This window comes from Xanthomonas sp. NCPPB 1062 (genome assembly GCF_041481705.2).
Lineage (GTDB): Bacteria > Pseudomonadota > Gammaproteobacteria > Xanthomonadales > Xanthomonadaceae > Xanthomonas > Xanthomonas euvesicatoria.
The window spans coordinates 1,939,967-1,990,666 of sequence record NZ_CM192987.1; the positions used below are offsets into that span (position 1 = coordinate 1,939,967).

At 64.6% G+C, this 50,700-nt stretch carries 73 protein-coding genes, 2 tRNA genes and 1 pseudogene (2 of these 76 only partly in view); 50 read left to right on the plus strand and 26 right to left on the minus strand.

Annotated features, from left to right (window positions below; translation table 11 throughout):
• The 12 genes in view from ACCQ16_RS08570 to ACCQ16_RS08625 are tightly spaced (at most 35 nt apart) and all read right to left on the minus strand, a layout consistent with a single transcriptional unit that may run on beyond the window.
• Positions 1-47, minus strand: partial view of a recombination-associated protein RdgC gene (locus ACCQ16_RS08570; protein ID WP_372380259.1) — the start only. It extends 862 nt beyond the left edge of the window; only the first 47 of its 909 coding nucleotides appear in the window; the start codon lies at positions 45-47; its stop codon lies off the left edge, out of view.
• Positions 48-68: 21 nt separating this feature from the next.
• Positions 69-743, minus strand: coding sequence for a hypothetical protein (locus ACCQ16_RS08575; protein ID WP_372380260.1), 675 nt, complete (start codon positions 741-743; stop codon positions 69-71).
• Complete coding sequence (locus ACCQ16_RS08580; RefSeq protein WP_372380261.1) at positions 736-1,278, minus strand: phiTE_072 family protein; 543 nt, start codon at positions 1,276-1,278, stop codon at positions 736-738. The genes ACCQ16_RS08575 and ACCQ16_RS08580 overlap by 8 nt, the downstream gene beginning before the upstream one ends.
• A complete protein-coding gene (locus ACCQ16_RS08585; protein ID WP_372380262.1) occupies positions 1,271-1,549 on the minus strand; it encodes a hypothetical protein in 279 nt (92 codons plus the stop codon). The genes ACCQ16_RS08580 and ACCQ16_RS08585 overlap by 8 nt, the downstream gene beginning before the upstream one ends.
• Entirely contained in the window at positions 1,546-2,886 is a 1,341-nt protein-coding gene (locus ACCQ16_RS08590; protein WP_372380263.1) for a DNA-methyltransferase, read from the minus strand. The genes ACCQ16_RS08585 and ACCQ16_RS08590 overlap by 4 nt, the downstream gene beginning before the upstream one ends.
• On the minus strand, positions 2,883-3,101 hold the full coding sequence (locus ACCQ16_RS08595; RefSeq protein WP_212579432.1) for a DUF7220 family protein: 219 nt from the start codon (positions 3,099-3,101) through the stop codon (positions 2,883-2,885). Before ACCQ16_RS08595 ends, ACCQ16_RS08590 begins: the two co-directional genes overlap by 4 nt.
• Positions 3,098-3,262 carry a hypothetical protein gene (locus ACCQ16_RS08600; protein ID WP_166743116.1) on the minus strand — a complete coding sequence of 55 codons (165 nt, stop codon included), beginning with the start codon at positions 3,260-3,262 and terminating at the stop codon, positions 3,098-3,100. The genes ACCQ16_RS08595 and ACCQ16_RS08600 overlap by 4 nt, the downstream gene beginning before the upstream one ends.
• The gene (locus ACCQ16_RS08605) at positions 3,259-3,627 is read right to left on the minus strand and encodes a hypothetical protein (protein WP_372380265.1); all 369 of its coding nucleotides are present in this window, start codon (positions 3,625-3,627) and stop codon (positions 3,259-3,261) included. The genes ACCQ16_RS08600 and ACCQ16_RS08605 overlap by 4 nt, the downstream gene beginning before the upstream one ends.
• Positions 3,624-3,890 (minus strand): hypothetical protein, encoded by a 267-nt coding sequence (locus tag ACCQ16_RS08610; protein ID WP_372380266.1) that lies wholly within the window; start codon positions 3,888-3,890, stop codon positions 3,624-3,626. Before ACCQ16_RS08610 ends, ACCQ16_RS08605 begins: the two co-directional genes overlap by 4 nt.
• Positions 3,887-4,351 carry a hypothetical protein gene (locus ACCQ16_RS08615; RefSeq protein ID WP_372380267.1) on the minus strand — a complete coding sequence of 155 codons (465 nt, stop codon included), beginning with the start codon at positions 4,349-4,351 and terminating at the stop codon, positions 3,887-3,889. The genes ACCQ16_RS08610 and ACCQ16_RS08615 overlap by 4 nt, the downstream gene beginning before the upstream one ends.
• A 35-nt stretch (positions 4,352-4,386) precedes the next feature.
• The gene (locus tag ACCQ16_RS08620; RefSeq protein WP_372380268.1) at positions 4,387-4,584 is read right to left on the minus strand and encodes an Lcl C-terminal domain-containing protein; all 198 of its coding nucleotides are present in this window, start codon (positions 4,582-4,584) and stop codon (positions 4,387-4,389) included.
• 33 nt (positions 4,585-4,617) lie between these two features.
• The gene (locus ACCQ16_RS08625; protein WP_372380269.1) at positions 4,618-4,785 is read right to left on the minus strand and encodes an Lcl C-terminal domain-containing protein; all 168 of its coding nucleotides are present in this window, start codon (positions 4,783-4,785) and stop codon (positions 4,618-4,620) included.
• A gap of 261 nt (positions 4,786-5,046) precedes the next feature.
• On the opposite strand from ACCQ16_RS08625, the gene ACCQ16_RS08630 reads away from it, so the two are divergent.
• Positions 5,047-5,565: a BRCT domain-containing protein gene (locus ACCQ16_RS08630; RefSeq protein ID WP_372380271.1), complete on the plus strand. Its 519-nt coding sequence runs from the start codon at positions 5,047-5,049 to the stop codon at positions 5,563-5,565.
• Between the two features lie 10 nt (positions 5,566-5,575).
• Here the strand turns inward: ACCQ16_RS08630 and ACCQ16_RS08635 are convergent, their stop codons facing one another.
• Complete coding sequence (locus tag ACCQ16_RS08635) at positions 5,576-6,001, minus strand: hypothetical protein (RefSeq protein WP_372380272.1); 426 nt, start codon at positions 5,999-6,001, stop codon at positions 5,576-5,578.
• Between the two features lie 49 nt (positions 6,002-6,050).
• Entirely contained in the window at positions 6,051-6,719 is a 669-nt protein-coding gene (locus tag ACCQ16_RS08640) for an XRE family transcriptional regulator (RefSeq protein WP_372380273.1), read from the minus strand.
• Between the two features lie 73 nt (positions 6,720-6,792).
• Here ACCQ16_RS08640 and ACCQ16_RS08645 point away from each other — a divergent pair, with 73 nt between their 5' ends.
• The gene (locus ACCQ16_RS08645; protein ID WP_372380274.1) at positions 6,793-7,254 is read left to right on the plus strand and encodes a hypothetical protein; all 462 of its coding nucleotides are present in this window, start codon (positions 6,793-6,795) and stop codon (positions 7,252-7,254) included.
• Positions 7,255-7,367: 113 nt separating this feature from the next.
• Here the strand turns inward: ACCQ16_RS08645 and ACCQ16_RS08650 are convergent, their stop codons facing one another.
• Positions 7,368-7,658, minus strand: coding sequence for a hypothetical protein (locus ACCQ16_RS08650; protein ID WP_372380275.1), 291 nt, complete (start codon positions 7,656-7,658; stop codon positions 7,368-7,370).
• A gap of 175 nt (positions 7,659-7,833) precedes the next feature.
• Between ACCQ16_RS08650 and ACCQ16_RS08655 the strand changes: the two genes are divergently transcribed.
• From ACCQ16_RS08655 to ACCQ16_RS08720, 14 genes are all read left to right on the plus strand, one after another.
• Positions 7,834-8,310 (plus strand): phage regulatory CII family protein, encoded by a 477-nt coding sequence (locus ACCQ16_RS08655; RefSeq protein WP_372380276.1) that lies wholly within the window; start codon positions 7,834-7,836, stop codon positions 8,308-8,310.
• The gene (locus ACCQ16_RS08660; protein ID WP_372380277.1) at positions 8,310-8,603 is read left to right on the plus strand and encodes a hypothetical protein; all 294 of its coding nucleotides are present in this window, start codon (positions 8,310-8,312) and stop codon (positions 8,601-8,603) included. Before ACCQ16_RS08655 ends, ACCQ16_RS08660 begins: the two co-directional genes overlap by 1 nt.
• Positions 8,604-8,814: 211 nt before the next feature.
• The gene (locus ACCQ16_RS08665; RefSeq protein ID WP_372380278.1) at positions 8,815-9,741 is read left to right on the plus strand and encodes a helix-turn-helix domain-containing protein; all 927 of its coding nucleotides are present in this window, start codon (positions 8,815-8,817) and stop codon (positions 9,739-9,741) included.
• A complete protein-coding gene (locus ACCQ16_RS08670; protein WP_372380279.1) occupies positions 9,734-10,240 on the plus strand; it encodes a hypothetical protein in 507 nt (168 codons plus the stop codon). The genes ACCQ16_RS08665 and ACCQ16_RS08670 overlap by 8 nt, the downstream gene beginning before the upstream one ends.
• Positions 10,237-10,857, plus strand: a complete 621-nt coding sequence (locus tag ACCQ16_RS08675; RefSeq protein WP_372380280.1) for a hypothetical protein — start codon at positions 10,237-10,239, stop codon at positions 10,855-10,857. The genes ACCQ16_RS08670 and ACCQ16_RS08675 overlap by 4 nt, the downstream gene beginning before the upstream one ends.
• Entirely contained in the window at positions 10,854-11,228 is a 375-nt protein-coding gene (locus tag ACCQ16_RS08680) for a RusA family crossover junction endodeoxyribonuclease (protein WP_372380281.1), read from the plus strand. The genes ACCQ16_RS08675 and ACCQ16_RS08680 overlap by 4 nt, the downstream gene beginning before the upstream one ends.
• Positions 11,225-11,938 (plus strand): phage antirepressor KilAC domain-containing protein, encoded by a 714-nt coding sequence (locus tag ACCQ16_RS08685; RefSeq protein WP_372380282.1) that lies wholly within the window; start codon positions 11,225-11,227, stop codon positions 11,936-11,938. The genes ACCQ16_RS08680 and ACCQ16_RS08685 overlap by 4 nt, the downstream gene beginning before the upstream one ends.
• 7 nt (positions 11,939-11,945) lie before the next feature.
• The gene (locus tag ACCQ16_RS08690; RefSeq protein ID WP_372380283.1) at positions 11,946-12,167 is read left to right on the plus strand and encodes a hypothetical protein; all 222 of its coding nucleotides are present in this window, start codon (positions 11,946-11,948) and stop codon (positions 12,165-12,167) included.
• Positions 12,164-12,361 (plus strand): hypothetical protein, encoded by a 198-nt coding sequence (locus tag ACCQ16_RS08695; RefSeq protein ID WP_372380284.1) that lies wholly within the window; start codon positions 12,164-12,166, stop codon positions 12,359-12,361. The genes ACCQ16_RS08690 and ACCQ16_RS08695 overlap by 4 nt, the downstream gene beginning before the upstream one ends.
• A complete protein-coding gene (locus ACCQ16_RS08700) occupies positions 12,361-12,540 on the plus strand; it encodes a hypothetical protein (protein WP_372380285.1) in 180 nt (59 codons plus the stop codon). Before ACCQ16_RS08695 ends, ACCQ16_RS08700 begins: the two co-directional genes overlap by 1 nt.
• Position 12,541: 1 nt before the next feature.
• Positions 12,542-12,991, plus strand: a complete 450-nt coding sequence (locus ACCQ16_RS08705) for a hypothetical protein (protein ID WP_372380286.1) — start codon at positions 12,542-12,544, stop codon at positions 12,989-12,991.
• Positions 12,988-13,287, plus strand: a complete 300-nt coding sequence (locus ACCQ16_RS08710) for a hypothetical protein (RefSeq protein ID WP_029828805.1) — start codon at positions 12,988-12,990, stop codon at positions 13,285-13,287. The genes ACCQ16_RS08705 and ACCQ16_RS08710 overlap by 4 nt, the downstream gene beginning before the upstream one ends.
• Entirely contained in the window at positions 13,287-13,658 is a 372-nt protein-coding gene (locus tag ACCQ16_RS08715) for a Ref family recombination enhancement nuclease (protein WP_372380350.1), read from the plus strand. Before ACCQ16_RS08710 ends, ACCQ16_RS08715 begins: the two co-directional genes overlap by 1 nt.
• On the plus strand, positions 13,655-14,029 hold the full coding sequence (locus ACCQ16_RS08720) for a hypothetical protein (protein WP_372380287.1): 375 nt from the start codon (positions 13,655-13,657) through the stop codon (positions 14,027-14,029). Before ACCQ16_RS08715 ends, ACCQ16_RS08720 begins: the two co-directional genes overlap by 4 nt.
• Positions 14,030-14,118: 89 nt before the next feature.
• Here ACCQ16_RS08720 and ACCQ16_RS08725 read toward each other — a convergent pair whose 3' ends face one another.
• Entirely contained in the window at positions 14,119-14,328 is a 210-nt protein-coding gene (locus ACCQ16_RS08725; protein ID WP_372380288.1) for a hypothetical protein, read from the minus strand.
• A 332-nt stretch (positions 14,329-14,660) separates the two neighbouring features.
• On the opposite strand from ACCQ16_RS08725, the gene ACCQ16_RS08730 reads away from it, so the two are divergent.
• From ACCQ16_RS08730 to ACCQ16_RS08880, 31 genes and pseudogenes are all read left to right on the plus strand, one after another.
• The gene (locus ACCQ16_RS08730; RefSeq protein ID WP_372380289.1) at positions 14,661-15,317 is read left to right on the plus strand and encodes a glycoside hydrolase family 19 protein; all 657 of its coding nucleotides are present in this window, start codon (positions 14,661-14,663) and stop codon (positions 15,315-15,317) included.
• Positions 15,318-15,319: 2 nt separating this feature from the next.
• Positions 15,320-15,817: a hypothetical protein gene (locus tag ACCQ16_RS08735; RefSeq protein ID WP_372380290.1), complete on the plus strand. Its 498-nt coding sequence runs from the start codon at positions 15,320-15,322 to the stop codon at positions 15,815-15,817.
• Positions 15,814-16,029 carry a hypothetical protein gene (locus tag ACCQ16_RS08740; RefSeq protein WP_104576885.1) on the plus strand — a complete coding sequence of 72 codons (216 nt, stop codon included), beginning with the start codon at positions 15,814-15,816 and terminating at the stop codon, positions 16,027-16,029. Before ACCQ16_RS08735 ends, ACCQ16_RS08740 begins: the two co-directional genes overlap by 4 nt.
• Positions 16,030-16,070: 41 nt before the next feature.
• A complete protein-coding gene (locus ACCQ16_RS08745; RefSeq protein ID WP_372380291.1) occupies positions 16,071-16,544 on the plus strand; it encodes a lysis system spanin subunit in 474 nt (157 codons plus the stop codon).
• Positions 16,541-16,867, plus strand: a complete 327-nt coding sequence (locus ACCQ16_RS08750; protein ID WP_372380292.1) for a hypothetical protein — start codon at positions 16,541-16,543, stop codon at positions 16,865-16,867. The genes ACCQ16_RS08745 and ACCQ16_RS08750 overlap by 4 nt, the downstream gene beginning before the upstream one ends.
• Complete coding sequence (locus ACCQ16_RS08755) at positions 16,867-17,223, plus strand: HNH endonuclease (RefSeq protein ID WP_372380293.1); 357 nt, start codon at positions 16,867-16,869, stop codon at positions 17,221-17,223. Before ACCQ16_RS08750 ends, ACCQ16_RS08755 begins: the two co-directional genes overlap by 1 nt.
• Before the next feature lie 169 nt (positions 17,224-17,392).
• Positions 17,393-17,809 (plus strand): P27 family phage terminase small subunit, encoded by a 417-nt coding sequence (locus ACCQ16_RS08760; protein ID WP_184385321.1) that lies wholly within the window; start codon positions 17,393-17,395, stop codon positions 17,807-17,809.
• A gap of 85 nt (positions 17,810-17,894) precedes the next feature.
• Entirely contained in the window at positions 17,895-19,607 is a 1,713-nt protein-coding gene (locus ACCQ16_RS08765; RefSeq protein ID WP_372380294.1) for a terminase large subunit, read from the plus strand.
• Complete coding sequence (locus ACCQ16_RS08770; protein WP_372380295.1) at positions 19,604-20,896, plus strand: phage portal protein; 1,293 nt, start codon at positions 19,604-19,606, stop codon at positions 20,894-20,896. Before ACCQ16_RS08765 ends, ACCQ16_RS08770 begins: the two co-directional genes overlap by 4 nt.
• A 9-nt stretch (positions 20,897-20,905) precedes the next feature.
• Positions 20,906-21,766, plus strand: coding sequence for a head maturation protease, ClpP-related (locus ACCQ16_RS08775; protein ID WP_372380296.1), 861 nt, complete (start codon positions 20,906-20,908; stop codon positions 21,764-21,766).
• A gap of 12 nt (positions 21,767-21,778) precedes the next feature.
• A complete protein-coding gene (locus tag ACCQ16_RS08780; protein ID WP_372380297.1) occupies positions 21,779-22,963 on the plus strand; it encodes a phage major capsid protein in 1,185 nt (394 codons plus the stop codon).
• A 43-nt stretch (positions 22,964-23,006) separates the two neighbouring features.
• Entirely contained in the window at positions 23,007-23,210 is a 204-nt protein-coding gene (locus ACCQ16_RS08785; protein ID WP_372380298.1) for a hypothetical protein, read from the plus strand.
• Between the two features lie 3 nt (positions 23,211-23,213).
• On the plus strand, positions 23,214-23,552 hold the full coding sequence (locus ACCQ16_RS08790) for a head-tail connector protein (RefSeq protein WP_372380299.1): 339 nt from the start codon (positions 23,214-23,216) through the stop codon (positions 23,550-23,552).
• Between the two features lie 2 nt (positions 23,553-23,554).
• Positions 23,555-23,908 carry a phage head closure protein gene (locus tag ACCQ16_RS08795; RefSeq protein ID WP_372380300.1) on the plus strand — a complete coding sequence of 118 codons (354 nt, stop codon included), beginning with the start codon at positions 23,555-23,557 and terminating at the stop codon, positions 23,906-23,908.
• Positions 23,909-23,910: 2 nt separating this feature from the next.
• Positions 23,911-24,399 (plus strand): hypothetical protein, encoded by a 489-nt coding sequence (locus ACCQ16_RS08800; protein WP_372380301.1) that lies wholly within the window; start codon positions 23,911-23,913, stop codon positions 24,397-24,399.
• Positions 24,399-24,752, plus strand: coding sequence for a tail completion protein gp17 (gp17, locus tag ACCQ16_RS08805; protein WP_372380302.1), 354 nt, complete (start codon positions 24,399-24,401; stop codon positions 24,750-24,752). Before ACCQ16_RS08800 ends, gp17 begins: the two co-directional genes overlap by 1 nt.
• A 54-nt stretch (positions 24,753-24,806) precedes the next feature.
• A complete protein-coding gene (locus ACCQ16_RS08810; RefSeq protein WP_372380303.1) occupies positions 24,807-25,307 on the plus strand; it encodes a phage tail tube protein in 501 nt (166 codons plus the stop codon).
• Between the two features lie 56 nt (positions 25,308-25,363).
• A complete protein-coding gene (locus ACCQ16_RS08815) occupies positions 25,364-25,753 on the plus strand; it encodes a phage tail assembly chaperone family protein, TAC (RefSeq protein ID WP_372380304.1) in 390 nt (129 codons plus the stop codon).
• 32 nt (positions 25,754-25,785) lie between these two features.
• Entirely contained in the window at positions 25,786-25,998 is a 213-nt protein-coding gene (locus tag ACCQ16_RS08820; protein WP_126965814.1) for a phage tail assembly protein T, read from the plus strand.
• Positions 25,999-26,008: 10 nt separating this feature from the next.
• A complete protein-coding gene (locus ACCQ16_RS08825; RefSeq protein WP_372380305.1) occupies positions 26,009-28,282 on the plus strand; it encodes a hypothetical protein in 2,274 nt (757 codons plus the stop codon).
• Positions 28,275-28,607, plus strand: a complete 333-nt coding sequence (locus tag ACCQ16_RS08830) for a phage tail protein (RefSeq protein WP_372380306.1) — start codon at positions 28,275-28,277, stop codon at positions 28,605-28,607. The genes ACCQ16_RS08825 and ACCQ16_RS08830 overlap by 8 nt, the downstream gene beginning before the upstream one ends.
• A gap of 9 nt (positions 28,608-28,616) precedes the next feature.
• Positions 28,617-29,444, plus strand: a complete 828-nt coding sequence (locus ACCQ16_RS08835) for a hypothetical protein (protein ID WP_372380307.1) — start codon at positions 28,617-28,619, stop codon at positions 29,442-29,444.
• Positions 29,441-29,941: a DUF4376 domain-containing protein gene (locus ACCQ16_RS08840; RefSeq protein WP_372380308.1), complete on the plus strand. Its 501-nt coding sequence runs from the start codon at positions 29,441-29,443 to the stop codon at positions 29,939-29,941. Before ACCQ16_RS08835 ends, ACCQ16_RS08840 begins: the two co-directional genes overlap by 4 nt.
• A complete protein-coding gene (locus tag ACCQ16_RS08845) occupies positions 29,938-30,636 on the plus strand; it encodes a phage minor tail protein L (RefSeq protein WP_372380309.1) in 699 nt (232 codons plus the stop codon). The genes ACCQ16_RS08840 and ACCQ16_RS08845 overlap by 4 nt, the downstream gene beginning before the upstream one ends.
• A gap of 64 nt (positions 30,637-30,700) precedes the next feature.
• Positions 30,701-30,937: pseudogene (locus ACCQ16_RS08850) on the plus strand (C40 family peptidase); the annotation flags it as partial.
• Positions 30,938-31,134: 197 nt separating this feature from the next.
• Positions 31,135-31,443 (plus strand): NlpC/P60 family protein, encoded by a 309-nt coding sequence (locus ACCQ16_RS08855; RefSeq protein WP_372380310.1) that lies wholly within the window; start codon positions 31,135-31,137, stop codon positions 31,441-31,443.
• Complete coding sequence (locus ACCQ16_RS08860; protein WP_372380311.1) at positions 31,440-32,042, plus strand: tail assembly protein; 603 nt, start codon at positions 31,440-31,442, stop codon at positions 32,040-32,042. Before ACCQ16_RS08855 ends, ACCQ16_RS08860 begins: the two co-directional genes overlap by 4 nt.
• Positions 32,039-35,503: a TipJ family phage tail tip protein gene (locus ACCQ16_RS08865; RefSeq protein ID WP_372380312.1), complete on the plus strand. Its 3,465-nt coding sequence runs from the start codon at positions 32,039-32,041 to the stop codon at positions 35,501-35,503. The genes ACCQ16_RS08860 and ACCQ16_RS08865 overlap by 4 nt, the downstream gene beginning before the upstream one ends.
• Entirely contained in the window at positions 35,503-35,802 is a 300-nt protein-coding gene (locus tag ACCQ16_RS08870) for a hypothetical protein (protein ID WP_372380313.1), read from the plus strand. The genes ACCQ16_RS08865 and ACCQ16_RS08870 overlap by 1 nt, the downstream gene beginning before the upstream one ends.
• Complete coding sequence (locus ACCQ16_RS08875) at positions 35,802-36,527, plus strand: hypothetical protein (RefSeq protein WP_372380314.1); 726 nt, start codon at positions 35,802-35,804, stop codon at positions 36,525-36,527. Before ACCQ16_RS08870 ends, ACCQ16_RS08875 begins: the two co-directional genes overlap by 1 nt.
• Before the next feature lie 55 nt (positions 36,528-36,582).
• Positions 36,583-37,275: an SGNH/GDSL hydrolase family protein gene (locus ACCQ16_RS08880; protein ID WP_372380315.1), complete on the plus strand. Its 693-nt coding sequence runs from the start codon at positions 36,583-36,585 to the stop codon at positions 37,273-37,275.
• Between the two features lie 69 nt (positions 37,276-37,344).
• Here ACCQ16_RS08880 and ACCQ16_RS08885 read toward each other — a convergent pair whose 3' ends face one another.
• Complete coding sequence (locus ACCQ16_RS08885; protein ID WP_372380316.1) at positions 37,345-37,785, minus strand: hypothetical protein; 441 nt, start codon at positions 37,783-37,785, stop codon at positions 37,345-37,347.
• 696 nt (positions 37,786-38,481) lie between these two features.
• Positions 38,482-39,642 (minus strand): tyrosine-type recombinase/integrase, encoded by a 1,161-nt coding sequence (locus tag ACCQ16_RS08890; RefSeq protein WP_372380317.1) that lies wholly within the window; start codon positions 39,640-39,642, stop codon positions 38,482-38,484.
• A 1,282-nt stretch (positions 39,643-40,924) separates the two neighbouring features.
• On the opposite strand from ACCQ16_RS08890, the gene ACCQ16_RS08895 reads away from it, so the two are divergent.
• Complete coding sequence (locus tag ACCQ16_RS08895) at positions 40,925-42,883, plus strand: methyl-accepting chemotaxis protein (protein WP_029819220.1); 1,959 nt, start codon at positions 40,925-40,927, stop codon at positions 42,881-42,883.
• 410 nt (positions 42,884-43,293) lie between these two features.
• Here ACCQ16_RS08895 and ACCQ16_RS08900 read toward each other — a convergent pair whose 3' ends face one another.
• On the minus strand, positions 43,294-43,995 hold the full coding sequence (locus ACCQ16_RS08900) for a pirin family protein (RefSeq protein ID WP_011347116.1): 702 nt from the start codon (positions 43,993-43,995) through the stop codon (positions 43,294-43,296).
• Positions 43,996-44,126: 131 nt separating this feature from the next.
• On the opposite strand from ACCQ16_RS08900, the gene ACCQ16_RS08905 reads away from it, so the two are divergent.
• Both ACCQ16_RS08905 and ACCQ16_RS08910 read left to right on the plus strand, forming a co-directional pair.
• Entirely contained in the window at positions 44,127-45,071 is a 945-nt protein-coding gene (locus ACCQ16_RS08905; protein ID WP_209262027.1) for a LysR substrate-binding domain-containing protein, read from the plus strand.
• A 44-nt stretch (positions 45,072-45,115) separates the two neighbouring features.
• Complete coding sequence (locus ACCQ16_RS08910) at positions 45,116-46,108, plus strand: DedA family protein/thiosulfate sulfurtransferase GlpE (protein ID WP_011347118.1); 993 nt, start codon at positions 45,116-45,118, stop codon at positions 46,106-46,108.
• 167 nt (positions 46,109-46,275) lie between these two features.
• Here ACCQ16_RS08910 and ACCQ16_RS08915 read toward each other — a convergent pair.
• The 7 genes from ACCQ16_RS08915 to ACCQ16_RS08945 form a co-directional block, all read right to left on the minus strand.
• Positions 46,276-46,352 (minus strand) — tRNA-Arg (locus ACCQ16_RS08915).
• Between the two features lie 101 nt (positions 46,353-46,453).
• Positions 46,454-46,530: transfer RNA gene (locus tag ACCQ16_RS08920), tRNA-Arg, on the minus strand.
• Positions 46,531-46,570: 40 nt separating this feature from the next.
• Positions 46,571-47,452 carry an alpha/beta hydrolase family protein gene (locus ACCQ16_RS08925; RefSeq protein WP_014089989.1) on the minus strand — a complete coding sequence of 294 codons (882 nt, stop codon included), beginning with the start codon at positions 47,450-47,452 and terminating at the stop codon, positions 46,571-46,573.
• Positions 47,449-48,258 (minus strand): bifunctional hydroxymethylpyrimidine kinase/phosphomethylpyrimidine kinase, encoded by an 810-nt coding sequence (thiD, locus tag ACCQ16_RS08930; RefSeq protein WP_014089990.1) that lies wholly within the window; start codon positions 48,256-48,258, stop codon positions 47,449-47,451. The genes ACCQ16_RS08925 and thiD overlap by 4 nt, the downstream gene beginning before the upstream one ends.
• Before the next feature lie 37 nt (positions 48,259-48,295).
• Complete coding sequence (locus ACCQ16_RS08935; RefSeq protein ID WP_031422312.1) at positions 48,296-48,967, minus strand: YoaK family protein; 672 nt, start codon at positions 48,965-48,967, stop codon at positions 48,296-48,298.
• A 6-nt stretch (positions 48,968-48,973) separates the two neighbouring features.
• Positions 48,974-49,456 carry a hypothetical protein gene (locus ACCQ16_RS08940; RefSeq protein WP_008574752.1) on the minus strand — a complete coding sequence of 161 codons (483 nt, stop codon included), beginning with the start codon at positions 49,454-49,456 and terminating at the stop codon, positions 48,974-48,976.
• Positions 49,456-50,700, minus strand: partial view of a PhoH family protein gene (locus ACCQ16_RS08945; protein WP_008574750.1) — the 3' portion only. It continues 153 nt past the right edge of the window; the window shows 1,245 of its 1,398 coding nt (coding positions 154-1,398); its start codon lies beyond the right edge, outside the window; it ends in the stop codon at positions 49,456-49,458. The genes ACCQ16_RS08940 and ACCQ16_RS08945 overlap by 1 nt, the downstream gene beginning before the upstream one ends.

The window sequence follows — 50,700 nt, forward strand, 5'->3', positions numbered from 1 at the left end:
TCGAGGGAGGTGGGGAAGCGGAACATGGTGAGGTTGCGAAAGAACATGGTTGGTCCTTGGAGAGAGAATTAGGGGAGGCGACGGAAGGAGATGACCCACACCCAGGGGTTGGCGTCCCAGTCGCCGCCGGTGCTGGTCCAGAGGCTGCGGAACGCGCCGGTAGGCGAGGCATGGCCGCACCGGTCCCCGTCGCGCCACGCCCATGCGTTGCTGTCCTCAAACGGGAATTTGCGCAGGCCCTCAGCCTCGGCATCTGCAGCGCTGATTGCCTGCAGCCGCTCGACGCGCACGTCGGTAATCTCCAGCACGAGGCGGCACATTGAGCGCGGCATGTGGATCGACGGGCGCAGCTTGATCTCGTACGGCTCGACGTCCGTGCAGTCATCGGGCGCCGGCGCAAGCCCCCAGTTGATTACATCCTGGCCTTCCTGCGAGGCTACGTAGACCGGTCCGATGTACCCGTGCTCTTCCACGCGCACTGTCGTTTCCTTGACCCACAGCCGGTCGCCGGGCTGGCCGAAAGGGCATGCCACTCGATGCGCATCAATGAGCGCAGCGCGCACTTCTCCGGCAGCCCAGACAGCTTTCCCTTCGTCCGCGCGATGAGTGCTGTAGGTGGTGAAGCCGGCGAACTTGTGACCAGCAGGAGGTTGCGGCTTCACCACGAGGCGCGTCTGCGTCTTTACGCCGGACAGGATGGCGCGCACCTCGTGCGCTTTGAGGCGGATGGGGCGCTCACGCATGGCACGCCCCCACTTCGGAGGTCAACTCAGCGATGAAGGCCGGCCACAAGTTCTGCCAGAACCCAAGGGCCTGCGGGTTGTCGACCTTGCCGATCTGGTGCCCGCCGTACACCAGGCTTTCGTAGAGCCAGTCCTCCCGCTCGACCAGCATGCCGAGATGCGACTCGCTGTCGATCCCATCGCGGAGCAAGTCATAGCGCTCGCGTGCCTCATCCCGAGAAACCTCGTCCTGGCGTCGGTCGTCGATGATCAGTCGGCGGATGTCGGCTACCGCTTTCTCGCCACAGAAAATTTGGCTCTGCGCTCCCCAGAGTTTGCCAATTGCGTAGTCGCGGCCGATTTTGCCAAGGAACCATGAGGCAGGGCCGCCCATGCTGTTCCATGTGTGGCCCACGGTGCCGAACGTGGTGTGGCAGACCAGCACGCACCAATACGTCGTGCCGCCGCGGCGGTCTGGCTCATTTCCCTCGGTGAGGTAGAACCGGCCGTGTTCGCCGTTTGCGGCGATGGTGAAACAGGTGGCGGTCTCACGCATGGTTGTGCTCCTTGTCGATCGCCGCGAAGCGCCGCGGCATCTGGGTGAGGTCTGGGCGCTGGCCGTTGCGCCAGGCGGTCTGGTAGTTGCGGCCGAACTGCTCGCGCAGCTGGTCGATCTCGCGGGCTTCGGGTGAGAGCTGGGCCCGGCGCAGCTGGCAGGCGCGCTCGTAGCGCTGCAGGCGCGCGGCGTCGGTGATCTGGCGCGGCATGCCGGCGAGGTCGTGCTGCAGGATGGCGTCGAGGCCGCGGCCGAGGAGGGAGATGGTCATGCGACGTCTCCCAGCGGCAGGCCGATCTGTGTCGGCAGTGCCGCCTCGCGCGCGGCTGCCTCGATTGCGGCGGCGATGCGCGCCTCCGCGATCGCTGCATAGGCGGGGTCCATTTCGATGCCTACGAAGGCAAAGCCCTCGAGCGCTGCTGCCTTGCCGGTGCTGCCGCTCCCCATGAAGGGGTCGAGCACGGTGCCGCCAGCCGGCGTGACCAGGCGGCAGAGGTAGCGCATCAGGTCCGTCGGCTTCACCGTCGGATGGTTGTTCGCGCGCGCCGCCGGTTCGTAACCCTCATCGCGGCGGGTGATGTGTTGGCCGCTAGTGTTCGACACCATGCCGCCGCTGATCCTGGCGAAGCCCTCAAGGCCCTCATCGCGATCGGCCTTGCTGGCCTTCGCGCAGTAGAAGAAGCGAGCAGCGCTGCCTGAGTCGCGGCGAGCGATGGCATCGCGAGCAGCTGACATGTCCCCATAAATTCCCAGCGACTTGCGGTCCCGGCTGTGTCCACGTAGGTCGCCCTGTTGACCCGGAGCAGTCGGAAAGGCAGCAATAACTTCCTCGCTTCCGTCAGTGATCACGTTGGCGGGCCAGCGGCCAGCCGGGTCTCCTCCACGCGGGCCAGGGGTTGCTGCAAAGTTGCTTGCGCCACAGCTGGTGTAGCGGCGTTCTGCGCTTGGTTCGCCAGTTCGAACGCGCGGCGTATCGACGTCGTTGCGGCATGGGATACCGCCAGCGCCCGCGCGTAGCTGCTCGCCCATGGTGCCGATCCGGCACCCATCGATGTTCAAAGCACCGGTGCCGTACGCCGAATGATTCGCCGCCACGGTTCCGATGAGCGGCTTGCGCGCCATCAGAATCGGCTCGTGTGCCGGCTTGAGCGCGGTACCGCCCCACGGGCCGTTGTATGACTTCGGGAAACCAGAACCGAAAATCCACATAAGCTGGTCGCGGATCTCAAAGCCAGCGTCCTCGACGCCGCTGGCCATGCGGTGGTAGGTACGAGGCGCAGCAAAGGACAGCAGGTACCCGCCAGGCTTGAGCACCCGCAGCGCCTCAGTCGCCCATGCAGTGCTGAATTGCTGAAACGCTCGCATTGCTGCCGGGCTCATGTCGTATGTGCCGGCTGCGGCGGCCGCGCTGTTGTGCGCGCCGTTTTCGGTGGCGCTTGGATCCGCCGATGGCATGCTGCGCCGGTAACCATGGCGCGCAGTGATGTCCGCCCCGTCCCATGCTTTGCCCATGAAGCCAATTCCATAGGGCGGGTCGGTCACGATCGCATCGACCGAGTTTGCGGCCAGGGTGGGAAGGATGCTGAGGCAGTCGCCAACGTGGATCACCGGCGTGCCTCCATGCGGTTGAAAGCGCGGCGGACCAGGTAGCCGCGCACGATCGAGATGACGGTGTAGGCCGCGGTGATCCCGAAGGCCTTGCCGGCGCCGACCGAGTAGCCGAACGCGGCCAGGATCAGCGGCGTGACTGCCCAGCTGATGGCAAAGCCGATCGCGGTGCTGACGTTGGCCTCGAGAAACGACTGGAGCTTGGACTGGCTCACTTCGTGATCAACCTGGTGGTGTAGGGAACGATGGTTTCGGCGCGGCGCGCGACGGCGCGCTCCTGGCTCGCGGTGCCTTGCCAGATGCGCCACGGGTGCGCGCCGGGCTTCTTGGCGCGGGCCAGGGCCGCGCGCTGTTCGGGTGTCTGCTTGGTGCTCATGCGTGCGCGCGCTGTACGTAGGGCGCCAGCGGCGGCGCGATGGGCGGCAGGTTGCGGGGCAGGTCTTCGACGGGCGGCGCCGGCGCGACGGCATCGGCGATCGCTTCGTACCAGCACTTGAGCTCGCGCCAGCTTTCTTCCGGCAGGTCGATGAAGGCGCCGCGCACGTAGACGTGGTGGCCCTCGGCGACATCAGTCTCAGGCGCGACGAACTTGAGACCCGGCTCGCGGCCTGCGACGATCGAGGCAACCGGCACGCCACGCACCAGCACCTGCAGCAGCCAGCTGCGGGAGGTGTCGGACCATGCGAGCTGCACGTCGTTGTGGAAGCCCTTCACCGTGTGGCGGTAGGACTGGCGGCTCATGCGGCACCGCCTGTGCGTGACAGCGCGTCGCATCGTGCACAGATGATTGCAGGCAGTGTTTGGCCGGAGCTGAGCTGCGTGGACGCGCTGCAGTGGCAGGTAGAAGCCCTGACAAAATCGAGAAGGTCGGCCACCGCGTTCCGGATAGACGCGAGATCCTGAAGCAGCTTCCGGGCCTGCGGATCGCCTGCCAAGCCGGCGACCATCCTTGCTTGACCGGTCGCGCGATCCAGTACCTCCAGCACATCGACGGACGCGCTCACGGCTGCACCTCCACGAAGGCCAGGCCGTGCATGACGCACGGGGCTGCCACGTGCGCGTCGGCCGGGATTATGGCGTTGGCTCGGGCGCAGGCGTCGGGCAGGGCGTAGTCGCCGGAGTCGACCGCGTCCACGGCGTCGAGCGCTTCCTGCCAGCGGCGCGGGGTGAAGTCGCCATCGGTGAGCGCGGCGGCCACGCCCTGGGCGCAGTCCGGCACGCGGCCCGCGGCGGCAAAGCCGTTGAGCGCGGCGCGGGCGATGCCGGCGCGCAGGCCCCAGTCGTCGACGGTGGCCAGCTCGTAGACGGCCAGGGCGGCGCAGAAGCGCGGCGAGGTGATCGACAGCTGTTCGGGGATGCCCTCACCGGTGGCGGTGGTGGGCCCTGCAGCGGGCTGGCCGGTGACGGCGCAGGCACTGATCGCGGCAGCAACTGCCAGCAGTAGGATTGCTCGAGAGGTAGACATGAGGATGCCTCGAAGGAAGAGCGGCAAAGAGCCGATTACTGACCGGCGCGGCGAACCGCCAACGCGAACCCGAGGCCGTCCCGGCCGTAGCTGCCGACGTCGCCGTAGTCGAAATGGACGCTCCACGCGGACGCCGAAGACCAGGCGCAAAGGTCGCTGGTCCAGAACCACTCGGAGGGAAAGCCGGGAAACGCATCGGTGTCGATCGCCGGCGCGTGCCGGGTCAGATCCACCAGCGAGAGCAGTTCCTGCCGGGTGGGGAGGCGTCAATCGCTATGGCCGCCGAGCTGCAGGTCGGTGCAGGCTTTTTCGGCGGCTTCGTGGGTGACGTTCTTGGCGACGGGGTGTGCGGACCACTCGAGGCCGGTGTTCGCGTCGATGACGGTCAGGACGCCGCCATGGGTCTGGGTGAAGCGCTGGGCCTGACGGTCCATCGGAGTCTCCGTGCCCCGCGGCGGGATGCCGTGTTATTGGGGCGACGGGGCAACTCTATGGGATTCCATAGACCAGTGTCAATGGGATTCCATAGAATTTTTCTTCGACACTGCTCTGACCAAACGGACATCTGTCAGGGGAACGGAATGAGCGTATTAGACGACAGGGCGCCAGGCGCCGGAATCAGCATTGGCAGGCGCATCGATAGGACCTCAAGCGAGCTTGTGGGAATATGCCGCGGTCTCTTGGCGGATGGCCACGTGAGCCAGCAGGAGGCGGAGTTTTTGAAAGGCTGGATCGAACGCAACTCAGCGTTTGTAGGCGAATATCCCTTTGCTCCGATCTACAGCTTGCTGGCTACCATTCTTGAGGATGGGGTGATCGATGAGGATGAATCAGCCGACCTGCATGACACGTTGATCAGGTTTGTAGGCGGAGAAGCCTTCGATGTTGTTGCCCAGACAGCCTCGTTGTCCACCCACTTGCCGATAGATACACCCGAGCCGGACATCGTTCACGAAGGGTCACTGTTCGTAGTGACGGGGACTTTTGCCTATGGCACACGTGCAAACGTGAAAGCCGAGATCGAGAAGCGGGGTGGGCAGTTGTGTGCTGCACCGTCTCGTAAGGCTCACTATTTGATAATCGGCGAACTGGGTTCACGCGACTGGATAAACAGCAACGCAGGCACAAAAATACTGAAAGCTGTCGAGGTAAGGGATGCTGGGCACCCCTTGTCGATTGTCAGCGAGGCGCATTGGGTCACGCATCTGATTTAGCGGTCATGTGTCACAGAGTGGTTGGGGAAATGAAGGGTTCTCCGGATCCGCCGATGCCTATCCGATACTTCTTCTTGCTGCCGGCTGGAAGCAGTACTGAAGTTTCACGCCTCATTCGTTCCGGCGCGACTCCGCATATTCCGCCACCTGTTGCCTGCGCGCCCAACACTACTTCTGGGCTGCTCAGATTGAACGTGGCTCTCTCTCCTGGCTTGAGTACGGCAGCCTTTTCGCCGTCAATCATCACCAACACGGAGCAGCCGCTACCTGCAAAGCCAGCGTCCCTGCTGACAATTAAGGTTGCGCCGTTTGTCACGGGCCTTTGGTGAGCAAATACCCTGTCGGCTGGCGCCTGCACAGCAGTCTGATCTGACACAGGCTTGGTGGCACATGCTGCCAGCAGGGAGATGCAAATTACTAGGGCGGCTTTCTTCATTGGGCTCTTCCTTGTGCGAGGAGCAGAGAGACTGAGTTAGTCGGGCAAGTTAGTCACGCCAGCCGCCCACCCAGTGGACGCGGCCGATGATGGTGATCGGGTGCTTCTTGGAGACCATGGGCTTCGGCTTGCGCCATTGGTGGTCGCCGGCAGGGTTGTCGCTCTGGAAGTAGACCCCGGCGTCCAGGATGATCGCGCGCTTGACGTAGTACTCGGGGTTGGCCATGCCGTCGACCTGGATGACGTAGAGGCTGCCGTCGACCGGCCGGGTGTCCGACGTGTCGAACAGGATGGCGTCGCCGTCCTGGATGGTCGGCTCCATGCTGTCGCCGCGTCCGTAGTAGACGGCCAGGTCGCGCCCCAGGATGCCACGGCGGCGGAGGCTGCTCTTCTTGAACTTGAGGCTGTGGGTCTCGGCGTATTCCTGCGCCTCCGCGCCGGCGCCCAGGCCAGCTGCCTGGGACCAGCCTGTTACGTCAGTCCAGTCGGACTCATCAACCAGCGGTGCCCCTGGATCTTTCGGTCCCTTTCCGGTTTGCAGCCACCTGATACTGACGCCGAGCGCCTCCGCAAGGGCCGGCAACTGCGTTGTGCCTGCCTGGTCATTATTCTCGATGCCAGCAAGCGTTGGGTACTTCACGCCTGACGCTTCGGACAACTGGGGTCGCGTCATGCCCTTGAGCTGACGTGCCTGCTTGATTCGTTCGCCTATGGTCATCGAGGAATTGTTACGGGATAGCGTTATGGCATCCCGTTGACTTGTATCTATGGCATCCCATAACATGGGTTCCATGGAGATGACCTGGTCGGATCGCATCAAGGGGCTCGAAGAGAGCGGCAAGTCGCTGACGGAAATCGGGCGGCTCATCGGGAAGTCACCGCAGGCCGTGAGCGATATCAAGCAGGGACGCACGCGCGAGCCTGGAGGTATGGCCGCAGTTCGCCTGCATCACCTTCATCTGTCGATCGTGGGCGCCGCCGCTTCCGCGCGCGCTGAGCCCAGCATCAGCGAAGCGCAGGGCGCAGTGTCGTTCACCAAGCGAGAGCTGCGCGCAAAGCTCGGCCTTTCGAACGAAACCGGCCTGGCCGTGTTGTTGAAGCTGCCGCGCGACAGGGTTGAGGCCTGGGGCGAGGACGCGCCGCTGCCCGCGCTGCCCACCGTCCTGGCGCTGGTCGCCACGCAGCCGACCGAGGAACCAAAGGCTCCGTCCGATCTGGACGCAGAGCGAATCGTCCCCGTGGAGGTGGCCTGAGATGCGCGCGCTGGAGTGGCTGCTGCTCCCGTTCGGGTTGCTCGGCTGGCTGATTGCTTGGCCGTACCACCGGCTGCAAGACGCGGCATGGGCCGGGTTTGGCGAGGAGTTGATCAGAGCCAGGCGTAAAGATCGCGCAGTGCGTATCCCTCCACTGCGTGCCGTTGTCCGAGTTCCACTATCAAGCACGAGTCGCCGTTCAAAAGGTGACCATCCAGCTTCAGCTCTTTCAACGGAAGAGCAGTCTCGATGAAGAAGCCCATGCGATTGGCCGTTCCGAAAACCATCGGCGGCCGCCTGATCGAGTACTTGACCAGCTCTGCCTTGATTGCAGGTCCCCTGGCGACTGCAGCCTTCGGGTCCTCGAGTTCGATCACGAACAAGTACTTCCGGGTGATTTCCATGTCGCCCTCCTTGCGGGCAGTCGTTGGAGCCGTGGGGGCACCAGCGTACCGCGGTGAGGGCGACGCCATTTTGATGCGTTCCGGCTGAGGCCGGTGCTGTTCCAGAGCAGTTGTTCTCCATGGCCGTGATGTTGCCGGCCGCCGTCACTTCAAACCACGTTTTCGGATCACCTCTATGAACATTGCCGACGCTGCGTATCACACCGTTCACGATTACCCCGGCGGCGCTGGTGCGCTCGTGAAGCGAATGGCTCCTCGCCAGAATCAAAGGGGCGAGCTCGTCGAGATGTCGGAAGCCGTGCTCAACAGCAAGGTCAACCCGAACACACGCACCCACATTTACGGGCTGCTCGAAGCAAGCGAAATCATGGGCCTGACGGGCGACTTCCGTGTGCTGCACTCGTTGGCGGCGGAACACGGATTCGGCCTGGTGCTGCTCGAACCAGGTGAAGCGGGTGGATTGATGGACAGCTTTCTGGCCGCCAGCGGCGCGAAGGGTGCGCTCGCAATGCTGCTTTCGGAAGTATTGGCCGACCACAAGGTTAGCCCCAATGAAGCCGATCAAGTTGATCAGCTTTGCTTGAAGGCCCAAGCGTTTCTCGTGCAGTTGAGCGCTCGTGCACGCGCAGCGGCCCAGGCGGGAGCGCACTGATGTCCTGGGGATCGAAGCATCCGCTGGTGCTGAAGTCGCTGCAGGCGACACCGGACGGTCTGAAAGGTCCTTCGCTGGACAAGGCAGCGCGTGCCCGCTCAATGGCCGACTCCACGCAACTCATGAGGGAAACCGCAGGTTTCACACGCCGGGCAACCACGAACCCGCACCTGCGCGCTCTGCTCACCGCACGCATCAAGGCGCTCGACAAGCGAGTTGCCCATTGGGAAGCGGTCGCCGAGGAAGCGGAGAAGGAAGCGGCGCAGGCAGCAGCGCAGGGCGGTGAGCAGTGAGCATGGCTGCCCAAATGCGTTTGCTTCGCGATGAGAGCTGCAGCCCGGCTGAGATCGCGGCCGCGCTCAATCTGCCAGTGAAGAGGGTGCAGAATTTCCTATGGTCCGATTCCCAGCCGAAGTTCCACATCCGCCGGAAGCGGAACGGAGCAATTGCACGCGCGTTTCGTAGCTGGCGCGGCCAGTCCCTTGGCGGCGTGGTGATCAGCCTATGAGCGTCGAGGCCATCACCTGGGCGCTGAAGCAGCCCATGGACAAGTCGTCCGCCAAGTTCGTTCTGGTGGTGCTGGCCAACTGCGCCGGCGGCGACAACTGGGAGGCTTACCCGTCCGTCGCATACCTCGCCGAGGCAACAGGTCAGGACCGCAAGACGGTGCTGACGAACATGGCGCGCCTGGTGGCGGCTGGCCTCATTCGCGACACCGGCCACCGCCGCGGCACCACCAGCCAGGTGATCGTCTACCGCCTCAACCCACCGAGTGCTGCCGCTCAGCCGGCCGATGCATCGGTGCCTTCTTCGCCCGTGGAACATCAAATCGAACAGTCCCAAAAACGGGACCGTTATTGCGTGGAACATTTTGGCGAAGAACAGTCCCGAAATTGGGACTCTTTCGAAGAGGTAACAGTCCCGGTTTTCCCTGCAAACAGTCCCGTTTTTCCGCCGGAACAGTCCCAAAAACGGGACACGGAACCGTCATATAACCATCAGGGAACCAATACACCACACACCAATGGCGCTGACGCTGCGCATGGTGTGTGTGGAACACCGGCAGGTTCCATCGCAGCAGCGTTGAATCGCGGCGCCCTGGCGCTGAACCGCCCCGGCCTGCGCATCACCAGCCAGAACCCCGACCTGATCGCCGCAGCAGGCGAGGGCGTCACCGCCCAGCACCTGCTTGAACTGTCCGACGTGTACCCGGACAAGCCAGCCGCCTACCTGATCGCCACGGCCCGCCGTCAGCGCGCCACGGGCGCAAACCCCATCACCTCCGGAGCATCCGCCCATGCAATCCCTCGCGAAAGCGCTGCCGAGCGCACCCAACGCTTTGCCCGCGAAGCCGTCCAACGCGTCGCCGCCGGCCACGCCGCCGCCGATTTCGATCACATCGATCGCCACGGTGTGGACGCGCATGGCTGAGATCTACGGCACGCGCTGGACCAGCGGCTTTGGCGCGGATCCCTCGACCGGCGCGGGCAGCACTTGGGCGAAGGGCTTGGCCGGCGTCACGGCGCAGCAGCTCGGCGCAGGCCTGACGGCATGCATCGCCGCGGCGGACCCGTGGCCGCCCACGCTGCCGGAGTTCCGCGCGCGCTGTCTGGGCGTGCCGAGCCTGGCACAGGTGTCGAACGAGCTGCGCGGGGGCGGTGAGCGCAGTGGCTTCACCGTGCTGGTGGGGCTGAAGTTGGACGGCTATCGCTACCGCGGCGCCAGCGCCAGCGATGCCGATCGCATGGTGCGCGAGGCGTACGAACTGGCGCGCGAGCACGTCATGCGCGGCGGTGAGGTCCCGGAGCCTGCCACCACGGCGCTGCCGCCGCCGGCGAAGGCGCCGGAAGTTGCAGACCGCGAATCGGCCCGCGCCGCGCTTGCGCGGGCAGCTATGGAGCTGGGCGAAGCCACGGCGGTGCCGGCATGAAGAACTATCCGGGCCGCGTGCGGGAGTGGTTGAAGGCGCACCCGGGTGCGCATACGCCGCAGGTGATCCTGGACGGCATGGGCATCGCCGCCGGCGCCAAGCCACGGCGCCCGTACTACAGCGCGATGAAGGACAACACGGATGCTGGCTACCTGCAGCGCACCGGCCGTGGCCGCCGCACGGCGTACGCATTCGTGAGCGAGCCGCCGGCGCGCAACACCGGCCCGAGCCAGTCCAGGGTGGAGAAGCACCGCGCCTACATGCGGCAGCGTCATATCAACAATGGCGGGCGGACGATGGCGGAGCGGCGGGAAGACGATGCGCTCCGCAAGGCGTTGCGTCTGGACCGGATCGCGGCGCAGAAGGCAGAGCGCGCAAAGATCCGCGAGCGCCGGAAAGCGCAGCGCGTGCGAGCGCGACCAGCGCCGAAGCCGCGGCCGAAGGTGTCGCCGGCTGGTTACACCGTGATCGCGACGCGCCTGGCCGCCGCGAAGCCGGTTTCCGCGCTGCCGCCGCGCCCTCGCGCCCAGACCGTCGACGAGTTCCTGCGTTCTGGCGGCCGGGTGATTCGCTTGCCGGGCATCGAGCAGTACGTCCCCGATCGGAGCCGCGCGTGATTTCCCTGACGCTCCCGTGGCCGAGCAAGGATCTCTCGCCGAACGCGCGTGTGCACTGGTCCCGCAAGGCGAAGGCGACGAAGAGCGCGCGCCAGCACGCAGTACTCGCCGCGCTACAGGCTGGCTGGAAGGGCATGCAGTTGCCGGCAGGCCGTCTGCACCTGTGGATCGACTTCTACCCGCCGACGAGGCAGATGCCGGACGACGACAACATGCTCGGCCGCTGCAAGGCGTATCGGGATGGCCTGGCCCAGGTGCTGGGCATCGACGACCAGCGCTTCATTTCCCACCCGCTGGTGCGCGCAGAGCCGCGCAAGGGCGGCGAGGTGGTTTTCATCATCACCGGCGCGAGCCAGGACGTGCACCCATGAGCCAACTCACCATTGCCGGCGATGCGCCGGCGATCACCAGCCGCGAGATCGCCGAGCTCGTCGAAAAGCGCCACGACAACGTCAAGCGGACCATCGAAACCCTGGTTCAGCAGGGCGTGATTGCTTCTCCTCAAATTGAGGAAAAGCCCACTGCCGGCCGTCCCGCCGCCGATTTCGTATTCACCGGTGAGCAGGGCAAGCGCGACAGCATCGTGGTCGTCGCGCAGCTGTCGCCGGAGTTCACTGCGCGCCTGGTCGACCGCTGGCAGGAGCTGGAGCGCCGCGTCGCCGCGCCGGCCGACCCGCTGGCGCTGCTGTCGGACCCGGCCGCGCTGCGCGGGCTGCTGGCCAGCTACGCCGGCCGCGTCGAGGAGCTGACGCCCAAAGCTGACGCGCTGGACCGGATCGCGACCGCGCGCGGATCGGTGCCGCTACGCGAGGCGGCCAAGGCGCTGCAGATCCCCGAGCGTGAGTTCCTGTCGCTGCTAGAGCAGAAGCACTGGATCTATCGCCATCCGCTGGCCTCGACCTGGCTGGCCTACGCCAGCCGGCTGCACAGCGGCTGCCTGGAGCACAAGGTCACCACTGGCGCCAAGCCGGACGGCAGCGAGTGGGTGCGCACGCAGGTACGCGTCACCGCTAAGGGCCTCACCAACTTGGCCAAGGCGCTCAGCGCGCCGGCCGCGCTTTCCACCGTTACGCACCACTGAGGCCCCGATGAGCGAAGACCTGATCTCCAACCAGCCCGCGCCGCAGCCGCGCCGCATGAAGCAGCCGACCAAGGACGTGCTCCGCGCCAACCTGGGCAGCAATCTGCAGAAGCTGATCGAGGTCAGCAGCGAGAACGCGCGGTTCCGCGCGAGCTGGTGCTGGCCGCTGTACGTCTGGACGCAGCGCGTGCGCACCGCGTTCGGCCGCGGCGGGAACGGACAGGCATGAGCGCGCCGGCCAAGCGCTCGGCCTGGGCGCGCAGCCAAGCCAGCCAGATCCGTGCGCGGCTCGACGGCATCCACAGCAAGCCGGCCATTGGCGAGCGCGAGCGCAGGAGCAAAAGCGCGGCGATCCAGGCCAATGAGTACCAGGCCCGCAAGTTCGAACGCATCGCGGCAGCAGCAGAGAAGAGGGGGAATTGATGGACACGAAAACCAACGCAGCCGACCCGCGCGCCACGCGCCACGAGTTCGAGTCGCTGGACGACGCGACGCACTGGCTGCTGCTGCAGGGCGCCCGGTGGGCAAACGTGCACGTCGACGGCCAGGTGTGGTGCTTGGGCCGGGACGGCAGCGCAGAGCCGGTGCAGGGGAGGGCCTGACATGGCCGAGTTCGACAGCTTCACCGAGGCGACGCGCTCCGACCTAGAATGGTGGGGCTTTGAGTTCGCGCTGCACCGCGGCTTCGACTATCTGGGCCTGGCCAGCAAGAACATGCTGCAGGTGCTGATCGAGCACCGCGGCGAGATGCCGCCGCCGAACGTGGGGTTCAAGCCGCTGGAGGTGGACGCCCGCGCCCAGCGCGTGGAGGACGTGATTGGCGGCATCGCCCGGCAGGACGTGGTGATGGCCTGCGTGCTGCGCGGCTACTACTGCGGGCGCGGCCGCAAGAACTTCGAGCGCATGGAGACGGCGAACAACCTGATCGCCAACGCCGGGCACGCGCCGCTGCGCCAGGGCGCCTACCTGACCCTGCGCGCGGCCGGGTTCGAGCTGGTCGGCCGGCGCCTGCGCCCGAACGCTGTGCGCCCGCTGCTGCAGGTGGTCGCATGACGAACTTCGCCGACGTAGGGGCATGGCTGCACGGCGCAGACATGGGGGAGCTGATTCAGGCCAAAGAGGCGCTGGACAGAGCTCTCCAGGTAAAGAAAGACGAGGATCGGATCCCGGCGCTTCGTGTCGAGGCTTGCGGCCTGATCGTCGCCTATTTCCGCCATGGTGAGGAAGCGAAAGCGCTGGAGTATCTGCTCCAGCACCACGAGGAGATCGCCGGCGAAGCGATATGCATCCGCCCGGTGCGGCTCCTGCAGTCGGAAGCAGAGGCGGATCTAGCCCTGAGGTGGTGGTGATGCGCCACAGCACCGGCACGCCGACAGCCGAGGAGGTGGTGCGGTTCGAGCTGTCGAAGGAAGGGCCGTGCATGGCGTGCGTGGTCCGCATGGCAGCCGGCCTGCTGCCGCAGCAGCTGGTGGTGGTGGGCTGCGACTACAACCACTGCAAGAGCGGCAACCGCCGGCGCGGTCACCTGTTCGGCTACGCGCTGTGCGTGTGGCACCACCGTGCGCACCCGATGCCCAGGCAGACGACCAGCAGCACCCGCGATCGCTACGGCCCATCGCTGATGGACGGGAGCGCGCTGTTCCACGAGACCTACGGCAGCGACGACGAGCTGATCGCGCTGCAGACCGAATGGATTGAACGACAACTGGTGATGGCATGAAGCGCGCGCTGAAGCGGTGGTGGGTGTACCTGGCGGCGGTGCCGCTGGCGGACGGGAAGAGCGCGTTCCGCCTCGGCCGGGCTGTAGACCTGGCGGCCACGCTGAAGCAGGTGCAGGAAGCATGTCCATCGCGCATCGCAAAGGTCTGGACCATGCCCACCTGCAGCGAACGTGCGGCGCACGCGGCTGTTGCCGGCATGGCGTCCGCGCTCGGCGAGTACTGGCAGCACGGATCATGGCTGCACATGCGCACGGATCAGGAGGCCGACAAGGGCGCAATGCGCAGCGCGATGGAGGCTGCCGGCGCGCATGCGGACTGGCCCGACGGAGCCGGCGGTAAGCACTGGCGCGAGTTTCGAATGGACGGATGAAAAATATGCTTGACACCCAGGGGTCTTTATCCAAAATAAGCGCATTGGTGAGAAAAGCCCCTGCAGAGATGCCGGGGCTTTTTTGCATCTCAACGAAGGGCTGCGGCTATCAGTTGCTCTCGGGCGTCTTCAGCCTCTGAGGCAGATTCATAAAATAGCTTTGTGCCGTCGCCTTCGCCTTGGATATAGACCACAAAGGTACTTTTCCCCGTCATCGGTGAAGAGCTAACTGCACTGATTGAGGTCACGAAACGCGGGTTGATGAAAAGCCCCTGGTGACCATATTCGTGTTGGCTCATTAATCTCTCCCTTGAGCGCGGTTGCGCTCCAAGGAGTCTACAACGCGGCCTCCGAGAATTTGGGGGCGGTTGGCATGCTTCGCTACGTTTTACGAGTCGGTAATCACAGTGGGTGTGAATCCAGGCGATCGGCTAGCCGAGAGGCTTCCCGCTGGAGTCGCATAGAAGGGGCGCTCCGTGACGGCGGCGCCTCAGCGACGCATCCGCTGTGCCGGCTCAACAATCACGCAGGTTGGGTTGGCGGATGCCGGCCGCCGAAGGGCTGGAGACGGCCGCCTGCAAATTCTCGAGCCCCGCCATCTGGTGGGGCTTTCGCGTTTCTGGAGCATCGAATGCAGCTTACCGCCCAACAATTGAAGCAGGCGGTGGGTTGCTCCGACCAGACTGCGGAGCGCTGGATCGAGCCGATCAGCGAGGCGTGCCGCCTGTATGGCATCAGCACGCCGCGCCGCATGGCCGCGTTTTTGGCGCAGGTTGGCCACGAGTCCGCAGGCCTGGCCGCAGTGGTGGAAGGGCTGAACTACAGCCTGGGAAACCTGACGGCCGTGTGCAAGCGCGCGGCGCCGGGAAGCCGCTGGCGCTCACTGCTGCCACGGGTAAAGGAGCTGGCTCGCAACTCGGTTGGCTTGGGGAATGCGGCGTATGCGAACCGCCTGGGCAATGGCGACGAAGCGAGCGGCGACGGTTATCGATTCCGCGGCCGCGGTCCGATCCAGAACACCGGTCGAGCCAACTGCGCCGGCATGCGCGACACGCTGCGCGCCAAGGGCGTGCGGGACGTGCCGGACTTCGAGAAGCAGCCGGAGGCGCTGGAGCAGCCCAAGTGGGGCGCACTGGCTGCCGCCGCGTTCTGGGACTCCCGCAACCTCAACCCGCTGGCCGATGCTGGCCGCTTCGACGACATCACCGAGCGCGTCAACGGTGGGCAGAACGGCGCCGCCGATCGGCGCGCGCGCTACGCGAAAGCGCTGAAGGCGCTCGGAGCATGATAGTGCCGGACCTCGACGACGCCACCCTGCTGGCTGCGGAGCGTCAATCGCTCGATGAGGCAGTGGTGCTGCTGCAGGAGTGCTGGGGGCGAACGTCGCGCCCGCGCCGCGATGCACGCAACGTCCTGCGGCTCGGCTACGGCCGTGCCATCGAGACGCGCGAACAGAGCGAACGGGTGGCCACGCTGGAGCTGACCGAGGACGTCATGGAAGCGCAGGAGACGCTGCGCGGCCGCTTCTTCGAACTGCTGGCGGTGCACCCCGAGATGCGCCGCTCGCTGCCGTACATCATCGCGATCGCCGACATCATCGGCGCCGAGCTGGTGCGCGACGCCACGGACCTGTGGGCTGCGGCGCGGCGCGGCGACTGGCTGGAGTTCGGATCGGTCATCCAGGAATTCCGCTGGGAGCTTTTCAGCGACGCGACCGAGCGCGATAAGCGCGCGGTGTCGCGGCTGGTGATGCGCCTCGCGATGGGCGCAGCGAGCCTGCCCGCATGACATTCAGTACGCGCAACACCGGTGCGGCGCGTTTCGGCTTGGCGCTGATCACCTTTGCGCTGTTCGGCGCCAGCATGTTCCTGCTGACGACCGAGGCAATCCCGGATCAGAACAGGGATGCGTTCCAAATGCTGCTTGGTGCCCTGATTCTGCTGATGGGCTCGATCGGGCAGTACTACTTCACCAACAAAGGGCGAGGCCCCGGCAGCTGATGGCTGACCGATGGGATCGTGGATTACCGGAGCGGCCAAGCATGCCCACACAACTGAAAATCGCTATCGCCGTCGGGCTGCTGGCTATCAGCTTCTGGGCCGGCTGGAGCTGGCGCGGCGACCGTGCCGAGACGGCAGTCGCCACCGGTGAGGCGGCAACTGGTAAGCAGGCCTTACAGGTTGAGCAGGCCGCGCGCGCCACCGAACACAAACAGGCCGAGGTGCTGGCCGACATTGGAGCCAAGCATGAAGAAGACCGGCAGGCGGCCCAGGCCGTCCCTGATGCTGTTGTGGCTGACCTGCGCAACGGTGCTCTCAAGCTGCGGGACGGTTGGGCCAGCTGTGAAACCCAGCGCCTCGCCGAAACTGCCGCCGGCACCCGCGAACGTGATGCGGCAACCCAGCGCCGAGAAGAGTTTGCAGGCGCTGTTGTTCGAGTCGGCCGTGACGCCGATGACCAGCTCAGTGCCTGCCAAGCCGTAGTGCTGGCCGACCGAATCCAGGTGGATCAATGAGCGAGCAAATTCAAATCACCCTGCTGGGTAGCCTGCCCGACGGTAAGGTCTTGTTCGAGATCGACCGGCATCTGTCACGCGAAGAGTACGAGATTCTGAGGGAAAGCCTGCAGCGTGGTTTAGATAGCCCGGCGACTGCCGTCGTGCTACCGCCTGGTGTGCGAATGGCCACCAATCCGGCACAGCTGGATCGCATCGAGCAGAAGCTGGATGCGCTGCTCGATGCGCTGGCCGACGATGTGGAGGAGGCGGAAGAGCCTGCCCGCACGCTCGATGGCGAGCTGTCTGGCGGCGAGCGTGACCAATCCATGAGCCTCGACTGATGCCTGGCTTTCCGTCGCGGCATAAGCCGCTGCAGCAGGTCGCGCCGGTCCACGTGGCCCAGGCGCAGCCCGAGAACTACGGGCAAGGACGCGGTGGCCGCCCGTGGCGCCGCAAGCGCGACGCGATCATGAAGCGCGACCAATACCTCTGCGTCCCATGCCGCGCTGCTGGCCGCGTCACGGCTGCCGAGGAGGTCGACCACATCGTCCCCCAAGCAGAAGGCGGCACGGGCGCAGACAACAACCTGCAGGCGATCTGCGTTGACTGCCACATCGCCAAGACCAAGGCCGAAGCGGCGCGCGGCGCGAACCGTTCGCATCCGCGACGCGGCCGACCGCGTGAAACTGAATTCTGAACGCGAAGCTGAATGGATATGTTGAAGAAAAGCTTGAACGCCGTTCATGAACGTGAAACTGAACGGAATGCAGCGACACCCGGGGGGGAAGGGAAAAACCTCAAGGCAACCAGATCGGACACCGGCCGCTCAGCCAAATTTTCGCACGGTCAAAATTAGGATTTGAAAAATGAGAGGACGGAAGCCGACAGCTCCGGCCCTCAAGGTGATCGCCGGGACGGCCCGGCCGGACCGCGAGGTGCCGGACGTTCCCGAGTTCGACCTGATCGATGATTTTCCCGACGCGCCTCAGCATCTGAACGCCGATGGCGCCGCCATGTGGCGTGATCTCGGCCCGCAGTTGGTCGCGGCGAAGGTGCTGCAGGTAGTCGACCTCTACGCACTCCAGCAACTCTGCTACGCCTGGCAACGCATGGTGATGAAGCAGAAGGCGGGGATGGACATAACGGCCGCCGAGGACACAGCGTTCAAGGCGCTGATGTCCGAGTTCGGCATGACTCCCGCCAGCAGGCGCAAGGTGAGTTCGGGTGGCGACAGCAAGAAGCCCGGCAACAAGTTCGCCGCGCTCGCCGCGCCGAGCAAGTAAGCCGGCTGCCAAGAAGGCGCCAGCGAAGAAGCAGGGCGGGGCCGCGCCCCGCGCCCGCAAGCTGGATCCTTCCGACTATGTCGGCGTGGCCATTGCGTACGCGCAGGAAGCGATCGCCGACAAGAAGGGGCTGCGGTTCGGCAAGTTGATCCGGCAGGCCGCGAAGCGGTTTATCGATGACTTGGCACGCGCGAAGAAGCGCGGCGCACCCTTCCGGTTCTCGCCGGAGCATGCATGCCATGCATGCGGGTTCATTGAGCTGCTGCCACACGTCGAAGGCAAGTGGGAGACGCCAGAGATCCGGATGCACCGATCGCACGTGTTCTTCGTCGTGCAGCTGTTCGGGTTCCGAAAGCCTGACGGATCCAGGCGCTTCACGTCCGCGCTGTTCGCGGTGGCGCGCAAGAATGCGAAATCGACGCTGGCGTCGGCAATCCTGCTGTACTGCCAGTGCTGCGAGAACGAGGAGGGCGCGCAGGTCATCTCGGCGGCAACGACATTCCCGCAGGCGTCAATCATCTTCAACGTCGCCAAGCGGATGGTGGAGAAAACGCACGACCTGCGCGAGGCCTATGGTCTGGAGACCTGGGCGAAGTCGATCACGCGGATGGAGATCGGCGCGAGCTTTAAGCCAATCCACGCGAAGGCCAGCACGCAAGACGGGCTCAACCCGTCGCATGTCGGTCTGGATGAGATCCACGCGCATAAGACGCCGGACCTGCTCAACGTGCTGCAGTCGGCTGCCGGCGCGCGGCAAAACCCGCTCTGGCTCTTCACCACCACCGAGGGCTACACCAACCCCGGGCCCTGGGCGGAGATCCGGCAGTTCGTGAAGCAGCTGCTGGCCGGCGTGTTCGGACACGAGGCCGACCACTACCTCGCGCTGTTCTTCGCGATCGACGAGGAGGACAAGGCAACAGGCGCTAAGGCAGACGACACGTTCGACGAGTCGAAGTGGATCAAAGCGAATCCGCTGATCGACTCCAATCCGCACCTGTTGGCAGCCATCCGCAAAGAGGCGGTAGAAGCCAAGCGGATGCCGTCGAAGCTGGCCGAGTTCGAGATCAAGCGCGTCAACCGGCCAGCGGCTTCGGCCAACAGCTGGGTGGCGCTGCCGAAGTGGAACGCGTGTGCTGGCGTTGTGGACTTGGAGGCCTTGCGGGATGTGCCGTGTTGGGGCGGGCTCGACTTGGCGAGTACGCGAGATCTGACGTCCCTGCGGCTGGTGTGGCGGGTGGGCGATCAGCTCTATACCTGGGGTAGACGCTGGGTTCCTGCTGCTGCGGTTGCGCAGCGCACTGAGCGCGGCACGGTGCCATATGCGGGCTGGGTCGCGAGCGGGCTCATGGAGCAGACCGACGGAGAGGTGACCGACTACGCCACGATTGAGCAGGCGGTGCTGGAGGTGGTGGAACGGTTCAATGTGCAGTCGATCGCGTTCGATAGATGGAATGCGACAGAGATGGTCAGCCGTCTGGTGGCTGCAGAGGTGCCGCTTGTGGAATTCATTCAGGGCACGAAGTCTTATCACCCGGCCATGCAGGAGCTAGAGCGCGCATACATCGGCGGGCGTCTGGTGCACGACGGCGACCCAGTGCTCACCTGGTGCGCCTCGAACCTCGTAGCGCGTACCGATCAGAACTTGAATATGGCGCCGGATAAGAAGCGCTCGGCAGAGAAGATCGATGACATGACAGCTCTGCTGATGGCAGTAGGTCTGGCGTTCGCCAGTGAAGGTAACGAAGAGGTCGATTTCAATAACTGGCTAAGCAACCCGGTGAGGACTGGAACGCGATGAAGAACCAACCGAAGACCGGCGTGATGCGGCGGATTGCTGCAGCTGTCGACGGCTGGGTGCGTTCGTTTTCGCCCAAGGACAAGGAGCTCTATGTCGCCCGGCAGACGGAATCAGAGACAGGTGCAGAGGTAACCCCCAAGACAGTTTTGCAGGTGGATGCAGCCTGGTCCTGTGTCCGACTGATCTCCGAAACAATCGCAACGCTCCCGCTATCGATGTTCGAACGAACATCGGGCGGTAAACGCGTTGCTGGCCAACACCCTCTCCACTTCGTCATCCATGAGCAGCCAAACGCAGATTCGACGGCCTCTGTTTTCTGGGAGGCGATGGTGGCCGCCATGTTGCTGCGCGGCGCTGCGCATGCCGAGAAGCTCTACGCCGGCACTCGCCTGATCGGCCTGTCGTTCCTGGACCCCGACAAGCTGGTGGTGAACCGCGACATCCAGGGCCGCAAGATCTTTGTGTATCCGCGGCCTGACGGGTCTCGCCGCGTTATCCCGCGCGAGCGCATCTGGATCATTCCCGGCTTCACGCTCGACGGCCTGAACGAGGTCTCGGTGATCAGCTATGGCGCCAAGGTGTTCGGCGCGGCAATCGCCGCTGACAGGGCCGCAGCCCGCACCTTCAAGAATGGCCTGCTGCAAACCGTCTACTACAAGGTCGCCACTTTCCTGAAGCCGGACCAGCGCGACGAGTTCAAGAAAAACCTGATGGGCACGATCGAGCGAGGCGAAACACCGCTGCTAGAGGGAGGCACCGAGGCGGGGAGTCTGGGGATCAAGCCGAGCGACGCCCAGCTGTTGGAGTCGCGGGCGTTCTCGGTGGAATCGATCTGCCGCTGGTTCCGTGTTCCGCCATGGATGGTCGGCCACACCGAGAAGAGCACGAGCTGGGGCAGTGGCATCGAGCAGCAGATGATCGGCTTCCTCACCTTCACGCTTGGTCCTTGGCTCCGCCGTATCGAACAGGCCATCAGCAAGGATCTGCTGAGCGCCGGCGAGCGCACGCGCTATTACGCGAAATTCGCGGTCGAAGGCCTTCTGCGCGCGGACAGCGCCGGCCGTGCTGCCTTCTACGCCGCCATGGTGAACAACGGCATCCTGACCCGCGACGAGGTGCGCGAGTTAGAGGACCGGGAGCCGATGGGCGGCAATGCTGCGGTTCTGACCGTGCAATCGGCCATGTTGCCGCTCGACGCGCTGGGACAGAACGATCAGCAGGCGCAGCAGGTCCGCGCCTCGCTCCGCGCCCTACTGGGCATTGAAGAACCCGCCACCGCGCGGGACTGAGGAACAGAGATGACGATAAAGACGCTGCCGGGTGCTCCGGAGGGTCGGCCCTGCGCCGCAGTCAGCAGCCAGATCCAGCCGCGCGCTATGGATCGCTGGAATGCGGGCGTGCGCGCCGCAGCCGAATCCGATGAGGAGCGGACCATCAGCGTCTATGACGTCATCGGCCAGGACTACTGGACGGGCGAGGGCGTCACGGCCAGGCGTGTCGCTGGCGCGCTGCGCGCGATGGGCAAGGGACCGGTCACGGTCAATGTGAACTCCCCCGGCGGCGACATGTTCGAGGGTTTGGCCATCTACAACCTGCTGCGCGAGCACGAGGGCGAGATCACGGTGAAGGTCCTTGGCCTGGCCGCATCCGCAGCTTCCATCATCGCGATGGCTGGCGACACCGTGCAGATCGCGCGCGCTGGCTTCCTGATGATCCACAACGCATGGGTCATGGCGGTCGGCAATCGTAACGACCTGATCGAGGTGGCTGACACGCTCAAGCCTTTCGACGACGCCATGGCCAGTATCTACGCCGCCCGGACCGGCCAAGACCGGAAAGCCATGGCCAAGCTCATGGATGCAGAGACCTGGATCGGCGGCGAAGCAGCGATCGAAGATGGCTTCGCTGACGAGCTGCTGGCCAGTGACCAGGTCGAGCGAGGTGCGGCGAAAGCGAGCGCATCGGCCGTGCGACGGATCGAGTCGGCGCTGCGTGCTGGCGGCATGCCTAAAAGTGAGGCAGTGCGTCTCATCAGCGAGTTCAAGTCCAGCGCGGGTGATCCCGCTGGCGGCGGTGAGGGAGATCCCACCGAACGCGGCAGCAACGCCGCTACACCTGCGGCGCTGTCCGCACTCCGTGATTTTTCCCTCTCTGCATAAAGGAACACAGTAATGACGAACGAAATCCAGGCCGAACTCAAGCGCATCGGCGATGACGTGAAGGCAATGGCCGAGAAGGCCAATTCCGAAATCAAGGCCAGCTCCAAGATGGCCGAAGACACTCGCGCCAAGGTCGACGAATTGCTGCTGAAGCAAGGCGAGTTGCAGGCCAACCTGCAAAATGCCGAGCAGCAGATCGCCAAGATCGAAGCCAACGGCGCCGGCGGAGATGTTCAGCACCAGACCTACGGCCAGCAGTTCATTGGCAGTGAAGAGTTCAAGGCGTTCGCCGCGAAGAGCTCGCCGCGCGGACGCGTGGATATGACCTTCCAGGCCGCCATCACCTCGCTCACGACCGACGCCGATGGCTCGGCCGGCGACGTGGTGCAAACCACTCGGGTGCCCGGTGTGATCGCGCCCCCAGATCGCCGCCTGACGGTGCGTGACTTGATCACCCCTGGCCGGATGGACGGCAACGCGCTGGAATATGTGAAGGAAACGGGCTTCACCAACAACGCCGGGATGGTCGCGGAGACCGCGAAGAAGCCCGAGTCCAATCTGAAGTTCGACCTGGTGAACACGACTGCGAAGGTCATCGCCCACTACATTAAAGCGTCGCGCCAGATTCTGAGCGATGCATCGCAGCTGGCCAGCTACATCGACGGCCGCCTGCGCTACGGCCTGGCCTTCAAGGAAGAGCAGCAGCTGCTCAGCGGCGACGGCACTGGCCAGAATCTACTGGGTATCATCCCGCAGGCATCGGCCTACGCCGCGCCTCTCACCGTTACCGATGCCACCATCATCGACAAAGTGCGCTTGGCGATGCTGCAGGCGCAATTGGCGGAGTTCCCGGCCAGCGGCATCGTCATGAACCCGATCGACTGGGCTCGCATCGAGCTGCTGAAGGACACCACGGGCCGCTACATCATCGGAAACCCGCAGGGCACCATCGGCGCCACGTTGTGGAACCTGCCGGTGGTCGCCACCGCCGCCATTGCTGAGGATAAGTTCCTCACCGGCGCTTTCCGCCTGGGCGCGCAGGTCTTCGATCGCTGGCAGGCCCGCGTCGAAGTGGCTACAGAGAACGAAGACGACTTCGTGAAGAACATGGTCACCATCCTGGCCGAAGAGCGCCTGGCCCTGGCCGTGTATCGCCCCGAGGCATTCATCTACGGCGACTTCGGCAACGTCGCCTGATAAACGGGGGCGGCTCCGGCTGGCCCCTCTCTAGGAGAACGACATGCTCATCAAGTTCGAGGAGCCTGACCCGCGTGCTGGACTGACCGCGCGGCTTGATTCCAGCCTCGCGCAGAAGTTCGTCGACGAAGGCCGGGCCAGCAAGGTGGCAGAAGGCGCAGAAGTTGCGCTGGATACCGCCCCGCCTTCTGAAGATGCGGGCAGCGCACCAGCCCCCGGGAAAACCGTGAAGAAGAAGAGGGCCTGAGCCGTGCATCTGTTGACCATTGAGCAGGTCCGGCAGCACTGCCGGGCCGATAGCGCCGACGACGCGTTGCTAGCGGTCTACGTTGACGCTGCTGAGCAGGCCGCCCAAGACTTCCTCAACCGACGTGCCTATCCCGACGCGGATGCGCTGGCGGCGGCCGTCCTCGATGGCACCGCGGGAGACGACCCGATCGTCACCAACCCCTCAGTGAACGCAGCAGTGCTTTTGATCGCTGGGCACCTATTCCGGAACCGCGAGGCCGTAACCAGCGAGACCGCAAACCAGCTCCCACTGGGTGCGCATGCCCTGCTCTGGCCGCACAGGGTCGGCCTCGGCGTATGAGCATGGCCGCCGGCAAGCTCCGCCACCGAATCCGCATCGAACGGCAGGTTACCGAGCGCGACGACGACGGCGTGTTGGTGACCACCTGGCAGCCGGTGCATGCCGGCACGCTCGCTGCGGCGATCGAGCCGCTGTCCGCGCGCGAGTTCATCGCCGCCGGCGCCGGCCAGGGTGAAGTCTCGACTCGCATCACCATTCGATACCGCGCCGGCATTCTGGCCAGCATGCGCGCGGTGCACGTGCGCAACGGCGCCGATGCCGAGATCTACAACATCCAGGGTGCACTCGCCGATCGCGAGAGTGGCCTGGAGTATCTGACGCTGCCGGTTTCGACCGGCACCAACGACGGGCAGTAGGCATGAAGGTCGATATCAAGCTGGACGGCATCGGCGATGTCGTCGGCTTGCTGCAGTCGCTACCTGCCGAAGTGGTGAGCAAGCGCGGCGGGCCGGTGAAGCTGGCCCTGGCCAAGGGCGCGCGGTTCTTGCGTGACCGGGCCAAGGAGAACCTGCAACGCCAGATCACCGCCGAGGGCGACGACAGCACGGGCACCACAGTGAAGGCGGTGATCGCCAGCCGCGGCAAGGCGCCGACCGGCACCAAGGGTGAGCGCCAGCTTGTGCGCGTGCGCCGCGTGTCCTTCGTCAATGCCAAGGGTTCCCGCACCAGCACGCGCCGTGCCGCGCAGCTGATGGAATACGGCTCGGCCCTCCAGCCGGCTCGGCCATGGCTGCGTCCGGCCGTGCAGCGACGCGGTTCGCAGGTGATCGACATCGTCACCGAGGATCTGCTGACGCGACTGGATCGGCTGACGAAGAAGCTGGCCAAGGGCAGGGTGGTGCGCTGATGCTGCCCAAGGTCTATCGAACCATCCACACGCCTGCGGTCGCCGCCATCGTCGACGATCGCATCGGCCGACACGGCGAGGTGCCGCAGGACGAGCAGCGACCCTACATCGTCTGGCAGATCGTCACCGGCCTGCCGTACGACACGCTGAGCGAAGCGCCAAAGGGCGACGCGACCAGCGTGCAGATCGACTGTTACCACGCGACAGACGCTGGCATTGAAGAGCTTGCCCTGGTCGTACGCGCTGCGCTGGACGCAGTGCTGATCGCCAATCGCGTGGTCATCAATAACCGGGACTCGGAAACGAGGCTCTACCGCATCGGCCTTGAGGCCGATTTCATCGACCAGCGCTGACGCCTGGTCGCTTCTACACAGCCGCCCTCGCGCGGCACACATGAGGATTCAGCCATGACCGAGGGCGTCGTAAAGACCCAGGGCACGCACCTGTTTTTCGTCGATCCGGACGCCGCTGGCGGCCCGGCCATCACCAAGTTCGCATGCCCCACAGGTGCGTCCGGCCTGGGCGGTGCCGCCGACCAGATCGAAGACACCTGCCTCGATGCGACCACGGACCGCACCTATCAGCGCGGCCTCGGCAACCCGGGGCAGGTGTCCATGCCGTTCAACTACATCCCGAGCAACGCATCGCACGATGCTCTGTTCGCGCTGAAGGACAGCGGCAAGGTGGTGGATTGGTACATCGGCCTGAGCGATGGCACTGCCGCCCCGACCCTGAGCGTCGACGACGCGCTGGTGCCGCCGATGGCCAGCGCTCGCTCCGGGTTCGCGTTCAAGGGCTACGTGGCCGACGTGAACATCGACATCGCGACCAACGAAATCGTGCGCGGCACGGTCACCGTGCAGCGCAGTGGTGGTGTGACCCGTTACGGCAAGCCGCTGGCGGCCTGATCCCAACCTGCAGGGCCGGCCCAGCGCCGGCCCGCTCTCTCTGACCGGAACTGTCTATGACCAACCCCATTCCCACCGCGCCGCCGCTGTTCGATTCATCGCTGTTCGTTTCGCCGGATGTGCAGACGCGTCAGGTGCTGCTGCCCGACGGCAAGGAGCACACGTTTCACATTCGCGAGCAGCAGGCAGGCGTCGTGCGCGCTTTCGCCGTTGGCCAAGAAAGCGACGACCCGGAAAAGCAATCCGAATCCATGGCACGCCTCATTGCCAAGGCGATCTGCACCGAGGACGGCAAGCCGGCACTGACGCTGGAGCAGGCTCGCAACCTGAAGATCAGCGTGCAGTACGCGCTCGCTGCCGCAATTAGCGGGGTGCACAGTTACCAGGGAAACGTCAGCTCGCCGAGCGAGGCACCGGAGAGTGGTTCCGATACACCCTCGCTCTAGCGCTGGGGAAGACGCTCACCGAAATTGATGCGATGCCGGAAACAGAGATGGCCGGCTGGCGCACCTACTACACGCTGTATCCCTTCGACGATCTGCACCGGCACCACCGCCCGGCCGCGATCATCGCCGCCTCGATGGGCGGCAAGTTCGAGCAGGTGCTGACGGCACTCGCTCCCACACCCACCGACCCCGAGCTGAGCGACGCCGACCGCGACATGGTGCGCGCGCTCGGCTTCGACCGCTGATAGGACGACCATGGCAACTGCAGGTTCAATCGTCGTTGATCTGCTCATGCGGACAGGATCCTTCGAGACCGAAACCGACCGCGCGAGCAAGCAGGTGCGCAAGTTCGGCAAGGACTCGCAGAGCGCCGCCGTGGATGTGGGCGCTGCTTTCGGAAAGATCGGCGGCGCGGTAGTGGGCGGCCTGGCCGTGGCAGGCACTGCGATCCTCAACTGGACGCGGCAGCTGGCCACCGCTTCCGGTGAGATCGAGCGCTTCGCGCGCCTGTCTGGCACCAGCGAGCAGACGTTCCAGCGCCTCGCAGCTGGCGCGTCGACGGTCGGTATCCAGCAGGACAAGCTGTCCGACATCTTCAAAGACACGCAGGACAAGGTCGGCGACTTCCTCCAAAACGGCGGCGGTGAGCTGCAGGACTTCTTCACCAACATCGCGCCCAAGGTAGGGCTGACCGCCAAGGAGTTCCGCAACCTCAGCGGGCCGGAGGCGCTGGGCAAGTACTACAGCGCGCTCGAGAAGGCTGGCGTGTCGCAGGGCGACATGGTGTTTTACCTCGAGGCGATCGCGAACGACGCGTCGCTGCTGGCCCCGCTGCTCGCCAACAACGGCGAGGGCTTCCGGAAGTGGGGCGACGAGGCCGAGCGCCTTGGCGTCGTGCTGGATGCGCAGACCACGAAGTCCATCAAGGAGCTGCGTGCCCAGACCGCCGAGATGGATCTGGCGTTCCAGGGCCTGAAGAATCAGGTCGGTGCCGAGCTGTTGCCGCAGGTCAAGGAGCTGACGGCCTTTATGAGCAGCGACAGCACCAAGAACGCCGTCGTTAACTTGACAAAGTGGATAGGCGGCCTGACTGCCGAGATGGCAAATGGCGTGATCATGCTTGTGAACTACATCGGGAAGGTCGGCGAGCTGCGTGCGCTGGACGCCGGTGGCGCGCTGGGGGACGCAAGCACCCAAGGCCTGAACGATCAGCTCGCAAGCGTGCAAGAGAGGCTGAACAATGCGCGCAGCCGCAGTACCGGAAGTTTCGGGCTACCGCTAACCGAAGGGCAGGAGCTGAAGCGCCAGCAGCAGATCAATGGCCTGATTGCCGAACGGGTGAAGCTGCAGCGTGAGCTCACCGCGCGGTATCGCCCGGAGGTGAAGCTGCTGGAGAACGGTGCACTGCCGGATGATGACGCGCTGGTGCGCCCCGCCAAGACCGCTACCTTCGAATACGCCGACAAGGAGGCGGGCAAGGTCGCGGCTGAGCTGCAGAAGACCTACGCCGCCATGTCGGCGGAGCTTGCCAAGCAATTGGCGCTCACCGGCCAGAATACCGAATACGCCAAGGTTCTGTACGAGCTCCAGAGCGGATCGCTCAAGGGCATCACCGGCGCGCAGGCGCAGAGCCTGCTGCAGCTGGCCGAGATCAAGGACGTCAACGAGGACATCGCGGCCATCTACGGCGCGACGGACGAAAAGGTCAGCACCTACCTAGCGAGCCTGGAGCGCGAGCTGGCGCTGCACGGCCAGATCGGCGAGGCCGTCAAGGTTGCCTATGACATTCGCACCGGAGCATTCGGCGCGCTGAGTGAGGAGCAGGCGCGGCTGCTGGAGAGCTATGCGCAGACCAAGGACGCCATGGACGACTACGCGGCGATCTACGGCGAAGGCTACGAAAGCATGATCGCCAAGACCAAGGAAGGCAGCGACATGATGAAGGAGTTCGGATTGGAGGCCGCCCGAAGCATGCAGGGTGCATTCTCCGATTTCCTGTTTGACCCCTTCGAGGAAGGGCTGGGCGGCATGGTCAAGGGCTTCGCCAAAACCATCCAGCGGATGCTGGCGGATCTCGCGGCATCGCAGCTGCTGAAAGCGCTGGGCACCATGGCGGCCAGCTCCGGCAACAGCTGGGTGGCGGCGATTGGCGCTGCCGTCGCCGGCCAGCGAGCAGGCGGTGGGCCTGTTGCCGCCGGCGCGCTTTACGAGGTGGGCGAGGGTGGCCGGCCGGAGATGTACGAGGCCGGCGGCAAGACCTACATGATCCCAGGCAACCAGGGCGGTCGCGTGGTGCCGATCACCGCAGGCCGGCCGGTGACAGAGGCGGCAACCGGCGCTGCCGGCGGCGTAAGTCTGCACATCAGCAACGTCATCCAGAACGATGGGACGTCCAGCACCAGCACGCAGGGCAACGAGAACGACATGCTGCGCGCGCTGAACCAGATGATCCAACCGATGGTGCTTCGCGTGCTCCAGCAGCAGATGCGCCCAGGTGGGCTGTTTGCGCCAGGTGGCGCCCGTGGCTGAGGTCTTCGCCTGGCCTGTACGGACAGAAGCCAGCGGCAACGTCACGCTCGCGGTGCGCGCTGCGCAGTTTGGCGATGGCTACCGGCAAACGGCGCCGGACGGAATCAACCCCAAACGACAGATCTGGAACATCTCGCGCGTCGGCAAGGAGGAGCTGATCGCTCAGATCATTGCGTTCCTCGACGCGCATGCTGGTCGCTCCTTCCTGTGGGCGCCACCGCTTTCCGTGCAGGCCTATTACCAGTGCACCGCTTACAACCCGGTTGCCCACGGCGGAGGCAACTACACGTTGTCCGCAACCTTCGAACAACACTTTCAGCCCTAAGGGCAATTCATGGCACGGCAATTAATCGATCAATCAACAACGAATCCTGATGGAAGCATCGGTGACGACGCGTTCGTGGCTTTTTCAAAGGGCAATGCGATGTTCACGGAGCTATACCAGTCCGTCGGGCAGAACATGCTGATCAACAGCGACTTCAGAATCAGTCAACGCGGCTTCGGCGGGGGAGCGCTGGGTGCCGGCGCCTTCGGCTACGACCGCATGTTCGCGGGAACTGGTGGCTGCAATGTCAGCGTCAACCAGTCGACAGGTGTCATCACGCACACCAGCGGCACCTGGTGCCAAGCAATCGAGGCGCCGCGCGATGCATTCGGAAAAACCTTGTGCATTGCAGTCGATGATCTGAGCGGCTCAAACCTGAGTGTGGATGTCGGCGGGGTCGTCGCCGTGATCACGCCTGGGGCAGGGCGGCGATACGTAAACGTCCTCGCTCCCGCCAGCGGCAGCACCGGAAATCTTTTGGTGAAGTTCACCGCCGCAAACGTCACCTACCGAAACCCTGCAATCGTTCGCGGTGCTGATTTTGCGGGATGTCATTACAGATCGCCCGGGGAGCAATTGGCCCTGTGTCAATGGTACGCAGTGGGCGGGAACCTTTTTATGCGCGGTGCCGCTTCCCAGCAAACAGGTGTCGGCTTGTATATTCCTGCAGCTATGCGAGCTGTCCCCGCAGTTACCTTTTCCAACGTTAATTATGTCTACGGATGTTCCGGCATTGGATCGAGCTCCTATAAATCAGGCGTTGAGGTGTTCGTGAACGCGAATCAGGCATTTGCGTTCGGTGCGGGCTACTTCTTTGATGCGGAGATTACGTCATGAGCTACCAACTGACGGATGATCCAGATCGCGTTATTCGCCTTGAAGATGGCGCGGTTATCCCGCTTGGCCATCGATGGTGGGATGAGTATGAGAATTGGCGGGCTGCGGGTGGTATTCCGATTCCCAACGCCGCGCCGGAAACGTTGGAGACGCTGCGCACTGCCTTGCGTGCAGCGGCAACGCAGCGCCGCTGGGAGTGCGAGACGGGAGGAATCACGATCGGTGGCGTGCAGGTCGGAACATCCACCGAAGATCAGAACCGCATCAGCACGGTGCTTGCTGCGGCTGACCTTGGCACGGTGGAGCAAGTCGATTTCAAGGCGATTAGCGGCTGGGTCACGCTGACGCTCGCGGAGATCCGTGGGATAGCCGCGGCGATTAGCGCCCACGTGCAGGCCTGCTTCACTGCAGAGCGTGCGCACCACGAGGCGATCGGTGCGATGACCAGCATTGAGGAACTGCGGGCCTACGACGTGGCCACCGGCTGGTCGGCATGAGCATCCTCGCCGACATCCAGACCCTGGAGCCAGGCGCGCGGGTGACTGTATTCGAACTGGATGCCACATCGCTGGGTGCAGACTCGCTACTGTTCCACGCTCACCTCCAGAGCACTCCGATCGTGTGGCAGGGGGAGGTCTACGATCCCTGGCCGGTCGAGGCGACAGGCTTCGAGCGCACCAGCGACCAGCCGCCCAATCCGCGCCTGCGCGTCGGCAATATCGACGGCACCATCACTGCGCTCTGCCTGCTCTTCGACGACCTGGTAGGCGCCCGTGTGATCCGCCGGCAGACCCTGGCCAAGTACCTCGACCCGGTCAACTTCGCCGGCGGCAATCCAACCGCCGATCCGGATGAGCACTTCCCAGACGAGATCTGGTTCATCGAGCGCAAGGTCAGCGAAGACGACATGCAGGTGGAGTTCGAGCTGGCTACTGCGGCGGACCTCAACGGAGAGCAGCTGCCTGGCCGCCAGATCATCGCCAATACCTGCAGCTGGATCATCCGCGGCGGCTACCGTGGTCCGTACTGCGGGTACAACGGCCCGCCTGTGGCCGACATCAACGACAGGCCGGTGAGCGACCCGGCGCAGGATGTCTGCGGCGGCAAAGTTCGGTCCTGCAAGCTGCGCTTTGGAGCGAACAACCCGCTGCCTTACGGCGGCTTTCCTGCCGCAGGCCTGCTGCGAACGTAGCGCGCGGCCAACCATCCATCACTCCGAGGCCCGCCATGTGCGGGCCTTTTTTATGGGCGACCACATGGAACACGCAACCCTTCTGGCCATCCAGGCGCACGCTGCCGCTGAGTATCCCCGCGAGTGCTGCGGGCTGGTCGTGCTCTCAGACACCGGTGAGCAATACCGGCCATGCCGCAACGTGGCGACCACGCCCAGCGAGCACTTCATTCTGCCGGCCGATGACTATGCGGCCGCAGAGGATGCCGGCCAGATTGTCGCGCTGGTGCACAGCCATCCGAATGCGTCAGCGCATGCTTCGGATGCGGACAAGGCGATGTGCGAAGCCAGCGGCCTGACCTGGCACATCATCAGCGTTGGACATGTCGACGGTGCGCCGGAGTGCGGCGAGGTGCAGACCATCCAGCCGAGCGGCTACGTGGCGCCGCTGGTGGGTCGCCAGTTCGCCCACGGCGTGCTCGACTGCTACACGCTGGTGCGCGCTTCTATGCCCGCGAGATGGGCATCGAGCTGTCGCAGTACGAGCGCGCCGACGAGTGGTGGAACAACGGCGGTGATCTCTACGCGCTGGAGCAGCTGCAAGCCGAGGGCTTCTACGAGATTCAGGACGACCCGCAGCGCGGCGACATGATCGTGATGCAGATCCGCGCGGACGTGCCGAACCATGCCGGCGTGTACCTGGGCGAGGGCCAGATGCTGCACCACCTCGCAGACCGGCTGTCGGCACGCGTGCCTTACGGCGGCTACTGGGCTGACCGCACCGTCCGTGTCGTGCGCCACAAGCTCGCTGCGGGCGGTGCGGCATGAGCATGCATGCAGTCCCCAAGGTCCGCGTGGTGCGGCTGTACGGCGTGCTGCGTGCCAATTTCGGCAAGGAGTTCCGGCTGGCCGTGGCGTCGCCGGCGGAGGCAATCCGCGCGCTGTCGGTGCAGCTGCCAGGATTTCAAGCATTCCTCATGGGAGCCAAGGACCGCGGCCTGACGTTCGCCGTGTTCAACGGGCGGCGCAACCTTGCCGAGGATCAGCTGCATGACCCGCCTGGAGATGACGCAATCCGCATCGCGCCGGTGCTGCAGGGTTCAAAGCGCGGCGGCGTACTGCAGACGGTCCTCGGTGCGGTTCTGGTTGTTGTCGGGGTTGTCCTCAGCGCCAACGGCCTTGGCGTCATCGGCGTCCCGCTGACGAATGCGGGTATTGCGATGGTGATCGGCGGTGTCGTGCAGATGCTATCGCCGACGCAGAAGGGGCTCGGCACGCAGGACAGTCCGGACAACCGCCCGAGCTACGCATTCAACGGGCCGGTGAATACCCAGGCCCAGGGCAACCCAGTACCGGTGGCCTACGGCGACACATGGACTGGCTCGGCAGTCATCAGTGGCGGCATCTTTGCCGAGGATCAGCAGTGAGCGGCGACGCGCAGGAGCGCGCCCCAGCGCTGCACGGTGCCAAGAAGGGGGCCAGCTCTGCCCGTACCCCGGTGGAAACGCCGGACAGCCTGCAGTCGATCGCCTTCGCCAAGATCATCGACCTCATCAGCGAAGGTGAGATTTCAGGGCTCAAGGATGGCCTGCGCTCGGTCTACCTGGATGGCACCCCGCTGCAAGGCGAGGATGGCGGCTTCAATTTCCAGAACGTGCGATTCGAGACTCGTGCCGGCACCCAGGAGCAGGAGCACCTGGCCGGCTTCCCGAGCGTGGAAAACGAGAACTCGGTGAACGTCCAGCTGCGCAGCGACCAGCCGGTCGTGCGGAGCTTCACAAATCCAGACCTGTCCGCGATTCGCGTGCGCATCGCGGTGCAGGCGCTGCAGAAGACCAACACCACGAACGGCGACATTGAGGGCCATAGCGTCAGCTACGCGATCGACGTGGCCACCGACGGCGGCGCCTTCAACACGGTGATCTCCAATGCCTTCACCGGCAAGACGACCACGCTGTACGAGCGCAGCCACCGCGTCGACCTGCCTGAGGGTAGCCAGTGGCAAATTCGCGTCCGCCGCCTGACGCCCAACGCCAACAGCGCGACCATCGCAGACACCACGCTGGTGCAGTCGATGACCGAGGTTATCGACGCCAAGCTGCGCTATCCGAATTGCGCATTGGCTGCGCTGGAAGTGGACGCCAGCCAATTTCAAGCCATCCCGACCCGGGCCTATCGCGTGCTGGGCCGAATCGTGGCCGTGCCGAGCAACTACGACCCCCAGGCACGCACTTATGCCGGCATTTGGGACGGCACCATGAAGCCGGCTTGGACCAACAATCCGGCTTGGGTGTTCTACGACCTGGTGACGAACGACCGATTCGGCCTCGGTCATCGCATCCCAGCCGCCTGGGTCGATCGCTGGCGCCTGTACCAGATCGCGCAGTACTGCGACCAAATGGTGAGCGACGGGCAAGGTGGGCAGGAGCCTCGGTTCACCTGTAATGCCTACCTGCAGACCAGGCAAGATGCCTACAAGATGCTGCAGGACATGGCTGCGGTGTTCCGCGGCATCACGTACTACGCCGCGGGGCAGGTGCTGGCCTCGGCAGACATGCCGCAAGACCCGGTCTACGCGTTCAACCAGGCCAATGTAATCAATGGTCGGTTCACCTATTCTGGCTCGGCGCGCAAGGTGCGTCACACGGTGGCGCTGGTCTCGTGGAACGACCCCGACGACTTCGGCCGCGCCAAGGTGGAGCCGGTCGATTACCGCCCCGGAATCGCGCGCTACGGAATTCAGCCGGTCGAAGTCGCAGCGATGGGATGCACGTCGCGCGCGCAGGCACAGCGCATTGGCCTGCACATTCTCTACACCGAGAACCTGGAGACGGAGACCGTCACGTTTGGTGTCGGCCTCGAGGGCGTCGTGCCGCAGCCCGGCGACATCATCGAGGTGGCCGACCCGAAGCGTGCGGGCCGCCGCCACGGCGGGCGCATCAAGGGAGCCAGCCTTCAATCTGTGGATCTCGATCTAGTGCCGCCCGGCCTGAGCGCAGGCGACACCATCCGCGTGCTGGGCAGCAACGGCCGCAGCCACGCGCGCACGATCAGCGGCATCGCCGGCTCGACGGTATCAGTGTCGGCGCCTTGGACCACCGTGCCGGTCGCGACGTCGGTATGGGCGGTCTCCACCGCCGAGCTGGCGCTGCAGACCTTCCGGGTGCTTGCCGTCACCGAGGGCGACGGGGCCGAGAACGCCATCACCTACCAGATCACCGCCCTGAAACACGTGCCGCAGAAGTTCGCTGCGATCGACGATGGCGCACGCATCGAGCTGCCGCCGATCAGCATCATCCCGCCCAGCGTGCAGCAACCGCCCACGAACGTGCGGCTTTCGTCGCATAGCTTCGTGGAACAGGGCATCGCACAGCACGTGCTCACGATCGCATGGGATCCGGCTGACAAGGCCATCGCCTACGATGTGGAGTGGCGCCGCGATGACATGGCCTGGGTGAAGGCTGGCCGCGCGACCACCGCCAACCTGGAAGTGCGTGGCATCTATGCGGGTCAGTACCTGGCGCGCGTGCGCGCGGTGAATGCGCTCAATGCCGTCTCTATGCCGGCGCTGTCCGCCTTGACCGAGATCACAGGCAAGGTGGAGCCGCCGCCGGCGCTGGCCAGCCTGACCGCTGCTGGCATCATCTTCGGTATCGATCTGTCGTGGTCGTTCCCGCAGGGAGCGACGGACACCGAGCGCACGGAAATCTGGTACAGCCCGGCCAACAACCTCGCCGGCGCGATCAAGCTGGGCGACTTCGCCTATCCGCAGGCGCGGCACTCCATGCTCGGCCTGGCCGCCGGCACGCGCTTCTTCTTCTGGGGGCGCTTGGTTGACCGCAGCGGCAACATCGGCCCGTGGTATCCATTGACCAACGGCGTGATGGGCGAAAGCAGCACCGACGCGACCGCCATCCTCGAATACCTCGCCGGCAAGATCACGCTGACAGAACTCTCGCAGGAGTTGCGCCAGCCGATCGAGTCGATCGCCGACCTGGTGCCGTTGGTGTGGAGTGCGGACGCAACCTACGCGACCGGGCAGACAGTCGTGTACGGCGGCATCATTTGGAGTTGGACGGGTGCCGCTGCCGGTAACGAGGAGCCGCCGGGGACGAATTGGCAGAACGTCGGTACCGCAATCGCCCAGGCGGGCGCCGTGGTAGGCGAGGTGAACTCGCTCAAGCTGCAGATCAACAACCCTGAGACCGGCTTAGCCGCGATCGGGGAACGCACCGATGGGCTGGTTGCGCAGATCAGCAATCGTCACGCGGGCGATCGGGATTGGCATGCAGGGGATCGCACGGTGTTCGCCGGCACGCGGACGTGGCAGACGGTCATCACTGAGGGAGATCGCGCGCAAGCGCAGCGCGTGGATACCGTCGAAGCGTCGGTCGGTGGCATCTCGGCCAGTGTTCAGCAGGCAAGTCAGACCGTCGTCGCCCTAAACGGCAAGATCAGCGCCACGTACACGGTCAAGGCCCAGATCACCAGCGCAGGTCAGATTTACCTGGCCGGTTTGGGTGTCGGTGTCGAGCAGCAACCGGACGGCAGTTACCAAAGCCAGATCCTGCTGCAGGGTGATCGGGTCGGCGTGATCAACGTCGTCAATGGACAGGTGGTCTCACCATTTGTGATTCAGGGTGGCCAGACCTTCATCAACCAGGCGTTGATTGGGAACGCATGGATCACCAACGCGATGATCGGCGACACGATCCAGTCGAACGGCGTGGGTGCCAATGGGCAGCCGCGTTGGAAGCTGGACAAGAACGGCACCCTGTCGATGAACGGCGCAAACAACGGCGGCTTCATGACGCTAAACGAGCAGGCGCTGCGCTTCTGGAATGCCGCCGGAACCGTTGCGCTGTTCGAAGCCGGGGAGCTGCTCTGATGGCGCGCGGCATTCGCCAGCGCGACCTGGACGGCAACATCTTGATCGACATCTCCACGCGCATCACCAGCAAGTTCGGCGCCGTGATGGTCACCGCCGGCGCCAGTGGCTCGGTGGCAGTGCCGCCACTGGGCACCAACGAAATCTACTTCTGGTTTTCCGCCAGCAGTAGCGCTCAGTACGCGCAGGCGCCGCTGTTCACCGTCGACGAGCAGGCCGGGACGATCAGCTGGAACTACGGCGGCGGCAGCAACCAGGGCACACAGGTCGGTGGCGTGCTCACCTACGGGAGATACTGATGGCTTTGGGCGTGCGGATCCGGCCGGAAGGCGGGAATATCATCCAGATCGATACTCGCTACGAAAACCTTGCACTGAAGCAGAAGGGAACCGTCACGGCTGCTGGCACCAATGCGTCTAACACGAGCCAGGGCATCGGCTTCGCTACCGTGACTGTCGGCGGTGGCAATTCCCCACTGATAGCCGTCACCTGCCCGGCTTTCGTTGGGCTCCGGAGTAGGTCGCAGAGTGGGAACACTTTCACCTTCGAGCTTGTGTGCGAGACAGCCAACACGCCAATTCAGTACTACGTCTTCGACACGACCGACGTGGCACAGATGGCCTTTGTGATGAGCAAAGGTGTGCGGTTCCGTGACCCTGCCACCGGCCGTATCGCTTTCGATTCGCGCTACAAGTACATGCGCGTGATAGGCCGCATGCGCACCACCGCTGGCACCAGTCAGACGGACTTCCCTACCCAGTCCGATGGAGTGGCCATCGCGCTAGGGCACACGGGAGCGTCATACACCATCGTGAGCGGTCTGATTGGTGGTGGGCCACGATGGATTATGGACCGACTGGGTTACGTCGCCGGCGTGCGGTATACACCGGGCGTTGCTTCAGCGAAAGGCATCAACACGTACTACGACCACGCTGAAGGAACGCAGGGTAACCCACCGGCACCGTCTGGCACATTCGGTACCATGCAGGTCGATTGCCTGCTGCTCAACGTGCGCAATTATTGAGCTGCTGCTCATCGCCAGGCTGGCGCAATTGAGGGTAAGTGCGCAAAATGGCTCAATGAAGATCAGATCCATTCTGCTTGCGGCTGCTATGTTCGCCACGAGTTCTGCCTTTGCAGGAAATACAAGCGGCTGCCTCTCTTTGGTCAGGGCTGACTTGCTGAAGAAGTGGCCGGACAACAGGACCGTGAACATTGTGGCGTTCGGGCACAGTGTTCCCGCTGGCTATTTTGTGACCCCTGCCGTCAACACTCGCGAAGCTTATCCGCGCCTGGTTGCCGATGGTCTGGCGGCGAGGTATCCCACTGCCGTGGTCAATGTGATTACGTCAGCAGTAGGAGGGGAAAACTCCAGCGCCGGCTTGGCCCGCTTTAAGCGGGAGGCGCTGGGTCATCTTCCGCGTGTGGTAACGATCGACTACGGTCTAAATGATCGAGGTCTTAGCATTGAGCAATCCCGCAGCAACTTGACCCAGATGGTTCATCAAGCCAAGCAAGCGAATGCGTGTGTTGTCCTGGTTACCGCTACCCCTGATCTAGGAGGGGACACGCCCTCGTCGAAATCATCGCTTGTGGCGCAAGTTGCGATGATTCGCGATTTAGCGAGAGCCGAGGACGTGCCCGTGGCCGATGCATTTGCTGCGTTCAGCGATTACAGCCGGGACAGGATGGATCTGATGGCGCAACCAAATCATCCAAACGCGAAGGGGCACCGGCTGGTGGCAGATCAGATTTTGCGCCTTTTTAAGTAACCGTTCACGTCTGGATCGCATCCGCCTTACTGCCGCCCGGCGACAGGCCTGTGAAGTTGCAACTTAGGTTCAACGGCTAGTCGATCCGATCTGTCGGGTAGCAATTCGGTCCTGAAACTTGATGCTCCACGGAGTGATCAAGTAGCCCGCCCGGCGCGCGTAGATCGCTGGGATGTGATCCTCGCGCGCATCCTTTGCGATGCCGTTGACGAGCACATATGGCGCGACGGTTTTCGGTACCTCGCACCAATCCTGGTGGCCATCGGTCTTGAGCGTCAAGGTATACGGGCCGGCGCCCTGGATCTGGCCACAAACCACGGCGCGTGCGCTGACTGAGGCGGCGCGTGCGCGCGGCGCGAGGCGGGTCACGAACGCGTCAAGCGTCTCGCCGGCGTCGGATGTTTCCTGGTACAGATCGGTGGTGCGGCCGAGCTGGCTGCGTTCGCCGGCGGCGGCTGGGAGGGCGACGCCAAGCAGGGCCGCGGCTACGGGGATCAGTAGTGCGTGCATTACGTTCTCCGAATGTGCTGCGCCGGTCACTTCCGGCGGCCCGAGGTCATCTCGGCGCAAGGCCAAGATGCATGGCCAGCGCACGCAAAAAAACGTTCATTTGAGCTATGCCTGCACGCCGCGCGCGGTCGGAGAAATCCGACGCGGCTGTGGGGACCATGCCGATATGGTGAATCCCATGTCGCTGCCAATCTGCAGCTGCCGGACCCGGGACCGCTGGTCGCTCAACCCGGAGGCGCCAGAGCAGCGCCCAGCCGGCACCTATCTCCACGTGATCGTCGTTGAACCGATGGATTCCATCGCATCCATCTCGGCCTCGGTTGGCCCCCAGTCGGGCGCGGCCAGCGGAGCCGTCGCAGTGGTTGCACGCGGCGCCACGCTCCACGCGATGCGTTCTCCCGCGCCAGTTTTCCTCGGTGGCTTCCTGGCGCCTGGCAGGCCTGTCCGTGCGGAGATCCAGCGCTCAGCGAAGCGCATGCCCTGTCGCAGGCTCCCTCGGTGGGGCGCCTTGACAGTGCAGCCGCGCCAGCACAGCCATACCTGCCCCGGAGTCACGTGCGCTACGGACCCGTAATTGAAGTGCATCAGCGCCTCGTCGGCGGACACATGGACCCAGTGGCAGGCAGGAGGGAGGGGCGGCGGCATACTGTCAGCATGCCGCCGGCCGGTTTCAGAATCTGAGAACGGCCAGGCGCTTCACCCTTTAGTTGCGCGGCCGAGCAGGTAGTCGGCCCAGGCCTGCATCAGCAACCGCCTCTTATCGATCAGTGCGCCGCGCCGGTAAGCGGCCTCGGCCTTATTGCGGATCGCGTGCGCCAGCGCCATCTCCACCACTTCGCCGGGCGTGTCCTGCGTCTCGGCTGCCCAATCGCGGAAGCAAGACCGGAAACCGTGCACGGTGAATGGAAGGCCGAAGCCCTTGGGCGCCGGCTTCTGCACCAGGTACAGCATGGTGTTCTCGGACATCGCGAACGGCGGCGGCTTGCGATCCAGGCCGCGCAGGATCGTCAGTGCGGCGGTCGACAGCGGCACGAAGTGGTCCCGGCCGCCCTTCATGCGCTCGGCCGGGATAGACCAGATACCGGCGGCCAGGTCGAACTCATCCCAGCTCGATCCGGTCACCTCCTCAGTCCGCGCCGCGGTGAGGATGGTGAACTGAAGCGCGCGCCGGCTACGGGCGTCGCGCTCGCGCAGCCTGGCCATGAACGCCGGCGCATCACTGTAGGGCATCGCCGCGTGGTGCTGGGGCTTGCGCACCTTGCTCGGCCTGGGCAGCAGATTGTCCAGGTGTCCGCGCCAGCGCGCCGGGTTGTCGCCCTGGCGGTGGCCATGCACCTTCGCCCAGTCGAGCACGCGCTCGATGCGCGCGCGCAGGCGCGACGCGGTCTCGGTCTTCGTGGTCCAGATCTGCCGCAGGCAGGCCATCACGTGCGCCGTGTCGATATCCGCCACCGGCATGTCCCGCGCTGGCCCGTGGTCGCGCAGCGACTGTGTCCACTGCTCAGCCTGTGCGTCGTTCTTCCAGCCGGCCTTCTGGCTTTCGATGAGCGCATCCGCGCACTCGCCGAACGTCAGGCCGATCGACCTAGCTTGCACGCGCGCGATGATGGGGTCGCGGCCTTCCAGCAGCGTGCGCCGGTGCTCGACGACCGCGCGCCGCGCTTCTTGCAGACTGACCAGAGCGGTGGAGCCCAGTCCCATCTCCCGACGGCGGCCGCGCAGTTGGAATCTGAAGACCCATGACTTGGCCCCGGTTGGACCCACGAGCAGATAGAGACCGCCTCCATCAGCGTGGTAGCCTTGTCCTGTGATGGTTTGGGCTGCCCTGGCGCTCAATCGATTGGTGGGCCTAGCCATGCTGCCCCATGCTTTGCCCCATGTTTCTACCTGCGATTGCGTGAGTCAGCATGATCCCCATTGAGCGTCGCCCATGCTGCGACGCAAGGATCTTGATGCCGTATGAGACTGGTTGAGAGAGTAATATCGGCCTCTCGCTCCGCCAGTGTTCTAACGCCCGCAAATCACTGATTTGTGGGCGTTTTTATTTGTGCTGCGGGTTCGTCGAGAAGGCGATACTGCTTGAGAGCGTCGCCTGCGGCAAGGCGTGTCGTCGAATCTGCGATATCCGTGGGTGCTCGCTGGCGTTGGTTCAACGCTGCAGACGCCCTGGAGCACACTCCTGCCAACAGTACCCAGGCCATCAGTGAGGACGGCGAAAGGGTCACGCTGTGCGCGCGTCGCCAGCGGCCACAGTGCTTCAGGGAGTATCGCCTCCGAGCTCGGTTGCTAGCCGGAGGCTGGTAACGATTCTTTGCGTCTCTCACCGGCTGCATCTCAAGCATGAGAGTTGCCAGCTAGCGAAGGCCCTGGTCTTGCTCGCATCGCTCGACAGTCGATAGTGACGCCTTAGGCGCCTGCAGCGCGAGCGTGAGATTCCTTGTCGCGTTGCGAAGAGGTCGCGTCCTGCGTGCTCGCTGCCCCTCCGCCGGATTTCGGCGCATCTCTGACATGTCATTCCATTGGCATGGTGGTGGCATGCGCTTGCGGAGAGGGCGCGACACCTGGCGAAGCAGCACTCTCCAGTGTCGTGTACGCCAACGCGCCGTGCAGCGCATCGAGCCAGGCGCATCGACGTCAGTAATGAGCCTCGTATCGATGGCGTCTTGGGCACTTCGGTTTTTTGCCGCCTTGCGCATGCAGGCGGGTGGTGTACGAAGGCGCTGATTCTGCGCGCGAGAGTACAGCGTTGGATTTGTCGCTGCTGCAACTGGAGCGATGCGCCACTGCACTCCAGCGAACCATCCAAGGAATAAGGATCAAAACCAAAACCAACCAAAGCCAGAACCGGGGCCGAAGACCCGGCGTGAAGTGCCTATCGATATTCGGCAGTCGAGGCTGGCAGCGCAGCTATTGAGGTCTTGCACCCCGTTGGATCGCCTGCCCGGGATGCCATAAAGGCAACTCAGGGCCAGTGCCATTGCCGCTTCGCGCCGGAGCGCGTCGCCGCTGCCTTACGCATCTGAACCGCCTTGTAGATGCGGTACGTGGTGGGGGTCAAGTAACCGGCGCATGGGTCGCTAAGGACGTGAACCATATCTCGGATGTTGACGTGATGCGCCTATCGCACCTGCTTGGACGTGTGTTCTCCTTCTGGGGTCGCGGGCTGCAACACAAGGTCGCAGCGGTGGACCGGGTGATGGCGGTGATCGAGTTCGATCTGGACGGTCGCATTCTGGATGCAAACTCGAACTTCCTGGCCCTGATGGGGTATCGGCTGGACGAGGTGGTCGGCCAGCACCACCGCATGTTCGTGACGGCCGCAGATCGCGACAGCGAAAGCTATCGGCACTTCTGGGAAGGGCTGCGGCGCGGCGACTTCAATGCCGGGCGCTTCTGCCGGCTGGACAAGCGCGGGCACGAGGTGTGGATCAATGCCTCCTACAACCCGTTGCTGGATCGATCCGGCAAGGCATATCGCGTGGTGAAGTACGCCACCGACATCACTGCGCAGGTACGCCAGACAGCCGACTTCGAGGGGCGCATCGACGCCATCGACAAGGTGATGGCGGTCATCGAGTTTTCGCTGGACGGCACCGTGCTCGCGGCCAACCAGAATTTCCTGCACGTGATGGGCTACCGGCTCGAGGAGATTCGCGGCAAGCACCATGGCATGTTTGTCGATGCCGGCACGCGCCAGTCAGCTGCGTATCGCGCGTTCTGGGATTCGCTCGGGCGCGGTGCCTTCGATGCGGGCCGCTATCGGCGCATCGGCAAGGACGGCAGGGAGGTGTGGATCCAGGCGTCCTACAACCCGGTGCTCGATGAGCACGGGCGACCGTACAAGGTGGTCAAGTACGCCACCGACGTGACCCGCCAGGTGATCGATTCGGCCGATGCGGACGGGCGTATCCGGGCGATCGACAAGGTCATGGGGGTGATCGAGTTCGACCTGCAAGGGAACGTGCTCGGTGCGAACGAAAACTTCCTGACCATCATGGGGTATCCGGCGGCCGAGGCGATCGGCCAACACCACAGCGTGTTCGTCGATGCGGCCTACTGCGCGTCCGAGGAGTACCGGCAGTTCTGGGCAAAACTGGCGAGCGGCCAGTTCGATGCGGGACGTTATCGCCGACTGCGCAAGGATGGCAGCACGGTATGGATCCAGGCTTCCTACAACCCGATCCTGGACGTCTCCGGGCGACCCTACAAGGTGGTCAAATACGCAACCGACGTCACTGACCAGGTGCGTTCGGCCGAACGGATGCGCGATTTGATGCTGCAGACCATGAGCATTGCGCAGAACGTGCAGCGCGAGGCGCACCATATTTCCGTGAGCAACCAGGAGCTGGTCAGTCGCGTGTCTACGCAGTCTGCTGCGGTGGCGCAGACCTCGAGCACGATCGATCAGCTGGCCGCAACGGTGCGGGCCAATTCCGAGAATGCCGGTTCGGCGCGGCGCATGGCCGAAGACTCGGCCACGGTGGCGCGGCGCGGTGCCGAGGTCATTGCCGATGTGGTCAAGACCACCGCCGGCATCCGCTCGGCGACCGACCGCATCGGTCAGATCATCGAGGTGATCGACGGCATCGCGTTTCAGACCAACATCCTGGCCCTGAACGCTGCGGTCGAGGCGGCGCGTGCGGGCGAACAGGGGCGCGGTTTTGCGGTGGTGGCGACCGAAGTGCGTAGCCTTGCGCAGCGCTGCAGCGTGTCGGCCAGGGAGATCCGGTCCCTGATCGACAACGCGACCGATCAGGTCGGCGATGGCTCGCGCCTGGCCGAACAGGCCGGTGTGGTGATGCAGGACATGGTGACGTCGGTCCTGCGCGTCACTGCGACCGTGGAGCAGATCGCCGCTGCCAGCCATGATCAGGCGCTGGACATTTCCAGCGCCAATACCGCGTTGCAGTCGATCGGCGTGCAGGCGCGCGACCAGGCGCAGATGGTGGGCGACTTGGCGCGTTCAGCGCGCGTGCTGGAAGGCGATGCGGATGCGCTGTTCGCCTTGGTCAATGGCGATGCAGATGGCGGGGCGGATCGCGCGCCAGTGCAGGTCGATGCGCAGGCTGCGCGGCGCGCGACAGCGAAAGTGGCGTGATGATGGTTCACTGCGTTTCGCAAGCGACGTCGTGATGTGCCCTCACATATTGCAACTTCCTTTAGTAGTGGATCTGGGCGCAAGTGCCCGAACCTGCGGTGCTGAGGCAGTCGCTGCCATCAGCGCCGCTGCGACGACCTATCGACCGCAGTAAAGATGCGAGCGGCGATTGGCAACACATCGATCGCAGCGCGCAACCGGCAGTCGCAAATCGCATGTCCGTGTCGCGGATCTTGGGCATCAAGGCATAGGGCGTAAGCCACGTGCCATCAGCTGCCGCGTCAGGGTTGGTCAGCTCCCAAGAAGCTGCGCACAAGACAAAGCCCGCGTAAGCGGGCTTTGTTTGTTTCGGCACTGGCCAGCGCATCGCACACCATCCTGCGCAGGTACGCCATCCAGCCAGCCTTGCTTTACTTGGGCAGGTCGAACACCAGGACTTCGGCATCGCGTGCATCGGCCAGTACGATTTCCGGCTCGCCGACGATCTGCACCGCGTCGCCAGCCGATAGCGCTTGCCCATTGACGCTCAGGCTGCCGCGGGCCACCTGCACGTAGCCGATGCGGCCTTCGGCCAGCGGCTGCTGCAAACGCGCCTGGCCATCCAGGATCGAGGCATACAGGCGTGCGTCCTGGTGCAGGCGCAGGGAGCCATGGTCACCGCCTGGCGAGGCGATCAAGCGCAACTGGTTACGCTTGCTCTCGGCATCGAAGTGCTTTTCTTCGTAGCTTGGCTCGATGCCGGCACGCTCGGGCATTACCCAGATCTGCAGGAAGTGCACAGGCTCGCTGGCCGAGTGATTGAACTCGCTGTGCGTCACGCCGCTGCCGGCGCTCATCCGCTGCACGTCGCCATAATGCAGGACCGAGCCGGTGCCCATGCTGTCCTTGTGTTCCAGCGCGCCGCCCAGGACATAGGAAATGATCTCCATGTCGCGGTGAGCGTGGGTGCCGAAGCCTTCGCCCGGTTGCACCTTGTCCTCGTTGATCACCCGTAGCGGGCCAATGCCCATATGGCGCGGATCGTGATAGCTGGCAAAGGAGAAGGTGTGGCGCGAGGACAGCCAGCCATGTTCGGCGCGGCCACGGGTTTCGCTCTTGCGGACATTCAACATGCTGCTTCTCCTGGAAGGTTTGAAATTGGCGCTGGGCGATCGGTGTCCAGCGGCTTGATGCGTAGTCTCCACCTCTGCGTCCGGCACAAAAAGCGAGTAGATTTGGCCGCTATCATCGAAAATTTCGAACAATGAAAATCAGCCTGGAAGCACTGCAGATCCTGGATGCCATCGACCGGCGTGGCTCGTTCGCGGCCGCAGCCAAGGTGCTGTTCAAGGTGCCTTCGACGATTTCCTACACGGTGTCCAAACTGGAAGAGGATCTGGGCGTGCAGCTGTTCGAGCGGGTGGGACCCAAGGCCACGCCGACCCAGGCGGGCCGCGAGCTGTTGCGCGAGGGGCGCCACTTGCTGCGTGCCGCGCAAGAGCTGGAGGTGCGGGTGCGGCGCGTGGCCTCCGGCTGGGAGTCGGATTTTGCGATCGGGCTGGATGGGGTGCTGCCTGCGGCCTTGCTGCAGCCGCAGATCCTGGACTTCTACACCGTGGCCGACAGCACGCGGCTGCGCGTGCTGAGCGAGTCGTTGTCGGGCAGTTGGGAGGCGCTGCTGGACAGGCGCGTGGACCTGATCGTGGCGGCGGGCGAGGGGCCCAGTGGCGGCGGCTATGTGGCCGAGCCGATCGGCACGTTGCGGTTCGTGTTTGCCGTGGCATCCACGTCTCCGCTGGCGGAAGCCGGCCTGCTGGGCGCGGCGGAGCTGGCCGAACACCGTGCAATTGCCGTGGCGGACTCGGCGCGGCGCCTGCTGCCGCGCACGGTCGGGCTGCTCTCCGGGCGCGATGTGCTCACCGTGCCCGACATGCAGACCAAGCTGCTGCTGCAACTGGCCGGCGCCGGCTACGGCTTTCTGCCCGAACCGTATGCGCGCGGGGCGCTGCAGGAGGGCCGGCTGCGGGAGGTGCAGGTGGACACCCGCAAGCCCGACGAAACCTTTTATCTGGCATGGCGGCCGGGCGAAGAAGGGGAGGCATTGAGCTGGTGGCGGCGCGCCTTGCGTAGCGAAGGCCTGTTCGAGCGCTGGTTGCACGCCTTGGCCGCAACGTATCGTTCCGTCGCTGCCGGGCAGTCGCCGCCGTGAGGGAGGGCGGATAATGGTGCCCCGCCGTCGCGCAGGGTCGTCGCATGCAAGGCTTGATCGAACAGTACGGATTGGCGCTGGTGTTCGCCAACGTGCTGGCGTTGTCGCTGGGGCTGCCGGTGCCAGCGCTGCCGACCCTGGTGCTGGTCGGTGCCAGCTATGCGTTGCAAGGGGGCGGCGATGCCTGGCTGGCCGGGCTTGCGGCGTTGGCGGTGTCTGTCGCGGCAAGTCTCTTGGGCGATCTGGTCTGGTATCTGGCCGGTCGCCGCTTCGGTAACCGCACCTTGCAGTCGCTGTGTCGGCTGTCGCTCTCGCGCGACAGCTGCATGAAGCAGACCGAGCGCTTTTTTTCGCGCTGGGGCGTGCGCGTGCTGGCGGTCGCCAAGTTCGTGCCGGGCTTGTCGATGGTCTCGGTGCCGATGGCCGGAGCAATGCGGGTACGTCCTGCGGCGTTCCTGCGATACGACGCCTTCGGTGCATCGTTGTGGGCGTTGGTCGGCCTGGGTGTGGGTGCTGTGTTCGCGCGTCAGGTGCAGGACGTGCTCGCCTTGCTGTCCGAACTCGGCTCGGGCGCGATCGTGGTCTTGGCGGCCTTTCTGGCCGGCTATGTCGGTTGGCGCTGGTGGCGACGGCAGAGCCTGTTGCGATCGCTGGAGCATGCGCGCATCGCGGTAGAGGAGCTGGTGCCGTTATTGGATGGCGAAGAAAGCCTGCGACCGACCGTACTGGATATCCGCGCTCCGGGCTATCGCCAGTTGCAGCCATACACGATTCCTGGCGCCGTGTTCGCCGATGAGCGTCAGCTGGCGCAGATCCTTGCCAGCGTGCCGCGCGATCGTAGTGTGGTGATCTACTGCGCGTGTCCGGACGAGGTGTCTGCAGCATGGCTGGCCGCGCGGATGCGCGAGCGCGGGTACCGCGATGTGCGGCCACTGTTGGGCGGTCTGGATGCATGGCGCGATGCCGGGCATCCGGTGACATCGCTGGTGCCGGTGACGGTGGTTGCCGACGCGAACGCGGCTACTGCCACGGCCTGATTGCCCTGGAGGCGGTGCCTGTGGTGAGGTCGGCGAGCGCGTTGCTCAGAGATCGGCATCGCGCGATGGAACAGCACACTCAATGCAACGCAATGCGCGCCATCGTCTGCTTCGGCAAAAACGACGGGCAAAAAAAAGACCAGCAAGCTGGTCGTTTTCTTCAAGATTGGTGCGCCCGGAGAGATTCGAACTCCCGACCGCCTGGTTCGTAGCCAGGTACTCTATCCAACTGAGCTACGGGCGCATATCTTGTTTTGACTTGCAGATCTGACGCAGGGCGATCGGATCTTTTTAACTGAAAATCAGCGCGTGCGTGCTGTCTTCTTATTCTTCTTGTTCTGAGGATGGTGCGCCCGGAGAGATTCGAACTCCCGACCGCCTGGTTCGTAGCCAGGTACTCTATCCAACTGAGCTACGGGCGCCTCGTCAGGAGCGGAATTATGCGGATGACCGACGGGGCCGTCAATCCCTTTGTGAAATTCCAGCGCCGTCGAGGTCGTGGTCAGGCGCGTCACGCAGCGCAGCGACCACGGCCGCAGGCGTTTTCATCCACGCGAAATGATCGCTGCGTGCGCCGAGGTGCCCATCGTCCAATCGCACATGGCGTGGGTGTGCCTGCGGCATCTTGTCCAGTAATGCGCGCAGCGCACCTGCCGGACCCAACGTGTCGCGCGCAAGGGTCACTGCGCGGATCGGCACGCGCAGTTGGCCCAGTGCCCGTTCCAGGTCCCATGGCGCGCCTGCCGCGCGATAGCGATTGCTGCGGCCGACCTGCGCCCAGTCGGCAATCAGGCTGCGTGCTTCGGTACCGCCAAAACCGAGCTTGCGCCCGTGCAGCACGCCCTGCCTGCGCGCCAGCCAAGGCAACAACCGAAACGCCAGGGGCAGGCCGTAACGCATCGGCACGGGAAAATTGCGCCAGTACGGCGAGCCGCTGGCCACCAGCCAGAGCTCGGCGAATTGCACCGGATGCAGCGCGGCGTAGCAGCACGCGAGCTGACCGCCGAGGCTGTGTCCACCGACCATGCGCGGCAGCTGCGGGTCGTGGATATCGAGCAGGGCGTGGCTGGCGGGAAGGTCGTCTGCAAGCAGCGTGCGATAGCCCCAATCGTGCTCACGCGACGGGCGCAGCGTGCTGCTGCCATTGCCGCGCCATTCGTGCAGATACACCGCAACGCCGGTGGACGCGAGCGCCTGTGCGAAGGGTTGGTAATGCCGCGCTGCCACGCCCAATGCCGGCAGCCACAGCAGCGTTGTCGTCGGGTGCGGCGGTGCGCAACGGATGACCTGCCAGCGATGCCCATCTGCAGCGCTGGCGAGCAGGGTGTCGGTCTGCACGCTCATGCGCCGGGCGCGGCGCCGAAGTGGTCGAGCACCAGCACATCGCTGTGGCCGGGGCGTTGGCCAATGCGGATGGCGCGTGCAACGTAATCGATCGCCGCTTCGCAGGCATTGAGCAACGACAGGCCCTGGCACAGCTGTGCGGCAATCGCCGCCGATAGGCTGCAGCCGGTGCCGTGCGCATCGACCTGCAGGCGCGGGTGCATGAACACATCCTGGGTCACGCCGTCATCGAAGCGGTCGAGCACGCGTGCGCCTTCGTGCAGATGTCCGCCCTTGAGCAGCACGGCGTTGGCGCCCAGGTCGAGCAAGGCGGCGGTGGCATGTTCGGCGGCGTCGGCGCTGTCGATGCGGCGGCCGGTCAGCAACTCGGCCTCGGGCGTGTTGGGGGTGACCAGGGTGGCCAGCGGCAGCAAGCGCGTGCGCAGCGCATCCAGTGCCGCATCTTCGAGCAGGCGCGCGCCGCTGGTGGATACCATCACCGGGTCGAGCACCACGAACGGTGGGCGATATCGCTCAAGCAGGTCGGCCACGCAATGAATGACGTCGGCATTGGCCAGCATGCCGAGTTTGACCGCCTGGATCTCGAAATCGGCAAAGCAGGCGTCCACCTGCGCCTGCAAAAACGACAACGGTGGAAGATGCACGGCGGTGACGGCGCGGGTGTGTTGCGCGGTCAATGCGGTAATCGCCGACAAGCCGTGCACGCGGTGCGCGGCGAAGGTCTTGAGATCGGCCTGGATGCCGGCGCCGCCCCCGGAGTCGGAGCCGGCGATGCTCAATGCGGACAGCGTACTGGGCGTAGTCATGTGGCGATTCTGCACTGCTGGCCGGAGGATGTGCGCATCATCCTGTGCGCCAGCGGCGCCACTGCAGGTAGGCGACATAACCGGCGCCGGTCAATCCGGTGAGGCTGGCGGGCAGGTAGAGCGCGTCGTACTGCCAGCGCTGGAACAGCAAGGTTCCGAGGATGCTGCCGCCGAGAAAACCGCTGATGATCAGCGCGCTCAGCGTGAGGCGCCGCACCTGCAGCGGACGCCCACGCAGCAGGTGCCCCAGGCCGATGCCCAGGTCGGTGAACATGCCGCTCAAATGCGTGGTGCGGACCGCTGCACCGCTGAGGGTGGTCGCCATCGCATTCTGCAGGCCGCAGGCGCCAGCGGCGCACAGGACGCCGCCGACATGATGCAACTTGAACAGTGCAATCGCGCCCAGCAACAGCAGCGCCTCGAGCAGCAACGCGGCGCCGTAGCGCTGTCCAAGCCGCACGACATCGTCCTGGATGATCAGTCCGCTGAGCATGGCGCCTGCGCAGAAGGCGATGAGGATGCCGCAAAGAAAGCCGATGTCCGGGGCGGCGTCTTGCGCCAGGGCAACGCCGAGCAGGCTGGTCGTGCCGGTGAGATGGCTGACCACCTGGTGCTCGGATCCCAGGTAGCCCACCACATTGACCATGCCGGCCACGGCCGACAATGCCACCGCGCCAATCCAGACCCAGCGCGGCAGCAGGATTCCCATCGCGGGTCAGGGGCTACCGTTGATCGCAATCTGCGAGAACGCGCCGGTTTGCGGGTCGTACAGCGCACCCCAGAACATGCTGCCGCCGTCGCAGACCTGGATCGCTTCCCGCGCCGGTTTCACCGGCGGGTCGTTGGGAAGCTTGAACGCGTTGACGTAGATCAACTGCTGGCCCTGGATCACCACACCCACGTATTGACGGTCGAACTCGCGTGGCTCGGCAATGGTGGGCGTCAACGCATCCTGCCGCGCTTCGAGCTGTTCGATCTGCTGATGGCTCGGCGCCCAATAGCCGCTGATCTGGCCTGGATGCCGTGCCGGGCTGTCGCGCGAGCAGGTCTGCAACACCTGTTCGGCCACGCTCTGCCGGGTGATGATCCATGACTGGCCGTTCTTGAGATTGGTCGGCACGCTGGCTGGCCCCTGCGTGCTGGCGCAGCCGGCCAGCGCGATCACGGCGAGCGCCACCGCGCCGCGATAGGTGCGCATCACAACACCTCCGAAGCGAAGTCGGCCAGACGCGAGCGCTCGCCGCGACGCAGCGTGATATGCGCGCTATGCGGCCATGCCTTGAAGCGATCCACCGCGTAGGTCAGCCCCGAAGTGGTTTCGGTGAGGTACGGGGTGTCGATCTGTTCGACATTGCCCAGGCACACGATCTTGGTGCCGGGGCCGGCGCGGGTGATCAGCGTCTTCATCTGCTTGGGCGTGAGGTTTTGCGCCTCGTCCAGGATCAGATAGCGCGACAGGAAGGTGCGACCGCGCATGAAGTTCATCGAGCGGATCTTGATGCGACTGGCGAGCAGGTCGTTGGTGGCCGCACGGCCCCACGAGCCGCCTTCCTGATTGTGCGTGAGCACTTCCAGATTGTCGGTCAGTGCGCCCATCCACGGGGTCATCTTTTCTTCTTCGGTCCCCGGCAGGAAGCCGATGTCTTCGCCCACGCTGACAGTGGCACGGGTCATGATGATTTCCCGGTAGCGCTGCTGGTCCATGGTCTGCGCCAGGCCTGCAGCCAGTGCGAGCAAGGTCTTGCCGGTGCCGGCGGTGCCGAGCAGGGTGACGAAGTCGATCTCCGGGTCCATCAGCGCATTGAGCGCGAAATTCTGCTCGCGGTTGCGTGCCACGATGCCCCAGACCGCATGCTGGCCGCTGCGGAAATCGTCGACCAGGCACAAGGTGGCCTTGCCGCCGCCAACCTTGGCCACGCGCAGCTCCACTTCATCTTCGCCGGGCAGGTACAGGTACTGGTTCGGATACCAGTCTTCGTCCTCGGCCAGCACGATTTCGTAATGGGTGCGGCCGCGTTCGTTCCAGCTGCGCAGATCTTCGTTGTGCTTCTGCCAGAAATCTTCCGGCAGCTCGATGGCGCCGGTGAACAGCAGGCTGAAATCGTCCAGCGCACGGTCGTTTTGATAGTCCTCGGCGACCAGGCCGCTGATGTAGGCCTTGATGCGCAGGTTGATGTCCTTGGACACCAGGATGACCGGCACATCCGCATTTTCTTCGCGCAGCGCCAGCACCGAGGCCAGGATCTTGTTGTCCGGCAGCATTTCGCCGAAGGTGCGGCCCGGGTCGATCGGCTTGATCTGGAAAAACAGCCGTCCGATCGCGGCCTGGCCCTTGAGCTGGATGCCCTGTGGATGGCTGAGCAGGATGCCGGCCTGGATCTGCTCGGCGTTGGTGTTTTCCAGCAATTCGTCCAGGAAACGGCTGACCTGGCGTGCATTGCG

Coding starts and splice junctions, on each gene's coding strand:
- ACCQ16_RS08575 (WP_372380260.1), bottom strand. CDS start 743: ATGCGTGAGCGCCCCATCCGCCTCAAAGCGCACGAGGTGCGCGCCATC.
- ACCQ16_RS08580 (WP_372380261.1), bottom strand. CDS start 1,278: ATGCGTGAGACCGCCACCTGTTTCACCATCGCCGCAAACGGCGAACAC.
- ACCQ16_RS08585 (WP_372380262.1), bottom strand. CDS start 1,549: ATGACCATCTCCCTCCTCGGCCGCGGCCTCGACGCCATCCTGCAGCAC.
- ACCQ16_RS08600 (WP_166743116.1), bottom strand. CDS start 3,262: ATGAGCACCAAGCAGACACCCGAACAGCGCGCGGCCCTGGCCCGCGCC.
- ACCQ16_RS08605 (WP_372380265.1), bottom strand. CDS start 3,627: ATGAGCCGCCAGTCCTACCGCCACACGGTGAAGGGCTTCCACAACGAC.
- ACCQ16_RS08615 (WP_372380267.1), bottom strand. CDS start 4,351: ATGTCTACCTCTCGAGCAATCCTACTGCTGGCAGTTGCTGCCGCGATC.
- ACCQ16_RS08625 (WP_372380269.1), bottom strand. CDS start 4,785: ATGGACCGTCAGGCCCAGCGCTTCACCCAGACCCATGGCGGCGTCCTG.
- ACCQ16_RS08635 (WP_372380272.1), bottom strand. CDS start 6,001: ATGAAGAAAGCCGCCCTAGTAATTTGCATCTCCCTGCTGGCAGCATGT.
- ACCQ16_RS08640 (WP_372380273.1), bottom strand. CDS start 6,719: ATGACCATAGGCGAACGAATCAAGCAGGCACGTCAGCTCAAGGGCATG.
- ACCQ16_RS08645 (WP_372380274.1), top strand. CDS start 6,793: ATGGAGATGACCTGGTCGGATCGCATCAAGGGGCTCGAAGAGAGCGGC.
- ACCQ16_RS08650 (WP_372380275.1), bottom strand. CDS start 7,658: ATGGAAATCACCCGGAAGTACTTGTTCGTGATCGAACTCGAGGACCCG.
- ACCQ16_RS08655 (WP_372380276.1), top strand. CDS start 7,834: ATGAACATTGCCGACGCTGCGTATCACACCGTTCACGATTACCCCGGC.
- ACCQ16_RS08660 (WP_372380277.1), top strand. CDS start 8,310: ATGTCCTGGGGATCGAAGCATCCGCTGGTGCTGAAGTCGCTGCAGGCG.
- ACCQ16_RS08665 (WP_372380278.1), top strand. CDS start 8,815: ATGAGCGTCGAGGCCATCACCTGGGCGCTGAAGCAGCCCATGGACAAG.
- ACCQ16_RS08670 (WP_372380279.1), top strand. CDS start 9,734: ATGGCTGAGATCTACGGCACGCGCTGGACCAGCGGCTTTGGCGCGGAT.
- ACCQ16_RS08675 (WP_372380280.1), top strand. CDS start 10,237: ATGAAGAACTATCCGGGCCGCGTGCGGGAGTGGTTGAAGGCGCACCCG.
- ACCQ16_RS08685 (WP_372380282.1), top strand. CDS start 11,225: ATGAGCCAACTCACCATTGCCGGCGATGCGCCGGCGATCACCAGCCGC.
- ACCQ16_RS08690 (WP_372380283.1), top strand. CDS start 11,946: ATGAGCGAAGACCTGATCTCCAACCAGCCCGCGCCGCAGCCGCGCCGC.
- ACCQ16_RS08695 (WP_372380284.1), top strand. CDS start 12,164: ATGAGCGCGCCGGCCAAGCGCTCGGCCTGGGCGCGCAGCCAAGCCAGC.
- ACCQ16_RS08700 (WP_372380285.1), top strand. CDS start 12,361: ATGGACACGAAAACCAACGCAGCCGACCCGCGCGCCACGCGCCACGAG.
- ACCQ16_RS08705 (WP_372380286.1), top strand. CDS start 12,542: ATGGCCGAGTTCGACAGCTTCACCGAGGCGACGCGCTCCGACCTAGAA.
- ACCQ16_RS08710 (WP_029828805.1), top strand. CDS start 12,988: ATGACGAACTTCGCCGACGTAGGGGCATGGCTGCACGGCGCAGACATG.
- ACCQ16_RS08715 (WP_372380350.1), top strand. CDS start 13,287: ATGCGCCACAGCACCGGCACGCCGACAGCCGAGGAGGTGGTGCGGTTC.
- ACCQ16_RS08720 (WP_372380287.1), top strand. CDS start 13,655: ATGAAGCGCGCGCTGAAGCGGTGGTGGGTGTACCTGGCGGCGGTGCCG.
- ACCQ16_RS08725 (WP_372380288.1), bottom strand. CDS start 14,328: ATGAGCCAACACGAATATGGTCACCAGGGGCTTTTCATCAACCCGCGT.
- ACCQ16_RS08730 (WP_372380289.1), top strand. CDS start 14,661: ATGCAGCTTACCGCCCAACAATTGAAGCAGGCGGTGGGTTGCTCCGAC.
- ACCQ16_RS08740 (WP_104576885.1), top strand. CDS start 15,814: ATGACATTCAGTACGCGCAACACCGGTGCGGCGCGTTTCGGCTTGGCG.
- ACCQ16_RS08745 (WP_372380291.1), top strand. CDS start 16,071: ATGCCCACACAACTGAAAATCGCTATCGCCGTCGGGCTGCTGGCTATC.
- ACCQ16_RS08750 (WP_372380292.1), top strand. CDS start 16,541: ATGAGCGAGCAAATTCAAATCACCCTGCTGGGTAGCCTGCCCGACGGT.
- ACCQ16_RS08755 (WP_372380293.1), top strand. CDS start 16,867: ATGCCTGGCTTTCCGTCGCGGCATAAGCCGCTGCAGCAGGTCGCGCCG.
- ACCQ16_RS08760 (WP_184385321.1), top strand. CDS start 17,393: ATGAGAGGACGGAAGCCGACAGCTCCGGCCCTCAAGGTGATCGCCGGG.
- ACCQ16_RS08770 (WP_372380295.1), top strand. CDS start 19,604: ATGAAGAACCAACCGAAGACCGGCGTGATGCGGCGGATTGCTGCAGCT.
- ACCQ16_RS08775 (WP_372380296.1), top strand. CDS start 20,906: ATGACGATAAAGACGCTGCCGGGTGCTCCGGAGGGTCGGCCCTGCGCC.
- ACCQ16_RS08780 (WP_372380297.1), top strand. CDS start 21,779: ATGACGAACGAAATCCAGGCCGAACTCAAGCGCATCGGCGATGACGTG.
- ACCQ16_RS08785 (WP_372380298.1), top strand. CDS start 23,007: ATGCTCATCAAGTTCGAGGAGCCTGACCCGCGTGCTGGACTGACCGCG.
- ACCQ16_RS08795 (WP_372380300.1), top strand. CDS start 23,555: ATGGCCGCCGGCAAGCTCCGCCACCGAATCCGCATCGAACGGCAGGTT.
- ACCQ16_RS08800 (WP_372380301.1), top strand. CDS start 23,911: ATGAAGGTCGATATCAAGCTGGACGGCATCGGCGATGTCGTCGGCTTG.
- gp17 (WP_372380302.1), top strand. CDS start 24,399: ATGCTGCCCAAGGTCTATCGAACCATCCACACGCCTGCGGTCGCCGCC.
- ACCQ16_RS08810 (WP_372380303.1), top strand. CDS start 24,807: ATGACCGAGGGCGTCGTAAAGACCCAGGGCACGCACCTGTTTTTCGTC.
- ACCQ16_RS08815 (WP_372380304.1), top strand. CDS start 25,364: ATGACCAACCCCATTCCCACCGCGCCGCCGCTGTTCGATTCATCGCTG.
- ACCQ16_RS08820 (WP_126965814.1), top strand. CDS start 25,786: ATGCCGGAAACAGAGATGGCCGGCTGGCGCACCTACTACACGCTGTAT.
- ACCQ16_RS08825 (WP_372380305.1), top strand. CDS start 26,009: ATGGCAACTGCAGGTTCAATCGTCGTTGATCTGCTCATGCGGACAGGA.
- ACCQ16_RS08835 (WP_372380307.1), top strand. CDS start 28,617: ATGGCACGGCAATTAATCGATCAATCAACAACGAATCCTGATGGAAGC.
- ACCQ16_RS08840 (WP_372380308.1), top strand. CDS start 29,441: ATGAGCTACCAACTGACGGATGATCCAGATCGCGTTATTCGCCTTGAA.
- ACCQ16_RS08845 (WP_372380309.1), top strand. CDS start 29,938: ATGAGCATCCTCGCCGACATCCAGACCCTGGAGCCAGGCGCGCGGGTG.
- ACCQ16_RS08855 (WP_372380310.1), top strand. CDS start 31,135: ATGGGCATCGAGCTGTCGCAGTACGAGCGCGCCGACGAGTGGTGGAAC.
- ACCQ16_RS08860 (WP_372380311.1), top strand. CDS start 31,440: ATGAGCATGCATGCAGTCCCCAAGGTCCGCGTGGTGCGGCTGTACGGC.
- ACCQ16_RS08870 (WP_372380313.1), top strand. CDS start 35,503: ATGGCGCGCGGCATTCGCCAGCGCGACCTGGACGGCAACATCTTGATC.
- ACCQ16_RS08875 (WP_372380314.1), top strand. CDS start 35,802: ATGGCTTTGGGCGTGCGGATCCGGCCGGAAGGCGGGAATATCATCCAG.
- ACCQ16_RS08880 (WP_372380315.1), top strand. CDS start 36,583: ATGAAGATCAGATCCATTCTGCTTGCGGCTGCTATGTTCGCCACGAGT.
- ACCQ16_RS08885 (WP_372380316.1), bottom strand. CDS start 37,785: ATGCACGCACTACTGATCCCCGTAGCCGCGGCCCTGCTTGGCGTCGCC.
- ACCQ16_RS08890 (WP_372380317.1), bottom strand. CDS start 39,642: ATGGCTAGGCCCACCAATCGATTGAGCGCCAGGGCAGCCCAAACCATC.
- ACCQ16_RS08900 (WP_011347116.1), bottom strand. CDS start 43,995: ATGTTGAATGTCCGCAAGAGCGAAACCCGTGGCCGCGCCGAACATGGC.
- ACCQ16_RS08905 (WP_209262027.1), top strand. CDS start 44,127: ATGAAAATCAGCCTGGAAGCACTGCAGATCCTGGATGCCATCGACCGG.
- ACCQ16_RS08910 (WP_011347118.1), top strand. CDS start 45,116: ATGCAAGGCTTGATCGAACAGTACGGATTGGCGCTGGTGTTCGCCAAC.
- ACCQ16_RS08925 (WP_014089989.1), bottom strand. CDS start 47,452: ATGAGCGTGCAGACCGACACCCTGCTCGCCAGCGCTGCAGATGGGCAT.
- thiD (WP_014089990.1), bottom strand. CDS start 48,258: ATGACTACGCCCAGTACGCTGTCCGCATTGAGCATCGCCGGCTCCGAC.
- ACCQ16_RS08935 (WP_031422312.1), bottom strand. CDS start 48,967: ATGGGAATCCTGCTGCCGCGCTGGGTCTGGATTGGCGCGGTGGCATTG.
- ACCQ16_RS08940 (WP_008574752.1), bottom strand. CDS start 49,456: ATGCGCACCTATCGCGGCGCGGTGGCGCTCGCCGTGATCGCGCTGGCC.